Raw genomic sequence first — 57,671 nt, 5'->3', positions numbered from 1 at the left:
AAGACACCTGAAATGGTTTGATCCTTGCATTGCTCAGAATTTTCCGAAGCGTTGTTTCAGCTACTGTTGCCCTACGAAGATGTCCTTCCGCTTCTGCTATAGAGTTGATGAATTTCCTGAAACTCATGGGATATCAGAATTCAGCAGAATAGCCGTAATCCTTCGGTTTTTGGCAAGCTTTACTGATTACCCAGGTGATATCGTCATCGGTGATTTCCGCTTTTCTTCCACGGCCGTTGTTATCATGTAAAGAAGCTTCAACACTGTTCTCTTTAAATTTATTAAGACAACGTTTTACCACACCGATTCCAATATCCAGTTTGTCAGCAATTGCTTCGTTAGATGCACCCTCAGATTTGAGCAGAAGGATTCTGGCACATTGATAAACGCGAATTTCCAAAGTGCTCTGAGTCAGCAGTTTATTTAAGTAAGATTTATCATCATCTGTTAAAGAAATAGTTTTAATTGTATTAGGCATAATTGACACCTCCGATGGTTCAATTGTACCATAAATAGGAATGTGAATTAAAATAGTTTGTTATTTAAAGTGGATTGTACTAGATAAAGCGTCATCATAATAGTACCCCAAAATTGATTCGATATTCTAAAAAGACCTCTTTTCAAAACCTTATCATTCGATCCTGAAAAGCGGTCTTCATCATTTTCCATTATTCAATATTCTGAGCAAGACGATAAGCCGGGTTATGTCGTTGGATGGTCATCTATCTAGACCGTCCGTCACCGGACGGCTCAAGCGGCCTACCCGGAAGCAGACGGGCCGCCTTATGCTTCCTGTTTGGCCTTGCTTCGAGTGAGGTTTGCATGTGCCCTCCCTGTTACCAGTGAGGCGGTAGTCTCTTACACTGCCTTTCCACCCTTACATGTTTCCATGCGGTTTATTTCTGTTGCACTGTCTCTGAAGTCGCCTTCGCCGGACGTTATCCGGCACCCTGCCCTTTGAAGCCCGGACTTTCCTCTCCTGCATCCCTTAGGATTGCAGCAGCGACCATCTGTCTTACTCAGAACCCATTCATTCTAGCATATTTTTTTTGGGCTGTCCAGACATGTACTTATATTTTCTTACACATTCAAACAGCTTCCACCGATAAACTCCCGGATAATCGATGTCTTCGGAATCGACTCACTGTCGATCGCAAGGAAATAGTCCAGGAATTTGAGGAGCCGTTTTGCCTCATCATACTCTTCCCGGTCTCTCGGGATATTGAAGAGCAGCGGTTCCGCATAGAGCTTCAATACCGCAAGCTCATACACAAGCGCGGAGTTAAACATCACATCGGCGCTCTCCTGGTACGGGAAGATATTCTTGTCCTCGCCGCGGCGCACCGACGGCCAGCGCTCGATCGTCTCTAACGCGGAGGTTCCTCTCGTTCTCGCGTCCCGCACCATCCGGCGGATCAGTCGTCCGTCAGTTGTCGGGATCCGGTTATGCTCATCCACATTCAACTGGGTCAGGGCGCTGATGTAGATCTTAAATTTACTGTCCTTCGGAAGTTCTGAGGACATCGCGTCATTCAGGCAGTGGATACCCTCGATGACGAGAATATCCTTCTTTCCAAGCTTCAGCATTTCGCCTTTGTATTCCCTCTTACCGGTCTTAAAGTTAAACCGTGGAAGTTCGATGGTCTTACCGGAGAGCAGAGCATTCATATCCTCATTAAACTGCGGAATATCCACGCACCCAAGCGCCTCAAAATCCGGCTGCCCGTTCTCGTCAAGCGGATACTCTTCCCGGTTGCGGAAATAGTTGTCCACGGAGATCGGATGCGGATTGTATCCCAGCGCCGCAAACTGAGTTGAAAGCCTGTGGCTGAAGGTCGTCTTACCGGACGAAGACGGTCCCGCGATCATCACGATCCTGCGGTCCGGATCCTTCACTGCCTTCTCAGCAACCTGACCGATATTTTTCTCCTGCAGCGCCTCCTGCATCAGGATCAGATCCTGCCCTCTGCCGTCCACGATCATCTTATTTAATGCGCCGACGTTCGGTACCTCAAGGCTGTCACTCCAGCGGTAGGAAGAATGCAGGATTGAAAACAGCTTCTCCCGGATCGCCGGATGCTCCACATGTTTCGGATCCGTTTTCACCGGAAGCAGGAGCAAAAATCCCGCATGACACGGAACAAGGTCAAAATACTTCACATAACTGGTGTCCGGAACCATATATCCATAAAAATAGTCCTCAAACTCCCCAATGCTGTAAATATTCACCCGTGACGCCCGACGATACTGGAACAGCTGCTCCTTATCATGCATCCCATGCTTTCCAAAGAGCTCCACCGCGTCATCTGTATTGACACTCCGCTTTTTCACCGGGATCGCTGCGTCCCTAAGCTTCTCCATATGTACCTTCACTGAAGTCAGCAGCTTCTCGTCCACCGGAATATCCCCGACAAGTTCTCCATAAATACCGTTTCCAAGCGCAAAGTCGATCTGGATCTTCCTGATCTTCTCTCGCGGAATTACCTCATAAAACGCCTTCAGCATCAGAAAGATCGCACTGCGCTCATACGTCTTATAACCTGCGTTTTCCTTCGCTGTGATAAAAGAAATCTCAGAATCTCCCGCCAGAGTCTTTTCAAGCTCCCTGAGCTTTCCATTGACCCGCACAAGCAGGATATCATTCTCATACTGATCCTGAAAATCTCTCGCGATCTCCAGATAGGTTGTTCCCTCCGGATACGTTTTTTCGATTCCATTCACCTTTACAACTGCCATAAAACCACCTCACACAACCTCTCCGCTGATGACATTCACAACATCAGCAACAGCCATTTCACTTCGATCTATAGCACCGGTCAGCCTCCGATCCCGGGCTGATCGGTGCGTCCCCGAAGCCAATTACCTACACAACGACCGCAGGAAACTTCACCGCCATCTTCACGACCTCAATATCAGCAGGCAGCTTCTCCTTCAAAAAACCTTCCATAAAATCCATAAAGATATGCTCCAGCCCATAATGCCCTGCATCAATGATCATCATCCCCTGAGCCGCCGCGTCGATCCCCTCATGGTGGCTGATATCCCCGGTGATAAACGCCTGAGCGCCTGCCTTCAGTGCCTCCTTAAGCTCACTTCCACCTGCCCCCGGGCAGGTAGCTGCCTTCACAATTGGAGTATCCTCATAGAGTTCACTTCCATAAACGGTCACAAACGGAAGTCCAAACCGGTTCTGAACCTCTCGCACGAGCTCCAAGCCCTTCATAGGCACTTTCAGCGATCCTGTCTTACCGATTCCGTACTCCGTCCCGGAAATCTCTCCCATGGCCTCCAGCGGCTTCTGATCGGTAAAATTCAACCGGTCCGCCACAATATCCGCCATGCACCCCGGCGCCGAATCAAAATTTGTATGCATCGCATAGTATGACACATCCGACTGGATCAGGGACACAAGCCGTCTTCCAATAAAATCTTCGTCCGAAACATGCTTCACCGGCTTAAAGATCAGCGGATGATGGCTTAACAGCATATCTGCCCCGATCTCCTTCGCCCGCTCCACCGCCGCATCATCCGCGTCCAGCGTCAAAAGGATCTTCTTCACGTCCTTGTCGATCCGCCCCGCTAAAAGTCCCGGATTATCCCAGTCACAGGCACAGGACTTCGGCGCAAGCGTCTCTAAGATTTCAATGATCTCCCTGCATTTCATGCTGTACCTCCTGATTTTCTTTTAACTGTAATTTCAACTCGGAAAGCCGCTCTGCCGCCCGTTCGGAATCCCCCGCTTTCGCGGAAAGATCCTCGATGAACCGCAGAAGCTTCGTCTCTTCCTCCTTCAGATATGTAAGAAGAACCGGATTCTTCGTTTGGATCAGATAATCGCCGTAGAGCATGCGGCTGTCCTCAGAAAGGCTTAAAACATCCGGATCCACTGTTTTTCCCTCAGAATCTGCGTCTTTCTCTCTCCGCACATCCATCACCGTATAAAACTTCCCGTCTTCAAGGACCATATCTTCCTTCCGGATCACAAAACCGTTCTCAAAAAGCCATCTTCTGACCTTAAAGATCTCCGACTGCGGCGATAAGACCCACTGTTTCACTGAATCCCACATATGTCTTCCGTTTTCCAGGATCTTAATGATCAGCTCGCCGCCCATTCCCGCGATCACGACAGAATCTGCCTCACCGGGCTGAAGTTTTGCGACACCGTCAGAAAGTCTCGTCTCGATCTTATCCGCAAGTCCAGCCAGGGCAATATTCTCCGTCGCCCTGGATAACGGGCCTTTCCGCACATCCATAGCCACGGCCTTCTTCACGATCGCTCTCCTGACAAGCTCCACCGGAACATGTCCGTGGTCCGTCCCAACGTCTGCCGCGGACTCCCCAGGTTCCACAAACGAGAGCACCAGCTCCAGGCGTTCTGATAATTTCATATCAATTTCTCCATTTCTCTTTCACACGACTGCTTTTCGATTTCGCAGCCGCCTTTTTGTATTTCCCGGCAGTTTAACTTCGCCCCGGAGCACACAGACAGGCCATCCCTGACTGCCTTTTCCTGCACAGGTCTTTTCCTGCTTCCCATATCTTTTTACTCATCCAGATAATCTTTCAAGATCTTACTCCTGCTCGGATGGCGCAGTTTTCTAAGGGCCTTCGCCTCGATCTGGCGGATCCGCTCCCTCGTCACGTTGAACTGTCTTCCGACCTCCTCCAGAGTCCTCGGTCTTCCGTCATCCAGGCCAAATCTTAGGCGCAGCACTTTCTGTTCCCTCTCAGTGAGCGTTGACAACACATCCATCAGCTGTTCGTGGAGCAGCGTGTAGGTCGCGGCATCCGCCGGGACTTCCACATTATTATCCTGGATAAAGTCCCCGAGGTGGCTGTCCTCCTCCTCGCCGATCGGAGTCTCTAAGGACACCGGATCCTGAGAGATCTTCATGATCTCACGGACACGTTCCACCGGCATATCGAGCTCCTTCGCGAGCTCCTCTGGCGTGGCCTCACGGCCAAGCTTCTGGACTAACTGTCTCTGGGTCCGCACAAGACGGTTGATGGTCTCCACCATGTGTACCGGAATCCGGATCGTTCTCGCTTGATCCGCAATGGCGCGGGTAATCGCCTGACGGATCCACCAGGTCGCGTAGGTGCTGAATTTATAGCCTTTTCGGTAATCAAACTTCTCGACTGCCTTAATGAGTCCAAGATTTCCCTCCTGGATCAGGTCGAGCAGCTGCATGCCCCGTCCGGCATACCGTTTTGCGATACTCACCACAAGACGCAGGTTCGACTCCGCAAGCTTCTTCTTTGCCTCCTCGTCACCGAGCTCGATCTTCTTTGCCAGTTCGATCTCCTCATCCGGGGAAAGCAGCGGCACTTTTCCGATCTCTTTTAAGTACATCCGGACCGGATCATCTACACCGATCCCCTCCGGTACGGATAGATCGATATGCTCCACATCAATCTCATCCTCCGGATCTGCATCTTCATCCTCCGAAAACAGATCCGGATCCATATCATCATCGTTCGACATTTTTAAGACGTCGACATGTTTTTTATCCAGGAAGTCGTATATGCGGTCCAGCTTCTCGGGTGTCAGTTCTTCCCCCGCAAAGGCATCCAGAACTTCCTTTTCATCAAGGACGTTCTTTTTACTTTTTGCGAGTTCCAGAAGTTTTGATAACTTCTCTTCAAATGTAAGTGTCTTTTCCTCCATAATCCCATCCTTCCCGGCACCTGACGTTCCTCGTGTCTGCCTTTTTGCTTCTGCTTCTCTCAGTCAAGTGTGATATTCAGGACAGCCAGTGCTGACTGCTGCCTGATGATTTCCTGTAACTCTCTGATATCTGCTGTTTTTCCCTTTACCTCCAGACTGTGTTTCTTTATCTTTTTGACGGTCTCCGAGAGTGCTCTCCTCTGTTCCTCATTATTTAAGGACTCGCTGAGACTCGCGTGGAATAAGGCCGCCACTTCCCTGTATTGTTCCTCGCCCTCGATGAAATGATTCAGGATCTGCGCAGGGTTCACGCTTCCTGTTTTTTCATATTCATCGAAGACCATGGATGCCGCTTCTCTGTAAAGCTCGTCGTCAAAATCCTCCGGTGTGATAATGCCGCGAATCTTTTCGAAAAGCTGCGGACGCTCGATGAGCCAGGTGAGAAGCAGTCTCTGGGACTTCCGGATCCCGTCCTCCTTCTCCTTTTTCTGGCGGATCCGCTCCTTATCGTACTCCCGCTCCCTTGTGGTCACTCCGATGAGTCCGCCCATGGAGTTCACGAGGTTTTTGAGATCCGTCTCCGGGATCATATACTCCCTTGCAACGGCTTCCGTGTAATTATCACGCTCCAGCTTTTCCGGAAACTCCAGAAGCTTCTTCGCGATGGCGTTATAAAACCCTGTCTTCGACTCCGGGTCCTGCATGTTGTACTGGCTCCGGATCACGGAGATTTCGAACATAAAGCTTCCGACGGCATTGTCGATCCGCTTCTGGAATTCCTCTTTCCCAAGATTCTTGATAAACTCGTCCGGGTCCTTATAGGGCTTCATATTCAAAACCTTGATGGACATTCCAACCTCTTTTAAGATCGGAATCGCGCGGAGCGCCGCCTTCACTCCCGCCCCATCGCTGTCGTAGGTCAGGACTACCTGATCCGTGTAGCGCTTTAAAAGCATCGCGTGCTGGGACGTAAACGCGGTCCCCAGAGATGCCACAGCGTTCGTAAATCCGGCCTGATGCATAGCGATCACGTCCACATAGCCTTCACAGATCAGCATATATTTCGCCCTGGACGTTCTCGCGAAATTAAGTCCGTAGAGATTCCGGCTCTTATCAAAGATCTTCGTCTCCGGGGAGTTTAAATATTTCGGCTCCCCGTCCCCCATTACACGGCCGCCGAAACCGATGACACGGTTATTGACGTCTAAGATCGGGAACATGACACGGTTCCAGAATTTATCTCTGGCTCCCCTCTCATCGATAAAGAAAAGACCTGTCTCTTTTAAAATATCGTCGTTGTATCCCTTCGACCTCATATACCGGTAAAGGTCATCCGGCACCTTACTGGAATACCCAAGACCGAAGTGGCGGATCGTATCGTCCGTCAGACGGCGTTTCTCCTTAAAATAGTCATATCCGACCTTTCCTGACGGCTGCTTTAACTGATAATAAAAGAAGTTCGCCGCAAGGCGGTTGATCTCAAGGAGCGTATTTTTCAAGTCTGCCTGGGCTCTCGCCTCCTTTGAGTATTCCACCTCCGGCAGGGCGATCCCCGCCCGGTCCGCCAGCATCTTCACCGCTTCCACGAAGGTATAATTTTCATATTCCATCACAAAGGTGATGACATTTCCGCCTGCTCCGCATCCGAAGCAGTAATACATCTGCTTTCCCGGTGAAACGGAAAAGGACGGGGATTTCTCATTATGAAACGGGCACAATCCGAAATAGTTTGCGCCCTTTTTCTTTAAATTCACATACTGGGACACGATGTCCACGATGTCATTTCTTGTTCGTACTTCCTCGATCACTTCTTCCGGGTAATACACGCTTCATCCCTCCCGCGATATGTATTTTCCGCAAAACCGCTCTGCACTTTCCTCTCAGAAACCTCGCAGATCCGCCGGATCCGTCTCTCAGACATTCCAGCCTTTCGGTACAAATAATTCTTCAAACCGGTCGATGGCATATCCATCGCTCATCCCGGCAATATAATCACAGACGACCCGCTCTCTCTTCTCCCCGCGAAGCTCCATCATCGCCAGGTACTCTTCCGGCAGCTCGTCCACATGCTTCAGGTAGTATTCGTAAAGTGTCACGATCAGCTGCTGGGCTCTTCCCTCCTCGCCCTTTGCGGCAGGATTGCGATACACATGTTCAAACATCCATTCCCTCAAGCCCCGCATGGCCCGCTCTACGTCCGGGGACATAAAGATCGATGGCCTGTCCATACTGTTATTGATAATATCATGGATCATGATATTCAGGCGGTCCTTTACGGTATCCCCAAGTACATCCGCGTATTCTCTCGGAATATCCCGCTCGGTAATGATCTTTCCGCGGATCGCGTCGTCGATATCATGATTGATGTATGCGATTTTATCGGAGAACCGCACGATCTTTCCCTCCATGGTCGCCGGATTTCCGGACGTTCTGTGGTTTAACATTCCGTCGCGGACTTCCTTTGTGAGGTTCAACCCCTGTCCCTTTTTTTCCAGGATCTCCACCACCCGGACGCTCTGCTTATAGTGGGCGAAGCCGTCCTCGCAGATCTCATTCAATATGTATTCCCCCGCATGTCCGAAAGGTGTGTGGCCGAGATCATGCCCCAAGGCGATCGCCTCAGTCAGGGACTCATTCATCCGGAGTGCCTTTGCGATCGTTCTCGCGATCTGGGATACCTCTAACGTATGGGTCAGTCTCGTCCGGTAGTGGTCCCCTTCCGGAGCGAGGAAAACCTGGGTCTTGTCTTTCAGGCGCCGGAATGACTTGCTGTGCAGGATCCGGTCACGATCACGCTGATAGGCAGGGCGGATATCGCAGAGCGGTTCCTCCCGGTCACGCCCCAGTGTCTCACTGCTTAACGACGCGTAAGGACTCAGATTCTGGCGTTCCCACTGTTCCATCGTTTCCCTGATATTCATACCTGACCGCCTCCTTTTCCGGCGCAGCCCGTCATTCCCACGGGCGTACATTTGTTCTCCGTCCTAAGAATATACTTTTATAGTATATCATATTTTAAGGCATTTTAGAACCACGATTCCTGTCCTTTTACTGAAAAATATGTAAAATTTCTGAAATTTTTTCGTTCAGCTCCCATTGAGATAAAACAGCCCGGCAGGCCAGGTCTTTTGCAGAGTATCTCCGCCTTCCCCTGTCCTGCCGGACTTACAGTCATTCTATTCTTTTTCTTTCAGAGACTCCGCCATGTCGCCTCTTACATCTTCTCACCCGGGATGACCGGAACTGCGCCCTGCGGAACCGGGCAGGTATAGCCGCCATAACGTTTCATCTTCTTGTTGAACTCGTCCTTCGCTGCCTGTAAAACATCCGGCTTCTCCATGAGATCGATCGCGGTAGCCGCGATGACCTTTCCCGCTAACAGCATATTCTTGTGGGCAATGGATGTACGTCCACAGGAGACATTCTGCCAGGAATGTCCCGGCGCCTGTGCCGGGAATGTGGAAGTATTGATCTGCGCCGTCGGAATGCACCAGCTCACATCACCGACATCCGTGGATCCCATTCTCGGTTTCTCATAGTAGAGATACGGGACAAGGAACTCATTCATCGGTGTTGTGCCGTGTTTGGACTTCTCATCAACATATTCGTAGATATCGCTGCTGTCCTCCGTCGCATCTCCCGGAAGCTTATCAGACTTCATCTCAACGGAATCGTAGAGGACTTTCGCGTACTTTAATTCTTCTTCCGTGTAATGGCAGACACCGAGATCATTGAAGTTATCCCACATAAGGGACTCCAGGACCTTGTTCGGAACGGTATTGGAGCAGCCGTCGATAAACTTCTTCTCCATCTTTGTATCTGTCATCATGGATGCCGCAAGAGCAATACGGTCGACTCTCTCCTGAAGCTCCAGCGCGTCCTTTACCCAGATGGAGCGGACCATATAGAGGACCTGTGCCTTCGGCTGTACCACGTTCGGAGAATCTCCACCGGCATCTGTGATGGAGTAATGGATCCTCGCGCTGTCCGGCATATGCTCTCTTAAGAACTGGACGCCAATGTTCATAAGCTCCACCGCGTCGAGGGCAGAACGTCCCTTGTCCGGTGCGCCCGCCGCATGGGAGGCAACACCGGTAAACTTATACTCTGTCTGGATACAGGTGTTGCAGGTACCGGAAGTGACCTGATTCACATTGCCCGGATGCCAGGTAAGAGCCGCGTCGCACTCCGCGAACACGCCGTCTCTTGCCATAAATGCTTTTGTAGCGGCGCCTTCCTCACCAGGGCAGCCGTAAAGGATCACTTTACCGCTTCCCTCACCTTTTTCTTCCAGATATTTTTTTATAGCAAAAGCCGCAGCCATGGAACCCGCACCTAAAAGGTTGTGGCCGCAGCCGTGGCCGTTTCCGTCTGCGACAAGCTCTTTTCTGGTCTCAGATCCGGCGATCTGGGAAAGACCTGTCAGAGCATCATACTCAGCCAGAATACCGATCACCGGCTTTCCGGAACCGTAGGAAGCGCGGAATGCAGTCTCAATGTTGTCAAAGGGATGTTCGACAGTAAATCCTTCTTCTTTTAATACCTTTGCGTAAAGTTCACCGGATTTGTACTCTCTCAGGGAAAGCTCCGCATAGTCCCAGATCTTATCGGATACGTCGGTGATCACGCCGGATTTTTCGTCGATATAATCGAATGCTGTCTGTTTGGATGCTGACATGTCATGTTCTCCTTTCAAAAATCCCGCCAGGCAAGACTTCAAAAGTCTGCCTGAGCGGGATATGACTTACGCGAGCAACGAGCCAAAGTCCATGCTTGCATGAGACCTTGGCGACTGCCGCGATAACTTGAGAAGCTCGCAAAGCGCGCTTCTCATAGTTCCTGTTAAAACAGCTTTTCCCGCTGTTCTTTCATCAGTATAATACCTTGCTTAAAAATTCCTGTGTCCTCGGGTTCTGCGGATGATTGAAGACCTCATCCGGAGTGCCTTTCTCCGCGATCACGCCGCCATCCATAAAGAATACGCGGTCGGAGACCTCCCTCGCAAATCCCATCTCATGGGTTACGATCACAGTAGTCATTCCTGTCTTTACAAGGTCCTTGATAACATGAAGAACCTCTCCTACCATCTCCGGATCAAGGGCGGAAGTCGGCTCATCAAAAAGCATAACATCCGGTTCCATCGCCAGCGCGCGCACGATCGCAAGACGCTGTTTCTGTCCGCCAGAAAGCTTCTTTGGGAACTGGTTCTCCTTATCCGCAAGACCAACGCGGTTTAAAAGCTCCCGCATCATCTCGTCGGCTTCCTTCTGTGTTTTCTTTCCGAGAAGGACCGGGGCGAGCGTTACGTTCTTTCCAACTGTAAGATTATTGAATACATTAAAGTGCTGGAATACCATTCCCATCTTCTGGCGATGCAGGTTGATATCCACATTCTTGTCGGTAATATCGGTTCCCTCGAAATAGATCTTTCCGGATGTCGGTGTCTCAAGAAGGTTTAAGCAGCGTAAAAATGTACTTTTACCGCCGCCGGACGGTCCGATAACAGAAACAACCTCGCCATGATCGACATGCTCGGTAACACCCTTTAATACCTGAAGACTGCCGAAGGATTTATGCAGATCTTCTACACGAATCAGTTCTTTTTCACTAGCGCTCACTTGCGTTCATCCTCCTCTCCAGTAAAGCAATCAGCTTGGACATGATAAATGTCACGCCGAAGTAAATGATACCAACGATGGTCAACGGCTCAAGTACACGGAATGTAAGACCGTTGATGGTCTTAAACTGGGTCATAAGTTCTCCGATAAAGAACGTGGACGCCAGAGATGTCTCCTTGACGATCGCTACGAACTCGTTGCAGAGCGCCGGAAGAATATTCTTAACTGCCTGCGGGAGAACGATATGGATCATGGTCTGACGCGCGTTTAAGCCCAGAGAACGGGCAGCTTCTGTCTGTCCGACATCGACAGCCTGAATACCTGCGCGGACGATCTCACAGACATAAGCGGTAGAGTTTACGCAGCAAGCAGTCATAACGCATGTAAACTCGCTCAAGTTGAAGAACGGAAGCCAGGTCGGCAGCATAAAGTAGAAGAAATATAACTGCAGCAGGATCGGCGTACCGCGGATAATTTCGACATAAACGGTAGCGATCAGCCGGAGCGGCTTAAATTTTCCGATGCCCACGTTGCTGCGGCGCATCAGTGCCATCAGAGAACCGAAAACGGTACTGATGAGGACAGTGAGGAGACCCATAAACAGTGTCATTCCAAGACCCTGTAAGAATAAGCTCCAGTACTTCATCCAGACTTTTAACATGACGTTAAGAAACTCCATCTGGAAAACTCCTTTCGTAGATAAACTTGAAAACAGACAAAGGTCTTTCCGGCATCTTCACCGGAAAGACCGAGCTCTGTATTTTCTGTAACCTGAAGTGAAAACCAATTCCGGCCTTCGCAGATCTTCCATCACGGAACGAAACGATCTGCTCCGAAATTAGTTCGTCTCGATACCGAGCTTCTCAGCAAGGGCAACCGCCTCTTCTCTCCACTGCTCATAGAGACCTTTCTCGTTAACTTCAACGATCACTTCGTTGATCGCATTTAAGAGATCATCATCGCCTTTCTTGACCGCGATAACGTTACCTTCACTTGAATAGTCAAACATGAAATCTGCCATTGCGATATCATCATATGTCTTTGCAAGGGATTCACCGTTATCACCGGATACAGCGAGTGCGTCAACCTTGCCTGTTGTTAACATCATAACACCGTCTGTTATATTTGTCACTAACTGGATCTGAACGTCAGACGGAAGCTGCTCTGTAGCAAGCTTGTTCTGTAAGGTTGCGTTCTGGGTAGCAACCTTCTTGCCTGCGAAGGATTCTGCTGTATTGTACTGGGAAGCAAGTTCCTTCTTAACTAAAAGGCCCTGACCTTTCTTCGTGTTTACATTATAACGCTCGGAAAGTCCCATAGCCTCTGCACGCTCATCTGTGTAAGCGAAGCCGGAGATACCCATATCAATGTTTCCGGAAGTAACTGCCTGCTGGATTGCTGAGAACTCCATCGGCTTGATCTCAAGTTCTACGCCAAGCTTCTCAGCGATGTATTTTGCAAGCTCCACATCGGCACCGACATACTCGGTTGTTCCACTGCTGACATCCTTGAATTCCCACGGAGCGAAATCAGGGGATGTTCCCATTGTGATCTTTCCTGCCGCAAGAACTTTTCCGAGATGGCCATTCGGATCTACATTCTCAAGTGCCTTTAAGGAACCTTCCGCTGCAGCTGCTGCATCTGTCTTATCCGCTTCCTTTGATTCAGCCGCTGTTGTCGCGTCGGCTGTTGTTGTCTCGGCTGCCGTTGTTGTTGCTGCCGTTGTCTCAGTGGTCTTGGAGCTTCCGCATCCTGTAAGAGCAGCAATGACCGCTGCTGTTGTCATAGCTAAAACGATGTTCTTCTTCATAATCGATCCTCTCCTCTTTGTTTCTATCTTTTTCTATGTCTCACATGTGTGATGTTGATACGCATTATAATGTATAATTATTCTTTTGTAAAGCACTTTTTTATGTTTTTTTTACAGATTATGCATTTTATACAATATTCGGTGCATAATTATATTGTTTCATGCAGTTTTTTCAATGTTTTATACATTATCAATGCATATATTCATCTTGATAAAGCGTTAATATTTCTTTTTTTGCATAGCGCGTCACCTCTTTCAAATTTCCGGCATACATTTCCGGCATACGCTGCTGGGGCAACGTAAAAAGCAGCCCATCTCACTTCAGCGTGAAACGGGCTGCTCTTCTATTTTTTACCAATATCAGATTTCAGCAATATTGATCAGTGTAAGTTCTTTTGCACGATTTTCCATACTTGTCACAAGCGCTCTCGCAGTATCGACCGCAGTGAGAACGGTAACGCCTGTCTCGATCGCATTCCGGCGGATGATAAAGCCGTCATGGCTTCTCTCTGCGCCCTGTGCTGGGATATCGATGACAAGGTCGATCTCATGTCCAAGGATCAGGTCAAGAAGGTTCGGAGACTCCTGCTCGATCTTTCTTACCGGAATGACCTTTACGCCATGCTCATTGAAATACTTTGCGGTTCCTGCGGTACAGAAGATACGGTAACCCTGTGCCTTGAATCTCGCAGCGATGTCGAGCATCTCTTCCTTATCGGAATCACGGACAGTCATGACCATGTTCTTATACTTCGGAAGCTTGATACCTGCACCCTGGAAAGCCTTGTAAAGAGCTTCGTTGAAGGTCTTTGCAATACCAAGGCATTCACCTGTGGATTTCATCTCCGGTCCAAGGCTGATATCAGCCCCGCGGATCTTCTCGAAGGAGAATACCGGCATCTTCACTGCGTAGTAATCTGCCTCTTTCTGGAGTCCCGGTGTGTAGCCGAGTTCCCGGATCGTGTGACCACAGATGATCTGGGTTGCCAGCGGTACGATCGGGATTCCGGTTACCTTGCTGATATATGGGACGGTTCTGGAGGAACGCGGGTTGACCTCGATGATAAATACACCTTCATCATTCACAATAAACTGGATGTTGATCATTCCCTTGACATGGAGCGCCCTTGCGAGCTTCTCTGTGTATTCCACGATCGTCTTCTTGTTGTCCTCGGTGATGCTCTTCGCCGGATATACGGAGATACTGTCGCCGGAATGGATACCGGTACGCTCGATATGCTCCATGATACCCGGGATCAGAATATCGGTACCGTCGCAGATCGCATCGACCTCGATCTCCTTACCCATGATATACTTATCAACTAAGATCGGATGCTCCTGAGTGATCCGGTTGATGATGCCGATAAATTCGTCGATATCCTCATCGCAGATCGCGATCTGCATGCCCTGTCCGCCAAGAACGTAGGACGGACGAACGAGTACCGGATAGCCTAACTCGTTTGCTGCCTTTTTCGCCTCTTCCGCTGTAAATACAGTCTGTCCTTTCGCTCTCGGAATCTGGCACTGCTCAAGGATCTCATCGAAGAGTTCTCTGTCCTCAGCGGCGTCAACATCCTCGGCAGCGGTTCCCAGGATCGGGACTCCCATCTTCATCAGAGCCTCTGTGAGCTTGATGGCTGTCTGTCCACCGAACTGGACAACTGCTCCGTCCGGTTTCTCAATATCAACGATGCTCTCCACATCCTCCGGAGTCAGCGGTTCGAAATACAGCTTATTCGCGATGTCGAAGTCTGTGCTGACAGTCTCCGGGTTATTGTTGATGATGACGGTCTCAAAGCCCTCTTTTTCGAAGGCCCATGTACTGTGAACGGAACAGAAGTCGAACTCGATACCCTGACCGATACGGATCGGACCGGAGCCGAGGACGAGAACCTTCTTCTTCTCAGTCTCGCCCTCTGCCTCATTCTCACTTCCAAAGCAGGAGTAATAGTATGGAGTTTCAGCTGCAAACTCAGCCGCACAGGTATCTACCATCTTGAAGGCAGCACGGATGCTGTTTGCATGACGCATCTCCTTGATCTCGTTTTCCGTGAGACCAGTGAGTCTCGCGATCACATGATCCGGGAATTCGATGCGCTTTGCTTCCTTTAAAAGATCCGCGTCGAGGTTCTTCCCGGCTTTCTTTAAGGCATTCTCCATCTCAACGAGGATCATTAATTTATCGATGAACCAGATATCGATCTTCGTGATATCATGGATCAGCTCGTAATCGAAGCCGCGGCGGAGTGCCTCCGCAATGACCCAGATCCGGCGGTCATCCACGTTGTGAAGCTGCTCTTTTAACTGTTCATCTGTGAGTCCGCTGTAGTCGTAAGACATTAAGGAGTCCACATGCTGCTCCAGGGAGCGGATCGCTTTCATTAAGCCGCCCTCAAAGCTTGTGCAGATACTCATGACCTCTCCGGTCGCTTTCATCTGGGTTCCTAACTTGTGACTCGCATTGATGAATTTATCGAAGGGAAGTCTCGGCATCTTGACTACCACATAGTCGAGCATCGGCTCGAAGCTTGCGTAGGTCTTCTTTGTAACAGCGTTCTTGATCTCATCAAGGGTGTAGCCGAGGGCGATCTTCGCGGCAACCTTCGCGATCGGGTATCCTGTCGCCTTGGACGCAAGGGCGGAGGAACGGCTGACACGCGGGTTCACCTCAATTACACAGTACTCGAAGCTCTCCGGGTGAAGTGCGTACTGTACGTTGCAGCCACCGGTGATACCGAGTTCTGTGATGATCTTTAGCGCGGAGGTACGGAGCATCTGGTACTCTTTATCTCCAAGGGTCTGGGACGGGGCAACAACGATACTGTCACCGGTATGTACGCCCACAGGGTCGATATTCTCCATGTTGCAGACGGTGATCACGTTGCCGGCACTATCACGCATTACCTCGTACTCGATCTCTTTCCATCCTGCGATGCAGCGCTCTACAAGAACCTGGCCCACACGGGATAAACGGAGTCCGTTCTCCAGGATCTCTGCGCACTGCTCCTCATTATAGGCAATACCGCCGCCGGAGCCGCCAAGGGTATAAGCCGGACGGAGAACGACCGGATAACCGATCTCTTTTGCAACAGCAAGACCTGTGTTCACATCCTCAACGATCTCAGACGGAGCCACCGGTTCGCCGATCTTTTCCATTGTCTCCTTGAACATTTCACGGTCTTCGGCTTTTTTGATCGTGAGGGCTGTTGTACCGATAAGGCGCACGTTGTTTGCCTTTAAGATACCGGCCTCCTCCAGTTCCATCGCAAGGTTTAAGCCGGCCTGACCTCCAAGGGTCGGGAGGACACTGTCCGGTTTTTCTTTCTTAATTAACTGCTCAACAACCTCAGTCGTCAGCGGCTCAATATATACCCGGTCCGCGATATCCTTATCCGTCATGATTGTTGCCGGGTTGGAGTTTAAGAGAACGACTTCAATGCCCTCTTCCTTTAAGGAGCGGCAGGCCTGCGTTCCCGCATAGTCAAATTCTGCGGCCTGGCCGATAACGATCGGACCGGAACCGATTACAAGTACTTTCTTGATCTCTGGATTCTTAGGCATTATCTTTCCTCCTCCATCATGCGTAAAAAGCGGTCAAACAGATATCCGGAATCCTGCGGTCCCGGGCATGCTTCCGGGTGGTACTGGACGGTGAAGATGTTCTTGCCCACGTACTTTAATCCCTCGTTCGTCTTATCGTTCACGTTCACGAACGCCGGCACGGCAACCTCAGGATTCATGCTGTGCTCGTCTACCGCGTATCCGTGGTTCTGGGAGGAAATGTAGACGCGACCCGTCTCAAGGTCTTTTACCGGGTGATTTCCGCCGCGGTGTCCATATTTCAACTTATATGTATTTGCGCCTGTGGCAAGAGCCATGAGCTGGTGTCCGAGACAGATGGCGAAAACAGGAACATCGGATTCATAAAACTTTCTGACTTCTTTGATGATCTCCGTGTTCTCTGCCGGATCTCCAGGGCCGTTGGAAAGCATGATCCCATCCGGGTTTGTCTTTAAGACTTCCTCAGCAGGAGTATCTGCCGGATATACGGTCACTTCGCAGCCTCTCTTATTTAACTCTCTGGCGATATTCTTCTTTGCTCCAAAGTCCATGAGTGCGACTTTCTTTCCGGTACCCGGAAGAACGTATTTTTCTTTTGTAGTTGTCTTTAATACAACGCCTGTTACCTTATACGCCCTGATCCGCTCTTTCACTTCTTCCAGATCAAAAGATCCGTTCGTTGTGATCATGCCGTTCATGGTTCCTTTTTCTCTTAAAATCTTTGTGAGGGCTCTTGTATCGATACCACTGATACCTGGAATATCCTGTTCTTCTAAGAAATGCTGAATCGTGTCCCCACTTCTGAAATTACTGGGGATCCTAGATAATTCTCTGACAATATAACCATCCGGCCATGCTCTTCCGGATTCCATATCTTCTTTACAAATACCGTAATTACCAATTAACGGATAAGTCATTACCACTGCCTGTCCCGCATAAGACGGATCGGTAAGGACTTCTAAATAACCGGTCATGGATGTGTTAAAAACAATTTCACTGATTACTTCCCTGGTAGAGCCGATGCTTGTTCCTTCAAACACGGTTCCGTCTTCCAGTATTAAATATGCTTTCATGACGCCACCCTTTCTTCTGTGTTCGTGTTCGTTTCCTATCTGGGATTGAAAATTTATTTCAGCCCAAATTTTCACTATTCTATCATGCGGTGAGAGATTTTTCAACTGGTTTTTTGAAATTTTTCAAGAATCTTTTCAGATATTATAAAGAGTTGTCTCTATTGAGGAAAAATGGTAAAATGAATACTAATAAAGGAAAAATTTGAAAAACAGCCCTGACACAGGCGGAAGGTACCTTTCTTATTCCGAAAATCGGCTGTGAATGATTTTTCCTGCTTATAAACTTCTTATGTGAGGAGGCAGCTTATGAGTAAACTTGTCTATACAAAGGGGAAAGAATACCACATCGGCGTCGGCACCGGGGATGTGGGACGCTATGTGATCCTGCCGGGCGATCCGGGGCGCTGTGAGAAGATTGCGAAACATTTCGATAACCCGGTAAAGATCGCCCAGAACCGGGAATACACCACCTACACCGGCTATCTCGATGGAGAAAAAGTCAGTGTCGTCTCCACCGGAATCGGCGGACCGTCCGCCTCCATTGCGGTCGAAGAACTTATCCACTGCGGTGCGGACACCTTCGTCCGTGTTGGGACATCCGGCGGCATGCAGAAGGACGTTCTTGGCGGAGATCTCGTGATCGCCACCGGTGCGATCCGCTTTGAGGGGACCACAAAGGAGTATGCACCCATCGAGTATCCGGCGGTTCCGGATTTCGATGTCACTACTGCGTTAAAGGAAGCTTCTGAGGAACTCGGCTACCGCCATCACCTCGGCGTCGTCCAGTGCAAGGACAACTTCTACGGACAGCACTCCCCGGATTCCATGCCTGTGGCAGATGAATTAAACTCCAAATGGAAGGCCTGGATTGCATGCGGTGCCCTCGCCTCCGAGATGGAGTCCGCTGCCCTCTTCATCGTCGGCAGCGTCCGCAGCGTCCGCACCGGTTCCGTGATGCTCGTGATCGCGAACCAGACAAGACGGGAGCTGGGACTTGAGGATCCGCAGGTCTATGATACGGAAGCCGCTGTTGTTACAGCGGTGGAGGCAATGAGGAAGCTGATTAAAAAAGACCGGACGTCGGCGGCTGAAAAGTAGGGGCTCGCATTACCAGTCATTCCCAGTTCTATGTGCGGAATTTTATGGTAGAATCCTTCTTGTAACATTTTTGTAACATTTTTACATAACAGGAGGTTTTACCATGAAAAAACAGATTATGACTGCTTTCGCAGTTTCCACCATGATGACACTCGCAATGCCTTTCGCATCCTTCGCCGTAGCCCGCTCCTGTCAGACCGGCTTCCGTCCGGAAAACAACTGCGGATACACCGGCACCAGCGCTGTTTCCGCGATCCAGATGCAGGGCGGCTGCGTGATCTCCAGCAGAAATGCCATCGATCTCTATACACTGTTGGGAAAAGGATACCCTAATGGGGCAGCCGGAAATATCTGCAGCAGCGGCTGTACAGCCGAATCCAAGGGAAGCAACTGCTCTTTCGGAACAAACTGCGGTACGAATTCCTGTGCTGGTGGAAACTGCAGTACAAATAACTGTGGCAGCGGAAACTGCCTGACATCCGGGAATGTTTCCATAATTTCAGGAACGGCTTGTGGAAGTCTTGTCAACGTGCGATAAGGGATTTTCTATCGTCCTTTGTGACACTATGTGAACTACATCGGCAATTGAATTACCGAGCATCTGATTACGAAGCATAACTTCGTAGTTTCAGAGGTGCGTCCATAACACCCTTACTGCTACCCGAATGGGTTACACAGCTACTTTTATTATTTCTGGATTCTTCAGCCCGGTTACGGGCATATCAATTTCTTCGCCGGATACGGCATGATATTTTCTTAAGATGTTATAAGCACCTACTGCGTCTGCATTGTAGATCACGGTATCTACAATGTAGATGCAGCGCTTCTTCCGATTCTTTTTCTCTGCATAAATGCGCGATACTTCTTCTGACTGTGGCGGACATTGACTAGAATAACTTTCTTCTTGTCTTATCAGGCGAATCCCTTGCATTTTAAGCTTATATTCTAACTGCATATAGATACGGGCATATGGCAGGCTGTGAAGCTGCTGGTTCGTTTTCCTTCCCAGATTTTTTTCTTCGCGAATCCCCTTTATATCTCTGACTCCATATCCTTTATCTTCATAATATCTTGTCACTGTTCCAAACATAGAGCTCCTTTCTTCGTCTGGCCTGAGATGTGTTGCGTGTAGAATACCGCTCTGAGCTTTACGGATTTTCTACTCGGAATTGAACGTAAGCAGGAACTCGACCTTTCTGGACTCACACAGCCAGAAGTTGACGCACTGCTGAATCTGATAAAAGCCATGAAAAGGAACTGACTTTGCTGAAAATCAAAATCGTAAAAAAAGGGCATACCGGACAGGAATTATTCCCATCTGATATGCCCTCAAATTTATAGCTTCTTAATTACATCTGCATTAAATGTTCTCCATGAACTTCATCATAGATAAAATCCGCCCACTCTTCTACTGTATCATGCTCTACATAATCTTTGTCGCGTTGCAATGCTGAAGAAAGATACGAATCTCTCACCGCTCGATGAGCTTCCACTTCAGTCATATTATATTTTTTCACTAATGTCTCTCGTACATACTTCTTAAATTCTTTAATTTCAGTATTGTTCATATCTTTCACCTCTTTCCATCATTATTTTATATATCTTTCCTTATTTTTTATTATATCACAGCTCAAGCCAATAATGCAACTAATAGATTTTTTCGAATGAAATGAATATTGCTGTCCATATGATTCATCATTTTTCTTCAAAAATTTCTCATAGTTTACGTTTTTCGGAAGCAGTATTCCACTATTGACCTGATACGCTATATTGACTATTGTACCATCTGCAATTTCGCCAATGCAAATATCATATCTACAATCTTGATTATGATTCTCTATGCCATATTGTGATAAAATTTCTGAAGTTAGTCTGTTATTAAGAACAAATGCTCCCCATTCAGCTCCATGCCGTGGAAATGCAATCAGCTTTAATTCCAGTTCTGGTAAAGGTATATATTCGAATTGTACTATATATGGTTCTTCAAATTTATAATCTTTCTGTTTTCTTCTATTCCATTGGTTGATTTTATCTGTCCTTCTAACAGCAGTCAATGCAGCATGATGATAGCTTGGTGTCGCATAGAATCCCGGTCCAAAATCCAAATACGGTTTGCTGTACCTTAAATCTATCCCATTACTGCATATACTAACGGCTGAACTATAATTCGTTCCATGATATAACTTCACTATTTCTACCTCGGATCATGTGATTTCGATAGTATAGCACAGTTATTTTTGTTTTTCTACAATTATCGCCAAAATTGATATTATCTCACTAATCTGTGATCTCAATTTCCCATTCCATCATGGCGTTGTAGACCTTCTCATCAATTTGTCCTCTGTACCGCTCTGCGTATTCCTTTATGATCTTCTCCTTGACCGTTTTATACTCTGTAAACGCTTCTTCCGGTGTGTTCCAGTATTTCAGCTTTACCCGCTTGCCGCCTGCAGAAAAGCATCCTCTGTACTTACCGTTCTTGGAATCCTTATATACCACTACAGGACAATCTCCACGGTGATTTTTCGCATTTATGAACAATGAGTTAATCACTGCTGGAACGAAGCAGCATGTCTCTGGACTGTATACCGTGTTACCCTTAAATAGGATGTCTTTATCCAGTTCGTAACCTTCCACATTCCACTTGTCGAACCATGCTTTAAAGTTCTGGAAGTTATGCCATTCTTCACACACTGTACATCCAATATACTGTGGTTGATTTTTACGCACCGAATCAGCGTAACAGCGGCTCATCATATTATGCTATTTTACATACTCCACAGCCTTTCTATCAACCTTATCCATGCCAGCGAATCCGATTCCATACATCGTTGGCTTCATTCCTTTAATGCTCCAATCATCCGGCATGTAGTCGATGTCGTTCACGATCTGAAGAATCGCTTCTTCGGAGTCATCTCCTGTCTGATTATAATAACGCCGCATCGTATAATACTGTTATAATGGTCTGGCCTGAGATGTGTTGCGTGTAGAATACCGCTCTGAGCTTCTGTGCGCCCCACAGGAAGGTTTTCACATCTCTCATGCAACATTATAAGTTGTAATTTTAGACAGTGACATACTCCCACCACTTAGCTCACGCTTGAAGTGGGGGCTTCTCGTTCGATTGCCCCGTTGGGCAAAGCATTCACGAGCGATCCCCGTGTGTCCCACGGTTCTTTTTGGCTGATATTTTTTTATGATGCTTTTTCGCTTTTTTCTAATATGATCCCGGATATTCTCAGGCCTTCCCGGCAGATATTAATCGCCGCATTTTCATCACGGTCCATCCGGTTTCCGCAGTTACAAAGATATACCCGCTCTTCCAGTTTCAGATCATGTTTTATTTTTCCACAACAACTGCATGTTCTGGAACTGGGATACCAGCGGTCGATGCGGACAAGTTTCTTCCCTTCCCGTTCCAGTTTATACTGCAAAAAATCTGTGAACATTCTCCAGCCGTTATCATGGACACTTTTTCCAAAATGATGTTCCCCACTCATCGTCTTCAGATCCAGATCTTCGATGCATACGATATCATAGAAATTGGTTATCTTTCTTGATTCCTTATGCAAATAATCTTTTCTCTGGTGAGCGATATGCGTATGGATCCGCGCCACTTTTTTCTGTTGTTTTTTGTAACGATTGCTCCCCTTCCGGCAATGACTCAGTTTTCTCTGCGCTTTCGCCAGTTTTTCCCCGCTGTTTCTGAAATAGTGCGGATAACCTGCATGTTTACAATACACAGCACAGCTATGTGCAATAATCTGATATTTACATGCCAACTATGGCACTATGCAAGAGATAGCAATTCATCTCACCACCTATAGAGGTGGGAAATTTCTTGCTGATTCTTGTTAAAAACTAAATATTTTTTATTCCAAATATGTATCTCGAACATTTCCAAGTAGCATATTTCCTCTAACCCGATTCCCTTCTCCGTCATATACGATAAAATCATATCCAGGGAATTGCATTTGTAACTTGTTAATTAAAAAAGTGACATTCGCTGAATTTTTAGTTGCTTTTCCAATTTTATAATTTTTCGGAAGAGACGCATCATCTCTTACATTTTTTCCATCTTTTATAAAATCTACATTTACTCCCTCTAAGCTAAAAATTGTTTTCTCTACATACTCTACTTTAGGCATATAATTGTTCTCCTTTGACATTTTTTATTTTTGACACGTCCTAATGCTGTTTTACATAACCATAGCACCTTTTGCTAGCACTGTCAATTGGTGAGTGCTAATTTATGAAAATCTTAAGCATTTAAAAAGTCACCCTTTCAAGGATGCCTCATGCTACCTGGAATGTCTGGATGGAGATCCCTAAACCAGGCAAATCGGAATGGGAGGATTCGAACCTCGATCGCTCCGCAAAGAGTCATTAACTGCGCTGCTTTACCCATTAAGCTACATTCCGATAATTGACGCCCAGCAGGGGGGGACCAGACGTCACACGCATTTTGGGAAGGTGTAGGAAGCCGCCGGCTGTATGCCCTTGGCTTCAGGTTACACTATAACATTTTGAAAACGGAAAACAGGAAAAACTTATGCCGCCTTCATAAAGTTCTCATATTCCTTCCTCGCGCTGTCCGCCGTTGCCCGTCTCCCCATCTTAATCGCCACTTCTCCCCTCTTATTCGAAAGGATAAGCTTATTCCGGAAATCCCGCAAAACCGCATAAAATAAGGGAATCCTTAATTTCTAAGGATCCCCCGATGGAAGCAGATAACGGGAATCGAACCCGCCTTTCCAGCTTGGGAAGCTAGCGTTCTACCGATGAACCATATCTGCGCATGTATTTTTCTGACACTCATATCATAGCACATTTCTGTGGATTCTACAAGGATTTTTCTGGTAAATCCGAGGAAATCGTTCTCTTTTTTCCGACAACCGTTTCAACATATCTATATCCGTCTCTTGACTTCTGACTGCATTTTATTCATCGTATCAGTTAATCCTCACTTCTCCGTCCTGCGATAGCCTGCTCCTGAATTCATGGTGACAGAATCGGCAGGCATCTCCTGTCACCATGTCCGGCAACATATCACTTTCTATCCATATTTCATTTACGATAATTCCGCAATCCTTGTAATCCCCACATATATGTGGGAAATCTTATACCATGTAGCAAAATCTACCACTCCGGTCTGGGGAAGTCCAAAAATCGACTGGAATTTCCGAACAGCTTCCGCGGTAGCCGGACCATAGATCCCATCAGGGGAAATATCCGGAATTGCGGTATACACGCTGGAGATTGCATCTAACTGCTCCTGCAGCTGCCGCACCTTATCACCGGTGGCACCAATCTTCAGATCATATCCCGGCCACGATGCCGGGATGCCGGAGATCTGTTCTGCCGTATTGATATACATATCATCTCCATAAAAATTCCGCAGGATCTCGATGGGACTGTACCCCGCTTCTCCGAGCTCACAGCTGCCCCATTGCGTCATCCACCCCGGACACCGAACCTTCCGCCCGTCGCAGTATTGTGTCAGGATCGGCTGTTTCACTCCCGGGCGCGAAAGATAATTATCAAAAATATCATCCACCACGACAGAGATGGACTCAAAAATATTCCGCCCATAAATCCATTTATGATCATACGCGGTTGATGATGTGATCGTAAAATCATATCCCTGATTGCGGTACCATTCCGTATAGACACGATTTAACGTGAAGGACATGATTGCCAGCACATTCGCGACGATCGCGGAGCGGGGCCAGGTCGCGTATATCTCACTGGAGGCTACGTTTTTGATATAATCCCGATACGGGACATAATAGTTGGCTGCGGACGTGTTCGTTGGAACTCCGTCATGTACCACGACCGTCTGTGGGACGACCACTCTGGACAGAACGATCTCACCTGTCTCTACAACTGGCTTGATCTCGCTCTCCGCGATTTTGGGAAGGTAATCACCATAAAGTGTGTGATCCGGAATCGTCACGGTCTCTATCTGCTCTCCGGCCGAGGCATTCGAAAGAGGCCGCAAACGAATCCCCTGGATCGCCGTCACGTCCGCCAGAACCTCCGTTCCTGAAACGACAAATGGCTCAAATCCCGGTGCCGTGATTCGGATCGTGTATTCTGCATATGGACGCTCCGTCTCCTCCGGTGACAATGAAAGCTCTACTGGTGGTGCATTTAATGGAAGATTCTCCGTCTGTCCGGAACTGTTCGTTCTCGTCTCCTCAATAATTTCATCTGGTTCCTCCGTCCTTGCAATCACAATATCCGCATCCTGTACCGGAAAACTGTTCGCGTCCGACACAACATCCACCTGCAAATATCCCTGTGCCATAATTTCCTCGCTCGATTGAATATCGTTCTATTTTATGCAGCGGATGCACACCTGATGCATTCCTACATTTATTTTCGACCTTTAAATGCAGAGTTTAAAACCCGCAAAGTTTTTCAGAAAATCTTCCTCCGGATATCCAATGCCAGCATCACAGCGTCCTGTAATATCCCGGACATCAATATCGTTATTGTCCCGACCGATGGTCCATCTGCTGAATAAATTTTGATTTCTTATACAAAAACAGGCATCCGGAAACTCAGATAAGCTTTCGAATGCCTGTCTCTTTTTCTTACTTTCTATTCTTCCATCAGCTTCCTGATCTCCTCCGCAAGAAGCTTCACATTCCTGATCAAGCCATCAAAGGCCCCATATCCGTAAAACCGGATAAACAGGATGCCGACCGGTACAGCGATGATCATTCCCGCAATACCGCGGAACTTGAAACCAAGATAGAGGAAGAATAGTGTTGCAAGCGGCGGAAGTCCCATGCTGTCACCGACGATCTTCGGCTGGATCACCTGACGGATGCCCTGTGTTAAAACATAGAGAACGATAAGGCTGAGCGCATAACCGTACTCCCCGGTAAAGAGTCTCACCACTGCCCAGGGAATCAATGCCGTTCCTGTGCCGAACATCGGCAGAAAATCCAGAATCGCGATCGCGATTCCAAGAAAAATTCCATATGGAACCCTGAGGAATAACATTCCGATTACCAACACCACTGCGACCACGAACATGATCTTAAACTGCGCCAGAAAATACCCGCCGATCAACGTCCGGATATCGCTCTTCATCATCCGTCCATACTTGATCACAGGCTCCGGCATAACCTTCCGTACCGTCTCCACAAGCTTATCATGATCTGCCAGAAACAGGTATGAAGAAAGAAATACAATAATCGTATTCACAAAGACCTCCGGCAGCGTCCGCACTACGCGGCTGCCTGCGGAAGCTGCGATCTTCTGAACAAAATCACCGATATATCCACCCACATTCTCCAGCTCGGAAATGATCGTCGTCTCCGTGTCTGCAGGAAGATACTTCAAAAGTCCCCCGATCCGCTCGCAGGCCAGATCGACTTCCTCCCGGATCGACGCATAAATTCCGGGCAGTGCCTGCCCAAACTCCGTCATTTCCCGGAACACCCAGGAAAACAGCGCATAGATGCCAAAGATCACCAGTGCCAGCACACCTGCGATCAGAACCATCGAGCCGTGCCTGCGGACGATCTTCAGCCGCTTTTCAAAAAAACGCACCACCGGATTCGCGATCGCTGCCACGATCCATCCGATCACAAACGGAAGAAAAAACACCACCAGCCTCAGTCCCCAGACACAGACCAGATAAACTGTGAGCAAAGGAACCAGAATATTTAAAATAATCCCTGCATACTTTCTGAAATTCATTCCATGGACCTCCTAATCCTGTAAAAATCCTGCTGCATTCCATCCGCAGTATTTTACTCAGTCGATCCCCCTTTTTCAGTACTCCACATGATCTCATACGGCTTTATATGCTTTCAAACAAAGTCCGGCTAATGATCTGTACTCCTTTCACCGGTTTTCCCGCCATCACTACTTACAAAGCCCGTACTCCTCTGCAATCTCCTTAAATGCCGGCAGCGACCTCTCGATCTGCTCATAGGACACACAGTAAGCCAGTCTCACGTACCCCGGACAAGCAAACGAACTGCCCGGAACCACCAGCACATGATGTTTCTTCGCCACCTCGCAAAATTCCTTCTCGTTCTCCACCGGAGACTTCACAAACAAGTAAAACGCTCCGTCCGGCTTCGCGCAGGTAAATCCATACTCCGTCAGCGCACCATAGATCAGATTCCTGTTTTTCTCATAAGTCTCCAGATCCACTGTAACCTCATGCTCAATGCAATACTTGATCACCTTCTGAATCAGTGACGGCGCATTCACACATCCGATCACCCTGTTCGCGATCGTAGCCGCTCCGATCAGGGCCGCAGAATCATCCACCTCATCCGGAATCACGACATAGCCGATACGCTCACCCGGAACAGAGAGGGACTTACTGTAAGAATATCCCACAACTGCATTGTGATAATACTTCGTCACAAACGGAACCTCAACCCCGCCGTAAGCCAGCTCACGGTACGGCTCATCAGAGATCAGCACGATCGATGTGCCAAACTCCTTTTCCTTCTTCTCCAGGATCGCAGCCATAGCCTTGATCGTCGCCTCATCATACACAACACCCGTCGGGTTGTTCGGGTTGTTGATGATAACAGCCTTCGTCTTAGCAGTGATCTTCGCCTCAAACTCATCAAGCTTCGGCATAAACGTCTCAGTATCCGGAGAAATGACCACAACATTTCCGTCATAGTTTCTCACATACGCATTATATTCCACAAAATACGGTGCAAACACGATAACCTCATCGCCCGGATTTAAAATGCTCTTTAAAATGATATTTAATCCGCTCGCCGCACCCACTGTCATGATCAGGTTCTTAAAGGAAAAATTCGTTCCGAACCGTTTATTTAAGGACTCTGCGATAGTCTGACGGACATCTTCATAGCCTGCATTGCTCATATATCCATGGAGTGTCATGAAATCCTCATTCTTCACCACGTCGAGGATCGCCTCTGTCACCTGCGGAACCGGAACATTCGGGTTTCCAAGGCTGAAGTCATATACATTCTCCCTGCCGTAAACAGCAGCCATTCTTTTCCCTTCCTCGAACATTGCGCGGATCGCGGAATTATTAGCCATAAATGGTTTCATTTTTTCTGATATCATAGCTGTCTCCTCCGTCTGTTGTGTTTAATCTCTAAAAAAATTCCAAAGGCACCGGTCACCACAAAGTAAAACCAGGTCGTAGGATTGGAATACCAGGTTGTAAAAAACGAGAGCATAAAATAGAGCGCTCCCTGAGAATAGAATAGGTACCACGCCGGATTTCTTCCCGGGTATGTCCTTGCAGAAAGCCATGCGGCAGCCGCTCCCAATACTGATGAAAACAGAAATACACCGGCAATTCCAAAATCATAATACGCGTCATAGAAGAGTGTAACCGTAGTCAGCTCCTCCTTATTCACGTAGATCGGCCAGTCCACTAATGCAGGCTTTATAAACTTAAGCCCCGATAATGCCCAGAGCGGAAACATTCCCTTTAGTCCCATAGAATGGGCCGGAAGCTCCCGTACCAGACAGTCAAAATTGTCGTAATTGTTTGCAATATACATGTAAGGCTGCGTGATAAAGATCGGCGTAGCCGCATTCTTCATCTCAAAGATTCCATTCAGATACGTCACATCATGGCTTCTGGCAATCGTTAAGATCACATAGAGTGGAACAAGTCCCGCCGCTGCCATGAAAAGATACCTGATTTTCCTGTATCCGCTGACGATCATAAATGTCAGCACTGCGAGAATCACCGCAAAGATCAGCTGAAATCTCGATACACAAAGCACCGGGATCAGGAGCGCGATCCCTGTCATAATGAGGGAAACGATTCTTTTCGCCTTCCCCATCTCCCTGTCATAGAACCATAACAGCACTTCCATGGACGGGACCAGTACACATGACACCGTCACATAATGGACCCCGGAAATATGGAAATATGAGTAGGCATGCGGCACTCCCCGAAGGAGAAACGGCACATATCCCAACCGGAATGCCTCAAACAGAAAGGCAGTCAGGGACAGGATTGTCAGCCCGGTAAGTGCAATGAAAATTCTTGTCCCGTATCTCTCCGGGGTCTCCCCCGTAAACTTCAGGGAAAATCCATCTATTGTCTTTTTTTCCTTCTCATATCCAAATTTCTTTTCTGCCAGTGCGTACACATTCCAGAATGCCGCAAAAGCTACAAAAAAGCACGCCCAGGTCTCTAAACTCCAGTCCTTCTGAAGGTTTGACAGCTTCAGGCAGGAGATTCCTTCTCCTCCCACATAAAACAAGGAAAACAGTCCGCGGAGATGAAGCGGATTGCCGCTTTTCCCATATTCCCACAGATAAAGATATAGTGCTGCAAACATCAGTGACATTCCTGATAAGGTAAAATGGGCGCTGAATGCAAAAAGCATGGCAGCGCCGTAACAAATCACATAAACCAGCATATCAGCCTACTCTCCGAGACCGCCATTGATCAGTTCCGTGATCGTTTCCAGAGCTTCCTTTTCGTCCGCTCCCTCACAGATCAATTCGATCTCATCTCCGCACTTTACACATGCCCCCAGCACGCTCAGTACACTTTTTGCATTAGCTGTTGTGTTTCCATATTCAAATTTGATCGAACTCTGAAACCGCAGTGCCTCCTTGCACAGAAGCCCTGCCGGTCTCAGATGAAGACCGGTTGGGTTTTCGATCGTAACTTTTTGCTTTACCATAAGTATTTTTAACTCCTAATTTCGAAATATGGTCTGAAGACCTGTCGCCTGACGTGCTTCCGTCGTCTCCGGCGGTACGATCACCGCGTGTCTTGTCGCAGACGCAGCGGTCTCCCCCTCTGTCTCCGCCTCGCTGCTGCTCTCAGCGGCAGTTTCCGACGCTTTTGTTGTCTCTTTCTCAGTTGTCTCAGGCTCTGTCTCCGTCGCAGACTCCTGTTCCTTTGCGACAGTTACCGTACAGCTGGAAATTCCCAGCAAATCATAGGCAGAATCAAGCTCCCTGTTAAGCGTCGGCTGAACCTGGTGGCTTCCCTCTCCCATTCCAGAGACATTCAGACTCAGGTCCTCAGCCGTAAGCTGCAGGCTGTCAAGTTCTTCCTGAAGCGCACGGATCCGGACTGTGACCGTTCCCGGGTCTGCCCGATAGCTGTAGGAGCTGTCCGCCCCAACATAACTGGCAGCGCTGATGCGGACCGTATATTCCCGTTCCTTCAACTGCTCCACCGTAAGTGTCACCGTGATCTCGGAACTGTCCTTCCCAGCCAGGGAAACTCCCTCCGGCAGATAATCATTCAGATCAATAGTCTTCACGATATTTGCCCTCGCGCCGGAAACATCAAGCTCTTCCTTCGGGATCGTGATCGTATTTAAGGATGCCAGAGCGCTCTTTAATCCGACCACCGGGACACTCTTAAGTCCGCACTCCACACCTGTGTAGCGATAACCGCCCGCCACCTCACCGGTGACATCGAAATCCAGGCTCAGATTCTTCACTTTCAGGATCTCCATGGTATAATCGACACTCTTGCAGTTACTGATCAGACGATCGCTGATCGTAATGCTGTTTTTGTTCGCGTCATAGAACTTCGGTTCCTCCGAATCGCTCCAATCCGCGTTCTTTCCGTCTAAGTTGATCTCGATTCCGACGCTGCTAATCTGTCCGATCAGGGATTCCGGACCTTCAACCGTAAGTGTCTCCGGTGACAGTGTCACCTTGCCAGTCTGGTAGCCGTCCTCAAGCATTCCCGTCGTCATGACGCCGATGGTAAATGTCTTCCTCTGAAGCGGTTCCGTCTCGATCTTGATCGTTCCCGTCCGGCTCACCGGCATGGAGACCAGGTATTCGGAGTGGTTTAGGACCTCGACCTTGATCGGGATCGCGCCTGTCACGGACCACATGTCTGTCATATCCGCGTACGCCCGGAAATCTGAGGAACGGATCCGATACGCATTTGTCGTCTTTACCTCATACTGAACTGTGGTTGTCGATTTTCCGACAACCGCATATGTCAGGTTGTTCTTCGTGAGGACGTCGCTGTTAATGATCTCTACTGGCACCTCCACAGTATCCGTCATGACCGGATCCGCCACATTGACGACCCCCAGCCAGACTAAAAAGGCACACAGGAAGGAAATCAGCAAAAGTCCCCATCGTCTATTCTGCTTTTCTTTCATTTTTATGCCATCCCTTCAAGAGTTTGAACGGGCCGGATACCGTCTCCTCCTCCGGCTTTGCAGCGATCGCAAGCTTTAACTCTTCCGGACTGTTGATCCTTCTGAGACTTCCGCCCTCCGCCAGGGATACCCGTCCAGTCTCCTCGGAGACTACAACGGTCAGGCTGTCCGTGTTCTCACTGATTCCAAGAGCCGCACGGTGTCTTGTTCCCAGGTCTTTGCTGATGCTCAGGTTATCAGAAAGCGGCAGATAACAGGTCGCAGAGGTCACGCGGTTTCCACGGATAATGATCGCGCCGTCGTGAAGAGGCGTATTGTGTTCAAAAATATTGATCAGAAGCTGGCTCGTGACGATTCCGTCCACCGGGATTCCCGTGCGTTCGATCTCTGGAAGCGGAGTGTCGCGCTCGATGACGATCAGGGCTCCTGTCTTTACTTTTCCCATTTCAAAGGCCGCACGGGTAATCTCATTTACGGTCTTCTCTGTATATCCTTCCTGCTGTCTGGAATTCTCAGAAATAAAAAGGTCTGTGATGATATTTTTGCTTCCGAGCTGCTCCAGCGCTTTTCGAAGCTCCGGCTGGAAGATAATGATGAGGGCTGTCAATACGAGCTGGCCCATATGGTTGATGATCCAGGTGATCGTATTTAAATGGAGCATCGCCGCCAGCAGGTAAAAACCAACAATGATCATACCACCGCGGAGAAGCACTCCCGCTCTCGTCGACTTCACCCATAAAAGGACTTCATAGATCAGAACTGTGAGGATCAGAATTTCAAAAAGATTCGACAATGTGATCTTCGGAATAAATGTAAACCAGGAATACATATTCCCAAGAAATTCTGTCATTTTGTTACCTCCGTACAATTATTCACGAGTTTCGTTCTTCTCATGTCTCACATTTTTTCTCGAATAAATCCGCTGTACCTTCACATCCGGTGCAGACACCGTGAGCTTCGGGACAGCTTTCACATAGTAATAGTAGTCATCGTCTTCATACTGCAGATACTCTGTTCTCGTATAATCCACCGCGAACACAAAGAACTGGTAGATCAGGGCGATCACCACCGATGCGACGATTCCAAAGATCATGGAACCTGCGGATACCGGAAGGTTGAAATTGAAATCACCGATAAAGATCACTGCAAGCTGTGTGATCACTCCCGCAACGATGGCGATGGACCAGGAGTAGTCTACTGAAAGATTTTTAAGGATGAAGACCACAAGGATCGCAGCGGCAAATGCAGCCACCATGACCCACATCAGCTCATTTCCAAATACATTCTTTACGATCTGGATAAACCGGTCTGCCATCTCCGCCATCGAACTTCCCGTCAGTGTTCCCGCATTTTGCTTTAAATACATCAGAATATAGTAGATGCAGACACCGCTGCACACAGGAACGATGGACACAAGGCTTCCAGAAAGTCCTACCACAAGCGGCACCACATACGGAATCCGCAGGAAGAACAGTAACGGTGTCAGGAGAAGCAGATATCCGTCACCCGGCCGGAATCCGTAGTAAAGGACGGTCACCGCCAGCACGAACACAAAGATGACCAGAGCGATCTCCAGAGACACCTGGGCAACATGGATCAGGATAAAAACACCGGCCAGAAACGCTGTCACTCCATATGGAATAAAGGAGGCAACCAGTCCCATCACCACCGGGATCAGCGGATTCTTAAGTTTCGACATAAAACCTACATTCGCGTTAATCAGCCAGAACGTAAGGAATCCCACCAGGAATTTTACGACCGGTACGATGTAAATATTATACTTTCCATAAAATTGTTTCAGTTTTTCCTTGAATACTAAAAGTCCGATCACTTACTCTTTTCCTCCCCGTTTTCCTTTGCAGGCTACTGGTCATATTTTTTATCAAGGCGCCGCAGCTTTGCCTGATAGATCTTCAGTCTTCCGGCTGCTTCGTCATAACGTCTCGAATAGATCTTCCAGGTCACAACAAGATATGCGAGAAGTCCCGCAGCATAGTAGAATACAAGGCGCACCCCGAGAGAGATCAGGTCATCCACCGCCATGACGTTGAGCAGATCATCGAACCGGTAAAGGACCCACAGCACCAGGCACAGGCACACGGTCAGCGAGTACGCGATAAAAGACCGGATCAGATGGCTTCCAACGTAGTCGCTCTTGAAATACCGGTTTGCCGGGATGGATTCCTTCATCATTTTCTTTTCAAACATGGCGATACCCGTCATCAGCCGGATCTTCTCCTCATTTAACATGGCAGTCTCCTTTTTCCATCATTTAAAGCCCAGCAGCTGCACAATAGATCTGCACACTTGCTGCGCTGACCGTAAAAAAGTATGGGCTGGAAAGCAAAAATCCCATCGGCAAAACCGATCCGGAATGGATTTTTGCTTGTAACTGCGAAGAATCTTAGCAGTTATGAAACAAATACCAATATAACACACTTTCCCGCGCTTGGCGAGACGAAGTCCCTACATTTATGAAAATTTTAAGGAAAATGTAACGGTTCCGGCAACAATTTTGTTACCTGTTTAATGTCTCGATAAATTTTCCAAATGCCTCACGCCCCGCCTCTGTGCGCTTATAAACGCCCGCATCCTCAAGGACATTCGCGAACACATGGCCGACCTCATCCTGTAAGATCTCCATCACATTATCCTTTGTGATCTTCGCATATTTCGGAAGGAACTCTTCTACCCAGTCTGCATGTTTTGCGATGGATTCCTCGCTGCGGATGTCCTTTCCTTCCACGATATAGTCGGCAAGCAGGGCAAGCTCATCCTTCAATCTCGACGGAAGAACTGCCAGGCCCATGACTTCGATGAGTCCGATGTTCTCTTTCTTGATGTGGTGGAGCTTCGGGTTCGGATGGAACAGACCTAACGGACGTTCCTCCGTGGTGCGGTTATTTCTCAGTACCAGATCCAGCTCAAACTTTCCGCCACGGAATCTCGCGATCGGGGTGATCGTGTTATGTGGCTCCCCGTCTGTCTCCGCGTAGATATCCGCGTCCGCGTCTGTATATCCGCGCCATGCAGTTAAGATCTTATCCGCAAGATCCACAAGGCGTTCTTTCTTCTCACTGCGGATCCTGATCACGGACATCGGCCATTTTACGATTCCTGCTTCCACATCCTCGTAACCGTTCACTGTAAAACTTTTCTCCACCGGTGCTTTCGCCATCGCGAAGGTGTATCTTCCGCCCTGGAAATGGTCGTGGGTCAGGATGGAACCGCCGACGATCGGGAGATCCGCGTTGGATCCCAGGAAATAATGCGGGAACATGGTCACAAAATCAAATAACTTTTTGAACGTATTCCGGTCGATCTTCATCGGGGTGTGTTTTCCGTTGAAGACGATGCAGTGCTCATTATAGTAGACGTACGGGGAATACTGGAAGCCCCAGGACTCGCCGTTTAAGGTCAGCGGAATGATCCGGTGGTTGTTTCTCGCCGGATGGTTGATTCGGCCCGCGTAGCCCACGTTTTCCATACAGAGCAGGCATTTCGGATATCCGCTCTGCTTCATGGTTTTTGCAGCGGCGATAGCTTTCGGGTCTTTCTCAGGCTTTGAGAGGTTTACCGTGATGTCCAGGTCGCCGTACTCCGTCTTCGTGATCCACTTCAAGTCCTTGCAGACACGGTAGCGGCGGATATAGTCGGAGTCCTGGCTCAGTTTGTAGAAATAAGCCGTTGCGTCCTCCGGGGATTTTTCATACTCCCCGCGGAATTTCTTTACGACCTCGCTTGGGCGCGGCATCAGGCAGTTCATGAGTCTCGTGTCAAAAAGATCCCGGTATACGACGCTGTTGTTTTCAAGGATCCCCTGCTCTGCAGCGTAGTCGGTGAGCGCGTTTAAGGTATCTTCCAGGCTGATCTCGTCTGTAATCTCGCCCGGCTCCTCGTATTCGGACATTTTCAGTACTTCCAGGATCTGGTTTCTTGCGTAGATCTCATCTTCGGCTTCGATAAGTCCGGTCGTTCTGCCGTACTGAACCAGTTTCTTTATTGACATTTCAATCATGATCGAATTCCTCCGTTTTTTTACGGTATATTGACAGATTTAAGTATAACGTGCGTATCTTCTTGTTTTCGCTGCACAAAAACAAGAAGCACAGGGCGGCCGCCCTATATCAATCTGCTCTGCAAAAACACTTATACAAGTAAACTTGCAGCGCGTTTTTTGCAGAACAAATTGCCGCACCTGCAACCTGTTACATTTTATTATAATAAATTTACCACCCTAATACAATCGCTATTTTATTTTTTTATCCCCGCATCGCACGCTGAAGCCGCTCCGTAATGATTCCGCCGACGATTCCGATCAGTGTTCCCGCGATGCATCCGGCTGCCAGAAGAAATGGCAGATAATAAAATACCCCTGGTGTCTGGACGATAACTGCCGCAAAGGTGATCTGGCCGATATTGTGGGCAATCCCGCCAAGAACGCTGATGCTGACCTGGGAGAGCTTTCCGGTCTCCTTCAATACCGCCATCACAAACAAGCTTAAAAAGCTTCCAGACAGCCCATAGATCATGCTGTAGGGATTTCCAAATGACAGTCCCACAAGAACGATGCGGATCAGGGTCACGGCGATGGTTCCGGGGATTCCAATTAAATAAAGCCCCACCACCGTTACAAGGTTCGCCAGTCCCAGCTTTATGCCTGGGACTGGGATCGGGATGGGAATCATTGTCTCAACAAAACTCAGCACCATGGCAAGGGCAATCAGGAGCCCATACAATGCCACAGTTATTGCCTTTTTTTCTCGATTCATCGGATCTATTCTCCTCTTTCTTGACTTTCAAAAGTTCATTTGTTAGAATAAACCGGATATCCGGCAGTGCAGCTTCTGATATTTTGTACGACAGGCACGAGTGCCTGCTGCGGTCTGCGTTTTCGTATTAATATACAAAATTTCCGCTGTCGAATGAGCTTATAATATTTATCGTACAGGAAGTATATAACACATGAATAAAAAAACAATATTTGGCCTCTGTGCCGCCGGTCTCCTCTTTGTTTCCGGCATGACATTGAGCGGGTGTGGAACAAGCAGCGGACCGGGACTTCTCACACAGGAGACTCCTCTCAGCCGTTCCGATTTTCTGCTCAACACCTTCGTCACCATCACGCTCTACGATTCCGACGACTCCTCTATCTTAGACGATTCGATGGCACTTTGTAAAGAGTATGAGAATATTTTCAGCAAGACCTTAGAGACCAGCGAGCTCTACAAGATCAACCATCGGACCTCCGACACTGTCACGGTCTCCGACGACATGGCAGCGCTTCTGGCAAAAGGTCTGGAATACTGCGAGAAATCTGACGGTGCCTTTGACATTACGATCGAGCCGTTGAGTTCCCTCTGGAATTTCACAAGCGGCGAGGCCGTGATCCCGGATGAAGCAGACATCGAAGCAGATATTCCGAAGGTGGATTACCACAACCTCGTCCTCTCCGGAAATACGCTGACATTCCTCTCCCCGGATACCACCATCGACCTGGGTTCCATCGCGAAGGGCTATATCGCCGACCGGATCAAGGAACAGCTCCTGGATGCCGGTGTGAAGAGCGCCATTATCAATCTCGGCGGAAACGTCCTCTGCGTGGGTGAAAAGCCGGATGGAAGCAAATTCAACATCGGGCTGCAGAAACCTTTTGCGGACAGGGATGAGACATTTGAGGTGCTTGGGATCAAGGATCTCTCCGTCGTGACATCCGGTGTCTACGAGCGGCATTTTGAGATCGACGGAAAGAATTACCATCACATTTTAAACCCGGCAACCGGGTATCCTTACGATAATGGACTGATCTCCGTGACGATCCTCTCCGAGGAGTCCGTTGACGGGGATGGTCTCTCCACCACCTGCTTTTCCCTTGGCCTGGAAAAAGGACTGGAGCTTGCGAATTCCCTGGATGGAATCTACGCATGCTTTATCGATGAGGATTACAATGTTTACTATTCGGATGGAATGGAAGACTTTATTATCAAACAGTAATATTTAGATCAGACAGTCTCCCGGATTTTTTGCCCGGCGCTGATGCAAAACACGAAACAGTTACCATTACACTATTTTCAGGGATTTTTTATGACAGAAAGCAAAGATACGAAACAGAAACTTTTAAAAAAACAGGATATGATCCTGATCGCCGTAATACTTGCGGCAGCCGTTCTTCTTTTTCTCGGGGCAAAATTGATGCATAAAAGCCCTGCGGAGATCGTTGAAGTTTCCGTCGATGGAAAAGTAGTCGAAACCCTCGATCTCGCAAAAGATCAGGAACTCACTATAGACAGCGTGTCCGGCGGCACAAACCACCTGATCATCAAAGATGGGGAGGCGTGGGTCTCCGAGGCCACATGCCCCGACAAGATCTGTGTCCACCAGGGAAAGATCCATCTGGACGGCGAGATCATCGTCTGCCTGCCCAATAAGATGACGGCACAGATCAAGAGCAGAAAATAGACAGTGCAGTCAGTGCGGTAAGCGTGCAAAATTGCTGAACAATTAGTCTGAAATTGTGACTGTTCTGCAGGTCTGCGCACTTACTGCGCTGACTGTAAGAAAACATAAGCCGGAAGGCAAAAAACCTGAGAGGTCTCAACACAGCTCCTCAGGTTTTTATTATACTGGTCAGCAATACGCTCTTACTCCGCCAACCCCATCTTCTTCATCTCTTCCGCAACGGAATCCTCGCAGGATCTCATGGCGAGGATCGTCATTTCCATTAACTTCGGCAGTTCCCAGCCGAGATTCCCGGCACCTTTTGTGATGACGTCCCTGGAACATCCTGCAGCAAATTTCTTATCTTTAAATTTCTTCTTTAAGCTGGACACTTCCATGTCCTTCGTACTCTTTGATGGGCGCATCTTCGCTGCCGCCCAGATCAGACCAGTCAGCTCATCTGCCGCGAAGAGGACTTTTTCCATCTCGTGCTCCGGCTTCGCGTCGATCCACTCGTGGATTCCGTATCCGTGGCTGCAGACCGCATGGATCACCTCATCCTCGGCTCCGCCCTCTTTTAAAAGACGCGGCGCGATCAGGCAGTGCTCCTCCGGATACTCCTCGAAATCGATATCATGAAGGATTCCGCAGATCTCCCAGAATCCGGCCTCATCTCCGTATCCGAGTTCATTCGCGTACCATTTTAAAACGCCCCCGACAGTCAGGCCATGGAGAATATGGAATGGCTCTTTGTTGTATTTTCTGAGGAGCGCGATGGCGTCCTCTCTCGTCAGTTTTGTCTGCATGATTTTATGCCTCCATACTTATAAATTTTCTGTAACTGATATGTACCTTCATAGTTACCAATTATCTTTCTTATCAGTATAACAGAATATTCCTATAATTCAAGTATGATAGTAGGATTTTTATAACATTTTAAAACAGGCCCATTCATCGATTCATGTCTGGAAAAATAGACCTCTACATCCAGAATTTTTCCATCACGATCTTCTCCGCATACTCAAAGTCCCAAAGTTCAACATTCCCGGCTGTCACCACCGGATCACTGTCGATGACGATCCCGTCGACCATGTAATCCCGCTGTCCCACCGGCGTTCCTTCCCGGACCGGAGCATGGAGCGATTTTGCGATCTTTGTCCTTACCTGGACCTTCTCATCGTTTCCCAGCAGAACACGGAGAGGGGTCTTATCCGCGTTTTCAGTCCCGATCTCTACCTTAACCCTGTACCCCACGCCATTTTCCACCGGAACTGCAGTTTCCTCCCCGAGTCCCTTTTTCTCTATCTCCTTATACTCAAAGTTTTTATCCCCGTATGTCACAAGTTTCCGCACATCCTGCCACTTATAGGTCTTGTGGGGCGGCCACCCGCAGCCCAGAAGCGCCGCTATGAACAGCTTCTTCCCCTTTTTCACTGCACCAACATAACAGTATCCAGCCTTTCCCGTGAATCCGGTCTTTCCACTGACCGCACCTTCCATGGATGTCAGGAGAGCATTATGATTGACGCAGGAGAAACTCCGTATCCCGGAAAGGTCGGAAAAGGCGTGGGACGGTGCTCTTGTGATGGCAAGGAACTCTTCTTTTGCCGGGGAGAGCACGATGCAGTATCTGAGGATCCGCGCCAGGTCTGCCGCAGTGGTGGAATGAATCTTCCCACTCTCCTTATCCTCCGCATCCAACCCGTTGGGCGTCAGAAAATATGTATCATCACAGCCAAGTTCCGCTGCCTTCCTGTTCATCATGTCCGCGAAATCTTCCACGCTGCCCCCGACCGCTTCCGCGATGGCCACTGCGGTGTCATTGTGGGATTCCAGCATCAGGGAGTAAAGAAGGTCTTCCAGTCGGTATTTCTCCCCTTCTCTCACATGCAGCTTCACCTCCGGCATGGTCGCCGCCCGGTCTGAGATCCCGACTTCCGTGTCCAGCCCGGCATTCTCCAGGGCAAGGATGCAGGTCATGATCTTCGTGGTGCTGGCCATGGGAAGGACTTCCATCTCGTTTTTTCCGTACAGAATCCGCCCTGTATCGCCGTCAAGCAGGACAGCGGAGTGAGAATTCAGGTTCAGCGGATCGGTCTTCACCTTCGATCGCACCACCGCTGATTCCAGCGTCTCCCCATTCTCGGACCGGATCACCGATACGACCGGATCCTGTGCAGCCTGCAGCCCGCTGCTTTCCCTGTATAAATGATCTCCGGGAACTGCCGCTGCCAAAAGCAGGAGTCCCCCCAGGCACAACTGCAGAATCGGGGATGGTCCGGGTCTGCGTTTTTCCTTTTCTTTCCCCAAGGTCCATTCACTGAGCCGCGCCAGCACCATTCCTGCTATATTTTTATTTTTCCACATTTTTCAGAACTTCCGCCGCATATTTGTAACAGCATATGCGGATGTTTTCTGAGACTTGCCGGACAATTTTTCCTATGATACAATGAAATACGCTGAAATAACTTTGAGATCATTTCTACGTGTCCGTGATGTTATGCAGCCGAAATATCTGCGGACATCTGGTGTGTTGAATTATTATATTTTTAAATAAAAAGGGATTTATCATGAATATCGTTTTGATTTACACAATTAAAGAAGCCGACAGCGGTCGTTCCATCGCCGCCTTTCTCATGGATTCCGGCTATTCTTCCCGCCTGGTGGTTCATCTTCGAAACACCGAGGGCAGTTTTCTCCTAAACGGAAAAACTGTTTTTTCCAACACAGTCCTTCAGCCGAAAGATCAGTTGCGCGTCCATGTCACGGAGAAAAAAACTTCCGACCAGATTGTCCCTGTTCCCATGGACCTCTCCGTCGTTTTTGAAGACGAACATGTTCTCGTGATCGATAAACCTGCCGGAATGCCGGTCCACCCGTCCCAGGGACACTATGAGAATACCCTGGCAAACGGGATTGCATGGTATTACAGGAATGAGGAGTCTCCTTTCGTGTTCCGGGCCGTAAACCGGCTGGACCGGGACACATCAGGGCTTGTGCTTCTCGCAAAGAATCCCTACAGTTCCTGCGTTCTCTCTGATGCCGTGAAGGACCACACGATTCACAGGGAGTACGCCGCCATCGTCTCCGGGAAGACGGACGCATCCGGCACCATCGATCTTCCGATCGCAAGAAAGGACGGCTCCACCATCGAGCGGGTCTTGGATCCAGAGCGGGGTGAGACCGCTGTAACCCATTACCGGACATTTGCCTACAACAAGAACGCTGACCTCTCCTTCATCCGCCTCCTCCTGGAGACAGGAAGGACACACCAGATCCGCGTCCATATGAAAGCCATCGGGCATCCGCTGCCAGGGGATTTTCTCTACTGCCCGGACTACCGTTTTATCGACCGTCAGCCGCTCCATTCCACATATTTAAGCTTTTCCCATCCGGTGACCGGAGAAAAGCTTGAGTTCTCCGCCCCGCTGCCGGGGGACATGAGGAAACTGTTTCCAAACATAAAAGATCCGTCAGGTCCTGTCTTTTATTAAGGCAGATCCCGGCGGATCTTATTTACGCGAACAACGAGCCAAAGTCCGCGCATGCGCGGGACCTTGGCGACTGTCGCGATAACAAGGGGAAACTCGCGAAGCGTGTTTTCGCTTGTTTCCATGTCCGGTTCTTTTCTGGCTCTATATCCTTTTTACAGTAATGTAAAAGCAAAAACTTATCTCTTAATGCGTATCATCAACCACCCTGAATCCTAAGTCCTTTCGGATAGTGATTCTTCAGCATCCCGCCAGCCGCCTTCGCAAACCCCAGTGACATGCCGCCGGTAGTCACAAGAACCCAGCCTTTTGCCGGGATGTTCGGTTCTTCAAGATCCTCCGCCCGCAATGTCTCTCCACGGAGATACCGCAGCGCAAGATCCTCCGATCCGACCTCCACACTCTGTCTCACATCACTTTTTTTCAGTGCCAGAGCCAACGCATGGGACGGCTCAAATCTGTCTTTTTTCGCGCTTCCAAGGTGCAGGCCCGGTCTCAATACCTTAAGCCCCATAAGACCCGGCATCACCTCCGGGACGAGATACAGGTTCTCTCCAAACATCAGAAATTTCTTTCCATTTTCCAGATGTTCCATGTCTTTCAAATTCTCTTTTTCAAATGCCCGGAACGCAGCGACCGCTTCCGTGAGCGCCGCATCCTCTTTCGCACGTCCGTTTTTACGTCCGCCCTTTTTGCTGTTTTTCTTTCCGTCTGCGTTCTCTGTACGTTCCACAGCATCCCAGGATCTCTCACCTTTCACAAGCAGCGCCAGGAAATGCCCCTCTCCGTCCGCAAGATGCGGCCAGATCCTCACGGTCTTTTTCAGCTCCTCGTTCCCATCTGCCCATTCCGGGTGACCGGCGGAAAAATATTTTGCAAGCTCCGGCTGCACCACTGAAAACTCCGGATGGCGCTCAAGGAATCTTGCTATGCTCTGCTCGTTCTCCTCGGGCGAAAATGTGCAGGTAGAGTAAACGATCCGCCCGCCACCCTTTAACATCGCCGCCGCACAGTCCAGGATCCCGTCCTGCAGCCCCGCGCACTGTTTTACATGATCTGGGCTCCACTCATTTCTGGCATTCTCATCCTTTCGGAACATTCCTTCGCCGGAACACGGGGCATCCACCACGATCCCGTCAAAAAATTCCGGAAACTCCGGGGCAAGCCGGAACGGATCCATGTTCGTCACCACGGCATTCTCCACACCGAGGCGCTCAATATTCTGGGACAGGATCTTTGCGCGGGCAGGATGGATCTCATTGCAGACTAAAAGCCCATGTCCTCCCATTTTTCCGGCAAGATGAGTGGATTTCCCTCCCGGCGCCGCACAGAGGTCCAGGATCTGCTCCCCGGGCTTTGGAGACAGTGCTTCTGCCACAGACATGGCGCTTGGTTCCTGGATATAGTATGCCCCAGCCTCGTGGAACGGGTGGCGTCCCGGGCGCATGTCTGCCTCGTAGTAAAATCCCTCTTCTGCCCAGGGAACTCTTGCGAGTCCCTTCAGGTAATCTCCAAGGGGTTCTCCTTCCTCCGGCATCTCCCCGCTCTTCTGCTTTAATGGGTTGACCCGCAGACCGAATTTCCGCTCCGCGTCGTAGCTTTTAAAAAATGATTCCGCATCACTGCCGAGAAGCTTTTTCATCTTCTCCACGAACGCTTCCGGCAGCTCTCTCTTCGTTTCTTTCTCCATAATCTCCTGATCTCAAAAGCGCCCGCCGGGGATGATCCCAGCGGGCGCTCAAGTCCTAAAGTCCTAGTTTCTGTTCTTTTGCAGGCGACACATCCAGGATATATCCATCTGCAAGACTGTGTCTAAACACATTTGCCCAGCCATATGTCCATCCGGACATAGCTAAACTATCATCTCAACTTACAGCTCGATCTTGTAATCGTCTGCGCCGATACCGTTTACTACATAGTAAGCAGCGCTCTCTTCCGGCTTTACATAGATCTCGATGGTCTTGATATCGCCGACTTTGTTGCCTTTCTTTGTGTAGGCTTTCTTAACAGCTGCAATGAGGTCCTTCTCTGTAACTTCCTTGCCAGCGAACTGTACAACTACGGATGTCTTGATGTCCTTTGCTGTTGTTCTCTTTGCCGGAGCTTTCTTTGCTGTCTCTTTCTTCGGTTCTTCTGCTTTCTTAGCTTCTGCCTTCGGAGCCTCTGCCTTTGCTTCTGCCTTTACTGTCTTTGTCTCTGCTGCCTTTACTTCTACAGTGCTATTGCTAACCGGTGCTGCAGCCATTTTCTTTGCTGCGGCTGCGATTGGATTCTTCTTTGCCATAATGATATCCTCCTGAAAAATGTTGACACACAAAATTGTTTTCCTGTCATTTCCTGAGTTGTCGTACTAAATAATCGTCATAGCGCATTATAAGCCCTCGTTAGGATTTTGTCAATAAAATCCCGTAAAACTGGTATTTGTAAGCAAAAAAGATCCGGCAGAACACATATCCGAAAGTATCCTGCCGAATCAAAATACCAGCTTTATTTTTTGAATTATTCCTGCAGCTTAAATCCCGGGATCACATCACTCCACTTGTTGATTCCGATGATCTTCTTCGCAAATTCTGTATACTTCAGCGATTTATTTGTATCAATATACTTAAATACATTGTAAATATTCTTCGGCATAACAGCGATCACCCGATCCGGACTTGACATATCCACCGTCCAGAGGCCGAATGAGCAGGACTGCTCTACCTCGATCACCGCATCGACCTGACGGTTTAAGATAAACGCGTCGATATACGGGTTATTATCTACAAGATAATATGCATACGCGAAAGCGGCTGCCTGGATATCATAGACATCTCCCCGGGTCGCGCTCTTTGATGTAAAGCCCTCCTCAGAGAGAATGATATGACGGACATTTCCGCCTGCATCGCGCATGATATCCTTCTGGAAGTAATCCGTCAGGACGTTGAGGTTTTTGAAGTTTACGACCGGTGAATCTTCGGTATTATTGACAGCTCCCGTCTGATCATCATCCCAGAACTCCGGCTCCGTCATCGGATGCGGGTACGGGTGGTAGGCAAGTCCCCACTCGATATTCCCCTCGTCACGGATATCGGCGTTGAAGCGGTCAATAAAGTCCTTTGCGCCATACATCAGGTTGGAGTTTGCGCGCTTCCACTCATAGTCCGTGGAGAAGAAGACCCGCGCGTTCCGGCTCTGGCTCTTGATCGCCGTGTAGGCCACACGGAATACCTTTGAGTAGAGCTTTGTATAGGAATCAATGTCCATCGGACCGGTGTAGTTCCAGTTTAAGTTGTTGTTGATCTCATTTCCGACGATCCAGTTGCTGACACGGCCATAGTCATCGTGGGCACCGGAATAGCGCTCTGCCATAAAGGAGAGCAGCGCGCGGGTCGTCTCATATCCCTGCTCCGTGGAGACATTAAAACCGTAGTAGAAAGCTTCCTTTCTCTTCGCAAGCCCGGCTTCGTGAAGCTCCGGGTAGTTGTCGTTCCGTCCGTTTAAAAGGATCGCCGTCACAACGATTCCTTTCGCGGAGAACGCACTGATCATCTTATCATAATCCTTGATGAGATCACCGTTGAAGTTGTAGGTCTTTCCGTTGTATTTGTATTTTAAATTACCGCCCACAAGCTGGTGATACGGGATATTGACCGTCGTGTGCTTTACGCCCAGGTTCAGCGCGTCGCCGAGCATATCGAGCTGGATCAGAAGTCCTTTTTTGCTCATCGGCTCCGGGTAATCCTCGCGATATTTTGCCACATCGCCCGGGTTCGTCACATAGATCGCATTGCTGATCGGGGTGTAGGTGCTGCCGGTCTTTAACGCAACCACGAATCTGGAATAGAGCATCGTATCCGTGGAATCACCGCTGTATTTTAAGGTGAATTTTAACTTGTCGGATTTGTTGCTCCATGCGATGTAGTCCGTTCTGGAGCCTATCTCAGACTCATATGGGTGAAGCTCGAACAGATAATAATAGCCATCATCCGGAGTTTCCCCCTCATTTAAAGCGCCGGCCGTGGCTGTTCCTGTGACAGAAATGCTGTTTCCGTTCTCTACTGAACAAGCCTTCAGCCTTGCGCTGTCATAAGCAAAGCTTGTGAAACATCCCACCGCTGCGGTCATCAGAAGTCCCATAAGAAACGCCGCACCGCTGCGGAATAATGTTCTTTTTTTCATGTCGTTTTCCCGCCTTTCCTTTTTGCCTAAACTATTTTATCATCTGGGTTTTGATGATTCAATTACAATTCCCTTACGATTTTACGGCAATCTGCCGCCTTTTTCGCCATCTTTGCGGCATCAGGACCGCCGGAACCGACCGATTTTGATACAAAATATAAGCACACTCTTTCCGTCATGCTAAAAAACCTCCAGAACAAGTGCCGCCAGATTCGCCGCGAAATGGAACACCACCGGTGCCTTCACCGTGTTCGTTTTTTCCATAAGATATGCCAGGAGCAGCCCCATAAAGAAGCTGTAGATTCCCTGCACAAGGTCCCAGTGGAACACACCGAAAAACGCCGCGGTCATAAATGCTGCCGCCGGGGCGGATACAAGCTCCTTGCATCTTCCATAGAGAACGCCGCGGAAAAAATATTCCTCAAGGATCGGGGATGCCGCCAAAAGCACCACAGCCTCCAGCCACAGATTTCCTGTGAACAGGCTCTCATCTGTCAGGGCCGCGCCAGAGATCTGAAGCGCTCTCACCGCAAGGCCGAACGCCAGGGATATTCCTGCGCCACTGAAAAATGCCGCAGCCGCGATTTTTCCGTTCCAGTGTTCTTTTCCCCTGAACACCGAATCCTCTCTATAAAGATGTACCAGCATCGGAACCGCGATGACTGAGCGGAACAAGGTATCCCATAAGATCACGTCGTCCCCGAAAATCGTTGTCTGCGCAAGTGGAAGTTCAATGATACATGCTACCGCCAGACAGAACAGTATTGGAAAAAGAATCCTCCGGATCCTGATCTTCAATTTTTTCTCTCCTTTCATACTGCCGAACCGGCAGCTTTACGCGCACCAACACATCTTACCACATTTTGCGATGGAATACAAATATCCGGGGTGGAATATATTATAAAAAGCAATTCCATGAGACATCTGCACGTCTCTGGAACCACCTGAAAAGGATATCATTTCATGAAATTTCCATTTTTCTGTCTTTTAAAAGAATTCCCGCGCGATCATGACCAGGCTTTCGCAGGAAGCCGTCCAGCCACACTTCTTCTGGCTCTCATCCTACTCCCCCTCTCCTACGTCCTCGGCGCTTTCGCCGCCACCGTCATTCCGTCAGTCCCGGCATCTGCGGACGGAAACTGGGGCCTCTCATTCCAGCAGGAGGGAAAGCCGCCTGTCGCTAACGCCACGGCAGATGAATTAAAGCAGTACAATGCCTGGTACGCCGATCTTTCCGGCGAGAAAGTCATCTACCTGACCTTCGACGCCGGATACGAGAACGGCAATACCCCCATGATCCTGGACACCTTGAAAAAGCATCAGGTTCCCGCCGCGTTTTTCGTCGTCGGAAACTACCTGGAGACCAGCCCGGACCTCGTAAAACGCATGGTCTCCGAGGGGCATATTGTCGCAAACCATACATACCACCACCCGGACATGTCGAAGATCAGCGATCCGGAAAGCTTCGCGAAAGAGCTCTCAAGCCTCGAAACAAGCTACACAGAGATCACAGGAGAGAACATGCGGAAATACTACCGGCCGCCCCAGGGAAAGTACAGCAAAGCGAATCTTCAGATGGCAAAAGCTCTCGGCTATCAGACCTTCTTCTGGAGTCTCGCCTATGTGGACTGGTATCAGGACAAACAGCCCACAAAGGAGGAAGCATTCAAAAAGCTTCTCGGGCGCATCCATCCTGGTGCCATCGTGCTTCTGCACAGTACTTCCTCCACAAACGCGGCGATCCTCGATGAGCTGCTGACGAAGTGGGAGGAGATGAGCTACCGGTTCGGGACATTGGATGAACTTGTCCAGAAGGCTGCTGCCACACAATAGAATGCGCATCATTGGCACGTTAGTGCCTTTTGTGTAATAGGGAATTCCTCGGAATTTCCTATTACACAAAAAGCACCTGCTGCCCTCTAAATTTACAGAGGACACAGCAGGTGTTTTACCATAGCTTATTCACTTTCCGCTGCAACACGCCATCCTGTCCTAATCCGGCTCCACGATCCGGTATCCGACGCCGACCTCTGTAAAAATATACTGCGGCTCCGCAGGATTCTTCTCGATCTTTCTTCTGATATTTGCCATATTGACGCGCAGGATCCGGTTGTCGTTCTTCATGTTCGGTCCCCAGATTTCTTTGATAATATAGTCATAAGTCATGACTTTCCCGGCATACTTTCCAAGAAGACTCACGATCTTATACTCGTTCTGGGTCAGCCCCGCGTCCACACCGTCGATAAACACGCGGTGCTTGTCATAATCGATGGTCAATCCGCCGGATTTAAAAACTCCCGTCTGTCCGCCCGGCTGATTCGGGATCCCAGACCTTGTGTGGCGGATCGCAGTGCGGATCCTCGCGAGAAGCTCGGATGTTCCGAAAGGTTTCGTGATGTAATCGTCGGCTCCGAGATCCAGTGCCTCCACCTTATCCCTCTCATGGGTTCTCGCCGACACAACGATCACCGGCATCGCGGACCATTCCCGCACGCCCTGCAGGATCTTCATGCCGTCCATATCCGGAAGACCGAGATCCAGGATCACCACGTCCGGACACTGGGAGGTCACCATGCTGTATGCCTCCGCTCCCGTCTGCGCAACGATCACATCGTAATTGTTCGCTTCCAGCACTGTCTTGATGAAATTGCTGATCCTCTTGTCGTCTTCCACGACCAGCACTCTGTCTTTAATCTCCATATTCCGTGTCCACTCCTTTCGGCAGCCAGAACATCACTCTGGCACCGCCTTCTTTTCTGTTTTCTGCTTTCATGATTCCGTCGTGGGCTCTTACGATGGTCATGCAGACCGAAAGTCCGATTCCCATATTTCGCTTGGAATCGCTCTCTTTTCCGTCCTCCGACTGGAAACTTCCGTCGAACATTCTCGGAAGAGCGGACTCCTTGATTCCGGCACCGTCATCCTCAACAGAGAATTTCACCTGGTCCCCGTCCTCCGTCACGATCAACCAGATCTTTGTCATACCGTCCGCGTGGAGCACGCAGTTTTCCAGGAGATTTACGATCACCTGCTCGATCAGGATCGCGTCCATAGGCACAAACAGGACATCCTCCGGCACTTTCGGGACTACCTCGATATCCGGGAATCGTTTTCTGAATTTCGTGATCGCTCCGCTGATCACGTCCTCCACCAGTTCATCTTCCTTATCGATCCTGGCGGTTCCATCCCCGATCCTCGTGATGGAAAGAAGGTTTTCCACCATCCGGACGAGCCACTGACCCTCGGATTTCATGTCCTCAAGGAGTTCCAGGATATTTTCCTTCGATAGCGCGTCATAGTTGTCGATGATCCCGGACGCGGAGCCGACGATCGACGTCAACGGGGTGCGGATATCATGGGAGACCGCCCGCAGAAGGTTCGCGCGCATCTTTTCCCGCTCAACCTCCAGCCGCATCTGCTCCTGTTTCTTAATCTGGGTCGTCAGGGCGCTGACGCTGCAGGCCACAGCCAGCATGGCAACGAAGGTCAGCGGGTATCCTGTGATCGCAAAGTTCAGTTTGAAATACGGGAACGTAAATACATAGTTCACGCCGAACACAGCGATGATCGATGCGACGATTCCATAAACATATCCATCCGTAAAGCGGGACACAAACAGCACCGCCAAAACGAACAACAGCGGGACGTGCGTGTCTGATTCTGAGATCCGCTGGACAAGAAAACAAAATGCCGTCGCGATTCCCAGGATCCCGAACGCGATCCCGCTGTTCTTTAACACTGATCTGACTTTTGTGCTCATAGGGGAACCTCCGGTTTTTTTATGATCCATGAAGAACAACTGCTGCCATTCTTATCACTTATTCTTCTTTTGGATTCATTATAACATAATTTCTGCTAAAATCGTGTTAAGATTGCAGATAATTTCCCGAAAAGTCACCCGTCTTAATGATATTTGTTCAGATTTCACTGCCGTTTTTTCAAACAGCCAGTCAACCATCCCTTTATTTTAACGATATAAAGAATATCCGTACTTCACTTTTCTATAAATCTTCTGAGCGATCATGACCGGAATATAACCCGTGATCACGATGGTCGGAATACCGCCTACAATCGCAACAAGGATGATGAAAAGGATCGAAAATAAATTAGCCATGATATAGACCTCCCAAACTCTTCTTTTATATCCACCCCGCTTTTGTTTCCTGCAAAGAATCTTTGCCAAATTTCTTTTTCGGGATGGTTTTAATCTGACAGGATGAAATTTCTCTCCTGTTTTTAAGTCGAACCATATATATCACAGAATTTTTATCCCCGCTACCTTTTTACCTGCTTTTTAGCCGCCGCTTAATCGCTTATTTTTTCTCCTTAACACAAATTTTGCAAATAACATGTACAATATATTTCGTCAGGATTTTTGTAACTTTTGTATGTATTTTTTGCGTTTTGCGTCATCTTAACAGACTTTTTCAAAAATATAATTTAATTTTTGCAGTCTATGCTTCCCTACATATGCCAAAAAGAGCTGATGACCCAAATATAGTCACACAGCTCTTTTCAGCTTTGCGCAGAAAAATCTTCCTCCGCGTCCTTATTTACTTCTCAAGCATCTTGTCCGCATGGTCAAGGGCTTCCTCAATATTCCTGCAGAAATTTTCTCTTCCCACGAGATCCACGAATCCGGCTTTCTCCATTGCGCGCATCGGCTGCTCGTTGACATGGGACAGGATCAGGGTGACTCCGTTCTTTTTGCAGCGCTCATAGAGGGCTGTCATGGAGTTCATGGCTGTGCTGTCGGCTGCCGGAACCGCACGCATGCGCAGGATCAGGCATCTTGTGCCTTCCCCCACTGTGATCTGGTTGATGCGGTCAGCCGCGCCGAAGAATAACGGTCCTGTGAGCTCGTAGACCGCAAGCTCCATCGGGATCTGGCGTAAATCTGCCGGGTTGATCTCCTCTGCCGCCGCCTTCAGCTGCGCTTCCTCTACAGAAGGAATCGCATTTGCCTTTTTCGCGCCTTTGGCAGCTTCCTCTTCCTCGCGCTTCTGCTCCTCAAGTTCCTCCACATGGAGCCAGCTTCTGACTCCCATCTCGTCGCTCATGCGCTTCATGAACAGCAGACAGGAAAGCACCATGCCCACCTCGATGGCTACGACAAGATCGAAGACTACTGTTAAGAAGAATGTGATCACAAGAACAGCGATATCGCTCTTCGGAGCTGTCTTTGCGAGTCTTGCAAAGGTTCTCCACTGGCACATGTTGTATGCAACCATGAAGAGGATCGCCGCGATCGTCGGCATCGGGATCCAGCTTGCGTAAGGCATCAGGATCACAAGGATCAGAAGAAGAACACCTGCGTGGACCATTCCGGCTACCGGAGTGCGTCCGCCGTTCTTGATGTTTGCCGCTGTACGTGCGATCGCACCGGTTGCCGGGATTCCGCCAAATAAAGCAGAAACGATGTTTCCTGCACCCTGGGCCACAAGCTCTGTGTTGGAGCGGTGTTTTCCGCCGATCATGCCGTCCGCGACAACACAGGAAAGCAGGGACTCGATGGCTGCCAGGATTGCGATCGTGAATGCGTCGGATAAAGATCCCTGGATCACGTCATAGCTGAAGGCCGGCATATGGAAGGCCGGAAGTGCATTGCTGACGCTGTAGAGATCTCCGATGGTGTTGACCTGTAACGGAAGGAATTTTACCATCACGATACCTGCGATGACTGCCACTAAGGATCCCGGGATCTTCTCCGTGATCATCGGCATCACGATGAGGATCGCAAGGCAGACAAGACCTACGATCACCGCATGAACATTCATGGTTCCGAAACCTGCGGCGAAAGCTTTTAACTTCTGCATGGTCTCGATGGTCTCCATGCCTGCCGGGTATGTGACACCAAAGAAATCCTTTAACTGTCCGATCACGATGGTAACCGCGATACCGGAGGTAAATCCGGTCGTGATCGTAAACGGGATAAACTTAATTAAGGAACCAAGCTGACAGAATCCCATGATAACAAGGATGATACCTGCCAGGATCGTTGCGACTGCCAGACCTTCCACGCCGCTTCTCGCCACGATGCCGGCTACGATCGTAGCAAAGGCTGCTGTCGGACCTGCGATCTGTACCTGACTGCCGCCTAAGAATGAGATCACGAAGCCTGCCGCGATGGCCGTGTAGATTCCCTGCTCCGGACCTACGCCGGACGCCAGTGCCAGCGCGATGGACAACGGAAGGGCAATGATGGCTACGATGATACCTGCTACCACATCAGACATCAGCTGGGCACCGGAATACTTCTTCAATGTTGTGAACAACATTGGACGTATTTTTTCCATACTCAATATTCTCCTTTTTCTTACCTGTGTGTGTAAAAGTAACTGTCTGGTCCCGAAAAAAGACCACGAGTATTTATTATACAGGAAAATATGAGCCTGTCCAGTTTTTTCGAATTTTTAGCGGATATAGTTATGAATTTAACATTTTTGCATGTTAAATTCATACTTAAATGCCCATTTTACGGAAATCATCACTGTTTTTCCTCAAAAAATCCCCGCGCATACCTGCCTTACAGATACACACGGGGAATTTACGCTTCTTTGCAGCTATTTTATTTCTCTGCGCTTTCCTTGTTTGCTTTGCTGTCCAGAGTATTTAAACTCATATCATTGTAGTCATCCAGATTCAGATTTCCCATCATCTTATCTACAACAAGTGCATTCGTCAGGGAACCGGTGACGTTGATCATGGTTCTCGGCATGTCGATGATCGGGTCTATGGCTAAGATCGGACTGACCATACCGAACTGGGCGCCCATGCCGACACCGGAAAGTCCGACGGAAGCAGCCATGGTCGCTGTTCCAGGGATACCTGCGATTCCAAGGGAACCGATGGCGACAACAAAGATCGTCATCACGATCATTGTCCATAACTTTTTTCTTCTAAATCATTTTTCTGCACTGCTCAAACAGTACATTTCTCCACACTTTTCACATGGAGAACCTTCTCCGACACGGTAAACTTCACCTCATATCCGGCAAATTCCATGCCATAAACCCGGTCCGGATCCTCCTGGTAGGACGGGCGGGGATCCTGGGCCAGAACTGCGCGGAGCGGATCCCGCTTTTCTTCCGGCAGGAACTCCAGAAGTTTTTCCGGGATCTCCACCGCAAGCCCGTACTCTTTCGTCTGGTCCGTGAAGCCGCCCTTCGCTTCCGGGTGGCTGTCCGCAAAGGGGACGTAGGGCTTGATGTCAAAGACAGGCGTCCCATCCATCATGTCCGCCCCCGTGACAACTAAGACCGGAGCGCCGTTTTCCAGGTATTCCACTCTTTTAAGCTTCACGACGGAAAGTCCCAGGGGATTCGGACGGAACGGGGATCTCGTGGCAAACACACCGACTCTCATGTTTCCCCCGAGTCTCGGCGGACGCACCGTCGCTGACCAGTTTCCCGGCTTTCTGACGTTCTCCGAAAACTCCCATATCAGCCAGAGATGGGAGAACTCTTCGATTCCCCGGATGGCCTCAGGATTGGAAAATTCCGGCTCAAAGACGATCTTCGCCTCCAGATCACCCGTCAGGCCGCTCTGTCTCGGAATTCCGAATTTTGTCGGGAAATCCGTGTGGATATACGCCACCGGTCGGATCATATGGTCCGCGTTCTGATTTTCTTTTTTTCCTGCTGCCATATCTTTCTCCCCCTTATCAGTCTGTTTTCCACTCTGTCATCTGCCCATAAAGCAGACCGGGCGCTCCCGCATAATTATTTTTCTCTGGTGGCTTCACCATTTCATGACTGCTCCGTCACCCTTCTGATCCATCTGACGTTTCCAGCCATTTTCTCAGATCCGCCATCATCTTCTTCGCGTCCATGACACCGATCTGATATGTCTTTTCGATCTCCTCGGCGCTCTTGCAGATCCTCGGGATCGTAAGAGGAACGCTCGGACGGATCACGAAAACTTCGCCCGCCCTTTCCAGCTTTTCGATATTACGGATACTCATGTTGTACTCGACAGCCCGGTTCTTAAGTGCCTCTGCGAACTTCGGGTATTTATGGTACACAATATCCGCCATCCAGGTATTTTCCGGCTTTTTCCGGTACTCTGAATCTCTCGTGAGGACCACAACATTGCGCTTATATCCCAGTCTCCGGAATGCTTCCACCGGGACACTGTCCGTACATCCGCCGTCGAGCAGTTTTCTGCCGTCAAGCTCCACAAACTTTGACACATATGGAAGCGACGCTGATGCCTGGATATAGCCGATATCACGCTTCATATCGTGAAGCTTCGCGTAGACCGGCTTCCCCTTCTCAACATCGCTGCAGACCACGTAGAAATCGGTGTGCTCTTTATTTTTATTAAACGTGTCATAATCATAAACATCCAGGATCTCTGGAAGTTCATGGTAACAGAAATCAGTATCCACAAAATTTCCTGTCCTGATCAGATTTTCGGTGCTCATAAAGCGCTTGTCCGCACAGTATTTTTTATAATACCGGATGCTTCTTCCCTTCTGTCCCGAAAGGAAACTGCATCCATGGACCGCTCCCGCCGAAACACCGATCACCCCGTCAAAGGTAAGGCCTTCATCCAGAAATACGTCCAGGACTCCCGCCGTATAGATGCCGCGCATACCGCCGCCTTCCAGCACAAGTCCTGTTTTATTCTTATTTTTCTCCATCTTCTGATCCATCTTAAAGTTCCTCCTTTCCTGCTCACTGTGACATGTCTTTGCTGGATCTTTCCACTAAAAAACGAGTCAAGTACGTATTTTACAACGAAAGCGGCTTTCCGTCAAGGAAGCCGCTTTTATTTGATAACTCTTTAATCGGTTGCTTTGCATTCTGAACCGGCAAAACAAGCTGCCACGCACTTAGTCCACCAGTTTCTCCAGCTCACTCACATATTCCGTCCTGTCGCTGGTCACATGACCGGCTTTCGCGGCATATAAGGAGACTGCCGTCTGGGATTTCTTCACCGGCTGCATTGTTCCGGCACCTGCCACGCAGCCGCCCGGGCATGCCATTCCTTCCAACAGGTATCCGTTGTACTTTCCTGCCTTGGCAAGCTGTAAAAGTTTCTTGCACTCCTTTAAGCCCTCGGCATTCGCCACCCTGATCTCCTTATCCGGGTACATCTGGGCGATCACATCCACCACGGATTTCGCGACGCCGCCGGCAACTGCGAAGTTTCTTCCATCCCTGGATGCCGCATTGACTCCGCCCTCATCCTCCGCGATATTCTCGATATCCACATGCTTTGCGTCAAAGATTCCCGCCATCTCCTCGAAGGTCAGGACGAAATCCACCTCACTCCGCACAGATTTTCTCATGGCTTCCAGTTTTTTCGCCGCGCAGGGCCCGATAAAGACCACCTTTGCCTTCTCATGCTGCTTCTTGATAAGTCTCGCGGTGAGCGTCATCGGCGTCAGCGCCATGGAGATGCAGTTCGCGTAGTCCGGGAACAGTTTTTTCGCCATCATGGACCATGCCGGACAGCAGGATGTCGCCATAAACGGCAGCTGTTCCGGAACTTCCTTCACGAAGTCCTCCGCCTCCTGCACCGCGCAGAGGTCCGCGCCGATGGCGACCTCAAAGACGTCCGCAAAGCCCAGGGCTTTCATGGCCGCCCTCAGCTTTCCAGGTGTTACCTTCGGGCCAAACTGACCGACAAATGCCGGTGCCACAGCGGCGTACACTCTCTCACCTGTCTGGATCGCGCGGATGACCTGGAAGATCTGGGACTTGTCCGCGATGGCTCCGAACGGGCAGTTCACGAGGCACTGTCCACAGGAGACGCACTTGTCGTAGTTGATATCCGCCTTTCCGTTCTCGTCCGAGTGGATAGCATCCATGCCGCAGGCCGCCGCGCAAGGGCGCTCCTGGATGATGATGGCATGATAGGCACAGACATTCGCGCACTGTCCGCACTTGATGCACTTATCCGGGTCGATCCTGGATCTTCCGTTTGTGCGGTCCAGACTCACCGCGTCCTTCGGGCACACCTCCACGCACGGGTGGGCAAGGCAACCCTGGCAGCCGTCTGTCACATAGACCCGCTTTTCCGGACACGCATTGCAGGCGAATTTGATCACATTGATGAGCGGCGGCGTGTAGTATGTCTCCGGCTTATCCGCCTCCTCGATCCCCTGGGATACCGGTGCCGGGTCCGATGCCCCGCGGTACGGGAGTCCCATGGCAAGACGGAGCCGCTCGCCCACGATCGCCCTCTCCAAAAAAACATCGTTTCTGAAATTTCCGACTTCTCCCGGAATGATCTTATACGGAAGTTCCTCAATCCGTTTGTCCACCGACCATTCCGTATGGTACGCCATTCTTGCTACTTCCCGGAAGATCCGGTGACGGATCTCCTGGATCCTTGTCTCTACACCTCTCATATGCTTTCCTCCAATCATGATCGTCCTCATGGATTTCTCTGTCTTGTTAAAAATATAACACTTATATTACGTTCATTCAAGCATAATTTTCTTTTTCATTCATGAATTTTTCCGCACCCTGCACAGTTTTTTTCATAAACCAGCCCTCAGGATACAAAGCATTTGCATTTTATTTTATCTCATTCTATAATAAAAGTAGTTTGTAACTGCGAAGATCTACGGAACAGTTACTGCAGTTTTATCATTGAAAGGAGATTTTTCCATGGCATTCAAAGAAGTTGATATCAAAAGTCTGAATTTTAATCCCTTCACAAAGATCGGTTCTGAGTGGATGCTCATCACCGCTGGCGACGAATCCGGCTGTAACACCATGACAGCAAGCTGGGGCGGTCTCGGCGTCCTCTGGGGCAAGAATGTTGCCACCTGCTATATCCGTCCGCAGCGCTACACAAAGAAATTCGTGGACGCAAACGATACATTTACCCTGTCCCTCTACGGACCGGAGTACAAGCAGGCACTCTCTATCTGCGGTTCCAAGTCAGGCCGCGACTGCGACAAGGTCAAAGAAGCTGGACTTACCCCGTATTTCACAGACGGAACAGCTGCTTTCGAGGAGGCCAGCATGGTCTTCGTGTGCAGGAAGCTCTACGAGGATGAGATCAAGCCGGAGAACTTTATCGCAAAAGAGAACGATGGAAAATGGTATCCGGAGAAAGATTATCACACTGTTTATATTGCAGAAATCACAAAAGTTCTCGTAAAAGAATGATAGAACGTAACTATTCAGTGCCTTCATAGTTACGTGCAAAAATCCATTCCAGATCAGCTTCGCTGATGGGATTTTTGCCTTCCAGCCTATGTTTTCTTACGGTCAGCGCAGCAAGTGCGCAGACCTACTGAACAGTTACGATAGAACTTACTATAAAAGGCATGTGGATCAGATTTCTCTGATTTTTACATGCCTTTTCTTCAAATAGTTATTTTTCCAGCTTTAATCTGATTTTTACCTGTATCCGGCGCACCGCCGCAACTGCTGTTTTCGACTTTTTTCTTTCTTTTTTCAAGTCTCCTCTTTTTCCCTGACTTCCCGTATTTTCCGCCATTTTTGCACTATCTTAGCGAAATTTTAGCACTGTTTTCCCTTTTCCATCCCACGCAATTCTTGACTTTTAAAAATTCAGGCACTAAAATACTGAATGAATTGGCAGAAATCGGCATGATTTTAGATGCAAAACGGTTTTATGCCTTTTTTCTTTCTAAACTATACAGATAAGGACAAACAGAGAAAAAGATAACCGTCACCTTCAAAGCAATCGGACTGTTATCAATATGAAAGAATACGATTATGAAAAAGTTACTGATCGGAATCGATGTCGGTTCCACCACAACAAAGATCACGGTCCTGGATGCCGGGACCGAAACACTTTTATACTCCGACTACCGCCGCCACCACGCGGATCAGCTCGCCAGCGTCCTCTTCGCAATCCGGGAAGCGGCAGAGCGTTTTCCTGACTGTGACGCCAGGATCATTCTCACCGGTTCCGGTGCAAAGCCTGTGGCCGAGGCGGCTGGCACCCCCTATATCCAGGAGGTCGTCGCTAACTCCATCGCCTTAAAGAAGACCTACGAGACTGTGGGAACCGCCATCGAGCTCGGCGGACAGGATGCGAAGATCATTTTCTGTGACATACTCCCCCCACTTAGCTAACGCTTGAAGTGGGGGCTTCTCGTTCGATTGCCCTATTGGGCAAAGCATAGGCGAGCTATCCCCGTGTGTCCCACGGTTCTGTTATTACGAGCGGGGCTGTTTCGTATCTACGCAGTCCCGAACAAAATCTACGTTTTGGGCGGAGATCAGGAAATTTTTCTTTCTGTTTCAAGTTCAACTCCCAATATTCTCAATCCTTCCCTGCAAATATTGATAGCTGCATTCTCATCACGGTTCATCTGATTTCCACAGGTGCAGCTATAGATACGGTCTTCCAGTTTCAACTCCTTTTTGAGTTTTCCGCAACAGCTGCAGATTTTTGAACTGGGATACCACTTATCAATACGAACCAGTTTCTTACCGGCACGTTCTAATTTGTAGGAAAGAAAATCAGTAAACATACCCCATCCATTATCATGAACACTCGTTCCGAACCTTGAATCCTGGCTCATTTCTTTCATATTCAAAGATTCTATGCACACAAGATCATAAAAATTGGTTATCTTTCTGGATTCCTTGTGTAGATAGTCTTTCCGCTGACGTGCGATATGAGCATGGAG

At 49.0% G+C, this 57,671-nt stretch carries 55 protein-coding genes, 2 tRNA genes and 1 other RNA gene (1 of these 58 running past the window's edge); 8 read left to right on the top strand and 50 right to left on the bottom strand.

Going from position 1 to position 57,671, the window contains the following annotated elements:
- From DW677_RS18615 to DW677_RS01430, 15 genes are all read right to left on the bottom strand, one after another.
- Nucleotides 1-127, bottom strand: partial view of a hypothetical protein gene (locus tag DW677_RS18615; protein WP_242990605.1) — the 5' portion only. It extends 371 nt beyond the left edge of the window; the window shows 127 of its 498 coding nt (coding positions 1-127); its start codon is at nt 125-127; its stop codon lies beyond the left edge, outside the window.
- A 6-nt stretch (nt 128-133) separates the two neighbouring features.
- Nucleotides 134-478 carry a hypothetical protein gene (locus tag DW677_RS18610; protein ID WP_242990604.1) on the bottom strand — a complete coding sequence of 115 codons (345 nt, stop codon included), beginning with the start codon at nt 476-478 and terminating at the stop codon, nt 134-136.
- 199 nt (nt 479-677) lie between these two features.
- Nucleotides 678-1,022, bottom strand: an RNA gene (gene rnpB / locus DW677_RS01490) — RNase P RNA component class A.
- A 58-nt stretch (nt 1,023-1,080) separates the two neighbouring features.
- The gene (locus DW677_RS01485; RefSeq protein ID WP_117566364.1) at nt 1,081-2,736 is read right to left on the bottom strand and encodes a nucleoside kinase; all 1,656 of its coding nucleotides are present in this window, start codon (nt 2,734-2,736) and stop codon (nt 1,081-1,083) included.
- Nucleotides 2,737-2,863: 127 nt separating this feature from the next.
- Entirely contained in the window at nt 2,864-3,664 is an 801-nt protein-coding gene (locus DW677_RS01480; protein ID WP_117566363.1) for a Nif3-like dinuclear metal center hexameric protein, read from the bottom strand.
- A complete protein-coding gene (locus tag DW677_RS01475; RefSeq protein ID WP_117504661.1) occupies nt 3,642-4,388 on the bottom strand; it encodes a class I SAM-dependent methyltransferase in 747 nt (248 codons plus the stop codon). Before DW677_RS01475 ends, DW677_RS01480 begins: the two co-directional genes overlap by 23 nt.
- A 155-nt stretch (nt 4,389-4,543) precedes the next feature.
- Nucleotides 4,544-5,668 (bottom strand): RNA polymerase sigma factor RpoD, encoded by a 1,125-nt coding sequence (rpoD, locus tag DW677_RS01470; RefSeq protein ID WP_117504659.1) that lies wholly within the window; start codon nt 5,666-5,668, stop codon nt 4,544-4,546.
- Nucleotides 5,669-5,727: 59 nt separating this feature from the next.
- Nucleotides 5,728-7,494: a DNA primase gene (gene dnaG, locus DW677_RS01465; protein WP_117504657.1), complete on the bottom strand. Its 1,767-nt coding sequence runs from the start codon at nt 7,492-7,494 to the stop codon at nt 5,728-5,730.
- 87 nt (nt 7,495-7,581) lie between these two features.
- Nucleotides 7,582-8,589: a deoxyguanosinetriphosphate triphosphohydrolase gene (locus tag DW677_RS01460; protein WP_015554152.1), complete on the bottom strand. Its 1,008-nt coding sequence runs from the start codon at nt 8,587-8,589 to the stop codon at nt 7,582-7,584.
- A gap of 293 nt (nt 8,590-8,882) precedes the next feature.
- Entirely contained in the window at nt 8,883-10,346 is a 1,464-nt protein-coding gene (locus DW677_RS01455; RefSeq protein WP_117504655.1) for a M20 family metallopeptidase, read from the bottom strand.
- A 193-nt stretch (nt 10,347-10,539) separates the two neighbouring features.
- Entirely contained in the window at nt 10,540-11,265 is a 726-nt protein-coding gene (locus DW677_RS01450) for an amino acid ABC transporter ATP-binding protein (protein WP_117566420.1), read from the bottom strand.
- A 10-nt stretch (nt 11,266-11,275) separates the two neighbouring features.
- Nucleotides 11,276-11,965 carry an amino acid ABC transporter permease gene (locus tag DW677_RS01445; RefSeq protein ID WP_117504653.1) on the bottom strand — a complete coding sequence of 230 codons (690 nt, stop codon included), beginning with the start codon at nt 11,963-11,965 and terminating at the stop codon, nt 11,276-11,278.
- A 159-nt stretch (nt 11,966-12,124) separates the two neighbouring features.
- Nucleotides 12,125-13,096: a transporter substrate-binding domain-containing protein gene (locus DW677_RS01440; RefSeq protein WP_117566362.1), complete on the bottom strand. Its 972-nt coding sequence runs from the start codon at nt 13,094-13,096 to the stop codon at nt 12,125-12,127.
- 360 nt (nt 13,097-13,456) lie between these two features.
- Nucleotides 13,457-16,657, bottom strand: a complete 3,201-nt coding sequence (gene carB / locus DW677_RS01435) for a carbamoyl-phosphate synthase large subunit (RefSeq protein ID WP_117566361.1) — start codon at nt 16,655-16,657, stop codon at nt 13,457-13,459.
- Nucleotides 16,657-17,730 carry a carbamoyl phosphate synthase small subunit gene (locus DW677_RS01430; protein ID WP_117566360.1) on the bottom strand — a complete coding sequence of 358 codons (1,074 nt, stop codon included), beginning with the start codon at nt 17,728-17,730 and terminating at the stop codon, nt 16,657-16,659. Before DW677_RS01430 ends, carB begins: the two co-directional genes overlap by 1 nt.
- 306 nt (nt 17,731-18,036) lie before the next feature.
- Here DW677_RS01430 and udp point away from each other — a divergent pair, with 306 nt between their 5' ends.
- Nucleotides 18,037-18,828, top strand: a complete 792-nt coding sequence (udp, locus tag DW677_RS01425; RefSeq protein WP_117566359.1) for a uridine phosphorylase — start codon at nt 18,037-18,039, stop codon at nt 18,826-18,828.
- A gap of 103 nt (nt 18,829-18,931) precedes the next feature.
- Complete coding sequence (locus tag DW677_RS01420) at nt 18,932-19,366, top strand: hypothetical protein (RefSeq protein WP_117566358.1); 435 nt, start codon at nt 18,932-18,934, stop codon at nt 19,364-19,366.
- Between the two features lie 132 nt (nt 19,367-19,498).
- Here the strand turns inward: DW677_RS01420 and DW677_RS01415 are convergent, their stop codons facing one another.
- The 20 genes from DW677_RS01415 to DW677_RS01315 all read right to left on the bottom strand — a co-directional run bounded on the left by DW677_RS01415 (nt 19,499) and on the right by DW677_RS01315 (nt 35,725).
- Complete coding sequence (locus tag DW677_RS01415; protein ID WP_117483271.1) at nt 19,499-19,918, bottom strand: zinc ribbon domain-containing protein; 420 nt, start codon at nt 19,916-19,918, stop codon at nt 19,499-19,501.
- Between the two features lie 259 nt (nt 19,919-20,177).
- Entirely contained in the window at nt 20,178-20,396 is a 219-nt protein-coding gene (locus DW677_RS01405) for a hypothetical protein (RefSeq protein ID WP_117483272.1), read from the bottom strand.
- Between the two features lie 21 nt (nt 20,397-20,417).
- Nucleotides 20,418-21,017: a DUF3990 domain-containing protein gene (locus tag DW677_RS01400; protein WP_117483273.1), complete on the bottom strand. Its 600-nt coding sequence runs from the start codon at nt 21,015-21,017 to the stop codon at nt 20,418-20,420.
- Between the two features lie 88 nt (nt 21,018-21,105).
- Nucleotides 21,106-21,327 (bottom strand): hypothetical protein, encoded by a 222-nt coding sequence (locus DW677_RS01395; RefSeq protein WP_117566357.1) that lies wholly within the window; start codon nt 21,325-21,327, stop codon nt 21,106-21,108.
- Nucleotides 21,328-21,591: 264 nt separating this feature from the next.
- Nucleotides 21,592-21,771, bottom strand: coding sequence for a hypothetical protein (locus DW677_RS01390; RefSeq protein ID WP_117483275.1), 180 nt, complete (start codon nt 21,769-21,771; stop codon nt 21,592-21,594).
- Between the two features lie 251 nt (nt 21,772-22,022).
- Nucleotides 22,023-22,571: an RNA-guided endonuclease TnpB family protein gene (locus DW677_RS01385; protein ID WP_181968282.1), complete on the bottom strand. Its 549-nt coding sequence runs from the start codon at nt 22,569-22,571 to the stop codon at nt 22,023-22,025.
- Nucleotides 22,572-22,700: 129 nt separating this feature from the next.
- A complete protein-coding gene (locus DW677_RS01380; RefSeq protein ID WP_117566355.1) occupies nt 22,701-22,976 on the bottom strand; it encodes a hypothetical protein in 276 nt (91 codons plus the stop codon).
- A gap of 194 nt (nt 22,977-23,170) precedes the next feature.
- Nucleotides 23,171-23,250: transfer RNA gene (locus DW677_RS01375), tRNA-OTHER, on the bottom strand.
- Nucleotides 23,251-23,553: 303 nt separating this feature from the next.
- Nucleotides 23,554-23,624: transfer RNA gene (locus DW677_RS01370), tRNA-Gly, on the bottom strand.
- Nucleotides 23,625-23,899: 275 nt separating this feature from the next.
- Complete coding sequence (locus DW677_RS01365; RefSeq protein WP_117469364.1) at nt 23,900-25,159, bottom strand: peptidoglycan-binding protein; 1,260 nt, start codon at nt 25,157-25,159, stop codon at nt 23,900-23,902.
- A gap of 275 nt (nt 25,160-25,434) precedes the next feature.
- A complete protein-coding gene (ytvI, locus tag DW677_RS01360) occupies nt 25,435-26,544 on the bottom strand; it encodes a sporulation integral membrane protein YtvI (protein ID WP_117566354.1) in 1,110 nt (369 codons plus the stop codon).
- Between the two features lie 168 nt (nt 26,545-26,712).
- Nucleotides 26,713-27,909, bottom strand: coding sequence for a pyridoxal phosphate-dependent aminotransferase (locus DW677_RS01355; RefSeq protein ID WP_117469362.1), 1,197 nt, complete (start codon nt 27,907-27,909; stop codon nt 26,713-26,715).
- A complete protein-coding gene (locus DW677_RS01350; RefSeq protein ID WP_117469361.1) occupies nt 27,906-29,228 on the bottom strand; it encodes an O-antigen polymerase in 1,323 nt (440 codons plus the stop codon). The genes DW677_RS01355 and DW677_RS01350 overlap by 4 nt, the downstream gene beginning before the upstream one ends.
- 6 nt (nt 29,229-29,234) lie before the next feature.
- Entirely contained in the window at nt 29,235-29,498 is a 264-nt protein-coding gene (locus tag DW677_RS01345; RefSeq protein WP_015554140.1) for an HPr family phosphocarrier protein, read from the bottom strand.
- A 15-nt stretch (nt 29,499-29,513) separates the two neighbouring features.
- On the bottom strand, nt 29,514-30,953 hold the full coding sequence (locus DW677_RS01340) for a CdaR family protein (RefSeq protein WP_117504637.1): 1,440 nt from the start codon (nt 30,951-30,953) through the stop codon (nt 29,514-29,516).
- The gene (gene cdaA / locus DW677_RS01335; RefSeq protein ID WP_117566353.1) at nt 30,934-31,803 is read right to left on the bottom strand and encodes a diadenylate cyclase CdaA; all 870 of its coding nucleotides are present in this window, start codon (nt 31,801-31,803) and stop codon (nt 30,934-30,936) included. The genes DW677_RS01340 and cdaA overlap by 20 nt, the downstream gene beginning before the upstream one ends.
- Before the next feature lie 18 nt (nt 31,804-31,821).
- The gene (locus DW677_RS01330; RefSeq protein WP_117469358.1) at nt 31,822-32,784 is read right to left on the bottom strand and encodes an ABC transporter permease; all 963 of its coding nucleotides are present in this window, start codon (nt 32,782-32,784) and stop codon (nt 31,822-31,824) included.
- Between the two features lie 32 nt (nt 32,785-32,816).
- Nucleotides 32,817-33,203: a hypothetical protein gene (locus DW677_RS01325; protein ID WP_015554136.1), complete on the bottom strand. Its 387-nt coding sequence runs from the start codon at nt 33,201-33,203 to the stop codon at nt 32,817-32,819.
- A gap of 268 nt (nt 33,204-33,471) precedes the next feature.
- Complete coding sequence (gene galT, locus DW677_RS01320) at nt 33,472-34,971, bottom strand: UDP-glucose--hexose-1-phosphate uridylyltransferase (RefSeq protein ID WP_117566352.1); 1,500 nt, start codon at nt 34,969-34,971, stop codon at nt 33,472-33,474.
- Between the two features lie 244 nt (nt 34,972-35,215).
- Entirely contained in the window at nt 35,216-35,725 is a 510-nt protein-coding gene (locus DW677_RS01315) for a Gx transporter family protein (RefSeq protein ID WP_117566351.1), read from the bottom strand.
- Between the two features lie 193 nt (nt 35,726-35,918).
- Between DW677_RS01315 and DW677_RS01310 the strand changes: the two genes are divergently transcribed.
- Nucleotides 35,919-36,947, top strand: coding sequence for an FAD:protein FMN transferase (locus DW677_RS01310; RefSeq protein ID WP_015554133.1), 1,029 nt, complete (start codon nt 35,919-35,921; stop codon nt 36,945-36,947).
- 90 nt (nt 36,948-37,037) lie between these two features.
- Nucleotides 37,038-37,412, top strand: a complete 375-nt coding sequence (locus tag DW677_RS01305; RefSeq protein ID WP_117504633.1) for a NusG domain II-containing protein — start codon at nt 37,038-37,040, stop codon at nt 37,410-37,412.
- A gap of 182 nt (nt 37,413-37,594) precedes the next feature.
- On the opposite strand, the gene DW677_RS01300 is transcribed toward DW677_RS01305, so the two are convergent.
- Both DW677_RS01300 and DW677_RS01295 read right to left on the bottom strand, forming a co-directional pair.
- Nucleotides 37,595-38,197, bottom strand: coding sequence for a hydrolase (locus DW677_RS01300; protein ID WP_117469353.1), 603 nt, complete (start codon nt 38,195-38,197; stop codon nt 37,595-37,597).
- Between the two features lie 175 nt (nt 38,198-38,372).
- Nucleotides 38,373-39,758 (bottom strand): D-alanyl-D-alanine carboxypeptidase family protein, encoded by a 1,386-nt coding sequence (locus tag DW677_RS01295; protein WP_117566350.1) that lies wholly within the window; start codon nt 39,756-39,758, stop codon nt 38,373-38,375.
- A gap of 203 nt (nt 39,759-39,961) precedes the next feature.
- Here DW677_RS01295 and DW677_RS01290 point away from each other — a divergent pair, with 203 nt between their 5' ends.
- Nucleotides 39,962-40,885, top strand: coding sequence for an RluA family pseudouridine synthase (locus DW677_RS01290; RefSeq protein WP_117566349.1), 924 nt, complete (start codon nt 39,962-39,964; stop codon nt 40,883-40,885).
- Nucleotides 40,886-41,081: 196 nt separating this feature from the next.
- On the opposite strand, the gene DW677_RS01285 is transcribed toward DW677_RS01290, so the two are convergent.
- The 4 genes from DW677_RS01285 to DW677_RS01270 form a co-directional block, all read right to left on the bottom strand.
- The gene (locus DW677_RS01285) at nt 41,082-42,572 is read right to left on the bottom strand and encodes an RsmF rRNA methyltransferase first C-terminal domain-containing protein (RefSeq protein WP_117566348.1); all 1,491 of its coding nucleotides are present in this window, start codon (nt 42,570-42,572) and stop codon (nt 41,082-41,084) included.
- A 180-nt stretch (nt 42,573-42,752) separates the two neighbouring features.
- Entirely contained in the window at nt 42,753-43,166 is a 414-nt protein-coding gene (locus tag DW677_RS01280) for a DUF6465 family protein (RefSeq protein ID WP_015554129.1), read from the bottom strand.
- Between the two features lie 215 nt (nt 43,167-43,381).
- Entirely contained in the window at nt 43,382-45,043 is a 1,662-nt protein-coding gene (locus DW677_RS01275) for a DUF5722 domain-containing protein (RefSeq protein WP_117469349.1), read from the bottom strand.
- A 180-nt stretch (nt 45,044-45,223) separates the two neighbouring features.
- On the bottom strand, nt 45,224-45,841 hold the full coding sequence (locus tag DW677_RS01270; protein WP_181968280.1) for a CPBP family intramembrane glutamic endopeptidase: 618 nt from the start codon (nt 45,839-45,841) through the stop codon (nt 45,224-45,226).
- A 165-nt stretch (nt 45,842-46,006) separates the two neighbouring features.
- On the opposite strand from DW677_RS01270, the gene DW677_RS01265 reads away from it, so the two are divergent.
- Nucleotides 46,007-46,876 (top strand): polysaccharide deacetylase family protein, encoded by an 870-nt coding sequence (locus DW677_RS01265; RefSeq protein ID WP_242990603.1) that lies wholly within the window; start codon nt 46,007-46,009, stop codon nt 46,874-46,876.
- A gap of 159 nt (nt 46,877-47,035) precedes the next feature.
- On the opposite strand, the gene DW677_RS01260 is transcribed toward DW677_RS01265, so the two are convergent.
- The 8 genes from DW677_RS01260 to DW677_RS01230 all read right to left on the bottom strand — a co-directional run bounded on the left by DW677_RS01260 (nt 47,036) and on the right by DW677_RS01230 (nt 55,403).
- Nucleotides 47,036-47,743, bottom strand: a complete 708-nt coding sequence (locus DW677_RS01260; protein ID WP_015554126.1) for a response regulator transcription factor — start codon at nt 47,741-47,743, stop codon at nt 47,036-47,038.
- Nucleotides 47,733-48,803, bottom strand: a complete 1,071-nt coding sequence (locus DW677_RS01255; RefSeq protein WP_117469347.1) for a DUF4118 domain-containing protein — start codon at nt 48,801-48,803, stop codon at nt 47,733-47,735. The genes DW677_RS01260 and DW677_RS01255 overlap by 11 nt, the downstream gene beginning before the upstream one ends.
- 207 nt (nt 48,804-49,010) lie before the next feature.
- Entirely contained in the window at nt 49,011-49,157 is a 147-nt protein-coding gene (locus DW677_RS18200; RefSeq protein ID WP_015554124.1) for a hypothetical protein, read from the bottom strand.
- 439 nt (nt 49,158-49,596) lie between these two features.
- Nucleotides 49,597-51,339, bottom strand: a complete 1,743-nt coding sequence (locus DW677_RS01250) for a SulP family inorganic anion transporter (protein ID WP_117566346.1) — start codon at nt 51,337-51,339, stop codon at nt 49,597-49,599.
- A 272-nt stretch (nt 51,340-51,611) separates the two neighbouring features.
- Entirely contained in the window at nt 51,612-51,923 is a 312-nt protein-coding gene (locus tag DW677_RS01245; RefSeq protein ID WP_252196394.1) for a cation:dicarboxylase symporter family transporter, read from the bottom strand.
- A gap of 41 nt (nt 51,924-51,964) precedes the next feature.
- A complete protein-coding gene (tsaA, locus tag DW677_RS01240) occupies nt 51,965-52,690 on the bottom strand; it encodes a tRNA (N6-threonylcarbamoyladenosine(37)-N6)-methyltransferase TrmO (RefSeq protein WP_015554121.1) in 726 nt (241 codons plus the stop codon).
- 115 nt (nt 52,691-52,805) lie between these two features.
- On the bottom strand, nt 52,806-53,699 hold the full coding sequence (locus DW677_RS01235; RefSeq protein ID WP_117504617.1) for a patatin family protein: 894 nt from the start codon (nt 53,697-53,699) through the stop codon (nt 52,806-52,808).
- 180 nt (nt 53,700-53,879) lie between these two features.
- Nucleotides 53,880-55,403: a 4Fe-4S dicluster domain-containing protein gene (locus DW677_RS01230; RefSeq protein ID WP_117566418.1), complete on the bottom strand. Its 1,524-nt coding sequence runs from the start codon at nt 55,401-55,403 to the stop codon at nt 53,880-53,882.
- A gap of 262 nt (nt 55,404-55,665) precedes the next feature.
- Between DW677_RS01230 and DW677_RS01225 the strand changes: the two genes are divergently transcribed.
- Complete coding sequence (locus DW677_RS01225) at nt 55,666-56,172, top strand: flavin reductase (protein ID WP_117513926.1); 507 nt, start codon at nt 55,666-55,668, stop codon at nt 56,170-56,172.
- 576 nt (nt 56,173-56,748) lie between these two features.
- On the top strand, nt 56,749-57,111 hold the full coding sequence (locus tag DW677_RS01220; protein ID WP_015554116.1) for an Activator of 2-hydroxyglutaryl-CoA dehydratase (HSP70-class ATPase domain): 363 nt from the start codon (nt 56,749-56,751) through the stop codon (nt 57,109-57,111).
- A 146-nt stretch (nt 57,112-57,257) separates the two neighbouring features.
- On the opposite strand, the gene DW677_RS01215 is transcribed toward DW677_RS01220, so the two are convergent.
- Nucleotides 57,258-57,671: RNA-guided endonuclease TnpB family protein (locus DW677_RS01215; RefSeq protein ID WP_147324912.1), on the bottom strand; the 414-nt coding region annotated here is incomplete at its 5' end.

Origin of the sequence: Clostridium sp. AM25-23AC (genome assembly GCF_003435125.1) — a bacterium.
Classification (GTDB): domain Bacteria; phylum Bacillota; class Clostridia; order Lachnospirales; family Lachnospiraceae; genus Pilosibacter; species Pilosibacter fragilis.
This window is presented reverse-complemented; position numbering and strand designations above follow the sequence as displayed.

Excerpts from the sequence above, each read along its gene's own strand:
- DW677_RS18610 (WP_242990604.1), bottom strand. The coding sequence starts at position 478 with ATGCCTAATACAATTAAAACTATTTCTTTAACAGATGATGATAAATCT.
- DW677_RS01485 (WP_117566364.1), bottom strand. The coding sequence starts at position 2,736 with ATGGCAGTTGTAAAGGTGAATGGAATCGAAAAAACGTATCCGGAGGGA.
- DW677_RS01480 (WP_117566363.1), bottom strand. The coding sequence starts at position 3,664 with ATGAAATGCAGGGAGATCATTGAAATCTTAGAGACGCTTGCGCCGAAG.
- DW677_RS01475 (WP_117504661.1), bottom strand. The coding sequence starts at position 4,388 with ATGAAATTATCAGAACGCCTGGAGCTGGTGCTCTCGTTTGTGGAACCT.
- rpoD (WP_117504659.1), bottom strand. The coding sequence starts at position 5,668 with ATGGAGGAAAAGACACTTACATTTGAAGAGAAGTTATCAAAACTTCTG.
- DW677_RS01460 (WP_015554152.1), bottom strand. The coding sequence starts at position 8,589 with ATGAATATCAGGGAAACGATGGAACAGTGGGAACGCCAGAATCTGAGT.
- DW677_RS01455 (WP_117504655.1), bottom strand. The coding sequence starts at position 10,346 with ATGTCAGCATCCAAACAGACAGCATTCGATTATATCGACGAAAAATCC.
- DW677_RS01445 (WP_117504653.1), bottom strand. The coding sequence starts at position 11,965 with ATGGAGTTTCTTAACGTCATGTTAAAAGTCTGGATGAAGTACTGGAGC.
- DW677_RS01440 (WP_117566362.1), bottom strand. The coding sequence starts at position 13,096 with ATGAAGAAGAACATCGTTTTAGCTATGACAACAGCAGCGGTCATTGCT.
- carB (WP_117566361.1), bottom strand. The coding sequence starts at position 16,657 with ATGCCTAAGAATCCAGAGATCAAGAAAGTACTTGTAATCGGTTCCGGT.
- DW677_RS01430 (WP_117566360.1), bottom strand. The coding sequence starts at position 17,730 with ATGAAAGCATATTTAATACTGGAAGACGGAACCGTGTTTGAAGGAACA.
- udp (WP_117566359.1), top strand. The coding sequence starts at position 18,037 with ATGAGTAAACTTGTCTATACAAAGGGGAAAGAATACCACATCGGCGTC.
- DW677_RS01420 (WP_117566358.1), top strand. The coding sequence starts at position 18,932 with ATGAAAAAACAGATTATGACTGCTTTCGCAGTTTCCACCATGATGACA.
- DW677_RS01415 (WP_117483271.1), bottom strand. The coding sequence starts at position 19,918 with ATGTTTGGAACAGTGACAAGATATTATGAAGATAAAGGATATGGAGTC.
- DW677_RS01405 (WP_117483272.1), bottom strand. The coding sequence starts at position 20,396 with ATGAACAATACTGAAATTAAAGAATTTAAGAAGTATGTACGAGAGACA.
- DW677_RS01390 (WP_117483275.1), bottom strand. The coding sequence starts at position 21,771 with ATGCGGCGTTATTATAATCAGACAGGAGATGACTCCGAAGAAGCGATT.
- DW677_RS01380 (WP_117566355.1), bottom strand. The coding sequence starts at position 22,976 with ATGCCTAAAGTAGAGTATGTAGAGAAAACAATTTTTAGCTTAGAGGGA.
- ytvI (WP_117566354.1), bottom strand. The coding sequence starts at position 26,544 with ATGAATTTCAGAAAGTATGCAGGGATTATTTTAAATATTCTGGTTCCT.
- DW677_RS01355 (WP_117469362.1), bottom strand. The coding sequence starts at position 27,909 with ATGATATCAGAAAAAATGAAACCATTTATGGCTAATAATTCCGCGATC.
- DW677_RS01350 (WP_117469361.1), bottom strand. The coding sequence starts at position 29,228 with ATGCTGGTTTATGTGATTTGTTACGGCGCTGCCATGCTTTTTGCATTC.
- DW677_RS01345 (WP_015554140.1), bottom strand. The coding sequence starts at position 29,498 with ATGGTAAAGCAAAAAGTTACGATCGAAAACCCAACCGGTCTTCATCTG.
- DW677_RS01340 (WP_117504637.1), bottom strand. The coding sequence starts at position 30,953 with ATGAAAGAAAAGCAGAATAGACGATGGGGACTTTTGCTGATTTCCTTC.
- cdaA (WP_117566353.1), bottom strand. The coding sequence starts at position 31,803 with ATGACAGAATTTCTTGGGAATATGTATTCCTGGTTTACATTTATTCCG.
- DW677_RS01325 (WP_015554136.1), bottom strand. The coding sequence starts at position 33,203 with ATGTTAAATGAGGAGAAGATCCGGCTGATGACGGGTATCGCCATGTTT.
- galT (WP_117566352.1), bottom strand. The coding sequence starts at position 34,971 with ATGATTGAAATGTCAATAAAGAAACTGGTTCAGTACGGCAGAACGACC.
- DW677_RS01315 (WP_117566351.1), bottom strand. The coding sequence starts at position 35,725 with ATGAATCGAGAAAAAAAGGCAATAACTGTGGCATTGTATGGGCTCCTG.
- DW677_RS01310 (WP_015554133.1), top strand. The coding sequence starts at position 35,919 with ATGAATAAAAAAACAATATTTGGCCTCTGTGCCGCCGGTCTCCTCTTT.
- DW677_RS01305 (WP_117504633.1), top strand. The coding sequence starts at position 37,038 with ATGACAGAAAGCAAAGATACGAAACAGAAACTTTTAAAAAAACAGGAT.
- DW677_RS01300 (WP_117469353.1), bottom strand. The coding sequence starts at position 38,197 with ATGCAGACAAAACTGACGAGAGAGGACGCCATCGCGCTCCTCAGAAAA.
- DW677_RS01295 (WP_117566350.1), bottom strand. The coding sequence starts at position 39,758 with ATGTGGAAAAATAAAAATATAGCAGGAATGGTGCTGGCGCGGCTCAGT.
- DW677_RS01290 (WP_117566349.1), top strand. The coding sequence starts at position 39,962 with ATGAATATCGTTTTGATTTACACAATTAAAGAAGCCGACAGCGGTCGT.
- DW677_RS01285 (WP_117566348.1), bottom strand. The coding sequence starts at position 42,572 with ATGGAGAAAGAAACGAAGAGAGAGCTGCCGGAAGCGTTCGTGGAGAAG.
- DW677_RS01280 (WP_015554129.1), bottom strand. The coding sequence starts at position 43,166 with ATGGCAAAGAAGAATCCAATCGCAGCCGCAGCAAAGAAAATGGCTGCA.
- DW677_RS01275 (WP_117469349.1), bottom strand. The coding sequence starts at position 45,043 with ATGAAAAAAAGAACATTATTCCGCAGCGGTGCGGCGTTTCTTATGGGA.
- DW677_RS01265 (WP_242990603.1), top strand. The coding sequence starts at position 46,007 with ATGAAATTTCCATTTTTCTGTCTTTTAAAAGAATTCCCGCGCGATCAT.
- DW677_RS01260 (WP_015554126.1), bottom strand. The coding sequence starts at position 47,743 with ATGGAGATTAAAGACAGAGTGCTGGTCGTGGAAGACGACAAGAGGATC.
- DW677_RS01255 (WP_117469347.1), bottom strand. The coding sequence starts at position 48,803 with ATGAGCACAAAAGTCAGATCAGTGTTAAAGAACAGCGGGATCGCGTTC.
- DW677_RS18200 (WP_015554124.1), bottom strand. The coding sequence starts at position 49,157 with ATGGCTAATTTATTTTCGATCCTTTTCATCATCCTTGTTGCGATTGTA.
- DW677_RS01250 (WP_117566346.1), bottom strand. The coding sequence starts at position 51,339 with ATGGAAAAAATACGTCCAATGTTGTTCACAACATTGAAGAAGTATTCC.
- DW677_RS01245 (WP_252196394.1), bottom strand. The coding sequence starts at position 51,923 with ATGATCGTGATGACGATCTTTGTTGTCGCCATCGGTTCCCTTGGAATC.
- tsaA (WP_015554121.1), bottom strand. The coding sequence starts at position 52,690 with ATGGCAGCAGGAAAAAAAGAAAATCAGAACGCGGACCATATGATCCGA.
- DW677_RS01235 (WP_117504617.1), bottom strand. The coding sequence starts at position 53,699 with ATGGATCAGAAGATGGAGAAAAATAAGAATAAAACAGGACTTGTGCTG.
- DW677_RS01230 (WP_117566418.1), bottom strand. The coding sequence starts at position 55,403 with ATGAGAGGTGTAGAGACAAGGATCCAGGAGATCCGTCACCGGATCTTC.
- DW677_RS01225 (WP_117513926.1), top strand. The coding sequence starts at position 55,666 with ATGGCATTCAAAGAAGTTGATATCAAAAGTCTGAATTTTAATCCCTTC.
- DW677_RS01220 (WP_015554116.1), top strand. The coding sequence starts at position 56,749 with ATGAAAAAGTTACTGATCGGAATCGATGTCGGTTCCACCACAACAAAG.